This is a genomic window from Desulfocucumis palustris (assembly GCF_002933875.1).
GTDB classification, from domain to species: Bacteria; Bacillota; Desulfotomaculia; order Desulfotomaculales; family Desulfocucumaceae; genus Desulfocucumis; species Desulfocucumis palustris.
Map to the genome: position 1 here is coordinate 1 of NZ_BFAV01000125.1, position 55,594 is coordinate 55,594.

At 45.7% G+C, this 55,594-nt stretch carries 70 protein-coding genes (1 of these 70 cut by a window edge); 12 read left to right on the forward strand and 58 right to left on the reverse strand.

Features of this window, described 5'->3' with window-relative positions; genetic code table 11:
• The 29 genes from DCCM_RS10040 to DCCM_RS10180 form a co-directional block, all read right to left on the reverse strand.
• Nucleotides 1-666: type II secretion system F family protein (locus tag DCCM_RS10040; RefSeq protein WP_133163954.1), on the reverse strand; the 666-nt coding region annotated here is incomplete at its 3' end.
• Nucleotides 660-1,985, reverse strand: coding sequence for a TadA family conjugal transfer-associated ATPase (locus DCCM_RS10045; RefSeq protein WP_104372267.1), 1,326 nt, complete (start codon nt 1,983-1,985; stop codon nt 660-662). The genes DCCM_RS10040 and DCCM_RS10045, both read right to left, overlap by 7 nt.
• On the reverse strand, nt 1,985-2,584 hold the full coding sequence (locus tag DCCM_RS10050) for a hypothetical protein (protein WP_104372268.1): 600 nt from the start codon (nt 2,582-2,584) through the stop codon (nt 1,985-1,987). The genes DCCM_RS10045 and DCCM_RS10050 overlap by 1 nt, the downstream gene beginning before the upstream one ends.
• Before the next feature lie 257 nt (nt 2,585-2,841).
• Nucleotides 2,842-3,507 carry a GNAT family N-acetyltransferase gene (locus DCCM_RS10055; protein ID WP_104372269.1) on the reverse strand — a complete coding sequence of 222 codons (666 nt, stop codon included), beginning with the start codon at nt 3,505-3,507 and terminating at the stop codon, nt 2,842-2,844.
• A gap of 14 nt (nt 3,508-3,521) precedes the next feature.
• Nucleotides 3,522-4,427 (reverse strand): Flp pilus assembly protein CpaB, encoded by a 906-nt coding sequence (cpaB, locus tag DCCM_RS10060; protein ID WP_165792099.1) that lies wholly within the window; start codon nt 4,425-4,427, stop codon nt 3,522-3,524.
• Nucleotides 4,428-4,456: 29 nt separating this feature from the next.
• Nucleotides 4,457-4,837 (reverse strand): hypothetical protein, encoded by a 381-nt coding sequence (locus tag DCCM_RS10065; RefSeq protein WP_104372271.1) that lies wholly within the window; start codon nt 4,835-4,837, stop codon nt 4,457-4,459.
• A 128-nt stretch (nt 4,838-4,965) separates the two neighbouring features.
• A complete protein-coding gene (locus DCCM_RS18585; RefSeq protein ID WP_165792100.1) occupies nt 4,966-5,139 on the reverse strand; it encodes a hypothetical protein in 174 nt (57 codons plus the stop codon).
• A 45-nt stretch (nt 5,140-5,184) separates the two neighbouring features.
• Complete coding sequence (locus DCCM_RS10070; protein ID WP_104372272.1) at nt 5,185-5,961, reverse strand: hypothetical protein; 777 nt, start codon at nt 5,959-5,961, stop codon at nt 5,185-5,187.
• Nucleotides 5,954-6,484 carry a prepilin peptidase gene (locus DCCM_RS10075; protein ID WP_165792101.1) on the reverse strand — a complete coding sequence of 177 codons (531 nt, stop codon included), beginning with the start codon at nt 6,482-6,484 and terminating at the stop codon, nt 5,954-5,956. The genes DCCM_RS10070 and DCCM_RS10075 overlap by 8 nt, the downstream gene beginning before the upstream one ends.
• Nucleotides 6,485-6,591: 107 nt before the next feature.
• A complete protein-coding gene (locus DCCM_RS10080; protein ID WP_104372274.1) occupies nt 6,592-6,981 on the reverse strand; it encodes an ASCH domain-containing protein in 390 nt (129 codons plus the stop codon).
• Nucleotides 6,959-8,020 (reverse strand): N-acetyltransferase, encoded by a 1,062-nt coding sequence (locus DCCM_RS10085; RefSeq protein ID WP_104372275.1) that lies wholly within the window; start codon nt 8,018-8,020, stop codon nt 6,959-6,961. The genes DCCM_RS10080 and DCCM_RS10085 overlap by 23 nt, the downstream gene beginning before the upstream one ends.
• A gap of 236 nt (nt 8,021-8,256) precedes the next feature.
• Complete coding sequence (locus DCCM_RS10090) at nt 8,257-8,463, reverse strand: hypothetical protein (RefSeq protein WP_128739129.1); 207 nt, start codon at nt 8,461-8,463, stop codon at nt 8,257-8,259.
• An 11-nt stretch (nt 8,464-8,474) separates the two neighbouring features.
• A complete protein-coding gene (locus DCCM_RS10095; protein ID WP_128739130.1) occupies nt 8,475-8,885 on the reverse strand; it encodes a hypothetical protein in 411 nt (136 codons plus the stop codon).
• Nucleotides 8,848-9,528 (reverse strand): pilus assembly protein TadG-related protein, encoded by a 681-nt coding sequence (locus tag DCCM_RS10100; RefSeq protein ID WP_128739131.1) that lies wholly within the window; start codon nt 9,526-9,528, stop codon nt 8,848-8,850. Before DCCM_RS10100 ends, DCCM_RS10095 begins: the two co-directional genes overlap by 38 nt.
• Nucleotides 9,522-9,956 carry a TadE family protein gene (locus tag DCCM_RS10105; protein WP_104372279.1) on the reverse strand — a complete coding sequence of 145 codons (435 nt, stop codon included), beginning with the start codon at nt 9,954-9,956 and terminating at the stop codon, nt 9,522-9,524. The genes DCCM_RS10100 and DCCM_RS10105 overlap by 7 nt, the downstream gene beginning before the upstream one ends.
• Nucleotides 9,957-10,058: 102 nt before the next feature.
• Nucleotides 10,059-11,510, reverse strand: a complete 1,452-nt coding sequence (locus DCCM_RS10110; RefSeq protein WP_104372280.1) for an Athe_2463 domain-containing protein — start codon at nt 11,508-11,510, stop codon at nt 10,059-10,061.
• A gap of 21 nt (nt 11,511-11,531) precedes the next feature.
• Nucleotides 11,532-12,470 (reverse strand): copper amine oxidase N-terminal domain-containing protein, encoded by a 939-nt coding sequence (locus DCCM_RS10115; RefSeq protein ID WP_104372281.1) that lies wholly within the window; start codon nt 12,468-12,470, stop codon nt 11,532-11,534.
• A gap of 461 nt (nt 12,471-12,931) precedes the next feature.
• A complete protein-coding gene (locus tag DCCM_RS10120; protein WP_104372282.1) occupies nt 12,932-13,102 on the reverse strand; it encodes a Flp family type IVb pilin in 171 nt (56 codons plus the stop codon).
• 34 nt (nt 13,103-13,136) lie between these two features.
• Nucleotides 13,137-13,991, reverse strand: coding sequence for a type II secretion system F family protein (locus tag DCCM_RS10125; RefSeq protein WP_104372283.1), 855 nt, complete (start codon nt 13,989-13,991; stop codon nt 13,137-13,139).
• On the reverse strand, nt 13,988-14,860 hold the full coding sequence (locus tag DCCM_RS10130; RefSeq protein ID WP_231702735.1) for a type II secretion system F family protein: 873 nt from the start codon (nt 14,858-14,860) through the stop codon (nt 13,988-13,990). Before DCCM_RS10130 ends, DCCM_RS10125 begins: the two co-directional genes overlap by 4 nt.
• A gap of 8 nt (nt 14,861-14,868) precedes the next feature.
• Nucleotides 14,869-16,212, reverse strand: coding sequence for a TadA family conjugal transfer-associated ATPase (locus tag DCCM_RS10135; protein ID WP_165792102.1), 1,344 nt, complete (start codon nt 16,210-16,212; stop codon nt 14,869-14,871).
• A gap of 69 nt (nt 16,213-16,281) precedes the next feature.
• Nucleotides 16,282-17,589, reverse strand: a complete 1,308-nt coding sequence (locus DCCM_RS10140; RefSeq protein ID WP_104372286.1) for an AAA family ATPase — start codon at nt 17,587-17,589, stop codon at nt 16,282-16,284.
• Between the two features lie 14 nt (nt 17,590-17,603).
• Nucleotides 17,604-18,308 (reverse strand): Flp pilus assembly protein CpaB, encoded by a 705-nt coding sequence (cpaB, locus tag DCCM_RS10145; RefSeq protein ID WP_104372287.1) that lies wholly within the window; start codon nt 18,306-18,308, stop codon nt 17,604-17,606.
• Nucleotides 18,309-18,314: 6 nt separating this feature from the next.
• Nucleotides 18,315-19,916, reverse strand: a complete 1,602-nt coding sequence (locus tag DCCM_RS10150) for a GGDEF domain-containing protein (protein ID WP_128739132.1) — start codon at nt 19,914-19,916, stop codon at nt 18,315-18,317.
• A 146-nt stretch (nt 19,917-20,062) separates the two neighbouring features.
• A complete protein-coding gene (locus DCCM_RS10155; protein WP_104372289.1) occupies nt 20,063-20,455 on the reverse strand; it encodes a hypothetical protein in 393 nt (130 codons plus the stop codon).
• Between the two features lie 228 nt (nt 20,456-20,683).
• Nucleotides 20,684-21,082 (reverse strand): hypothetical protein, encoded by a 399-nt coding sequence (locus DCCM_RS10160; RefSeq protein ID WP_104372290.1) that lies wholly within the window; start codon nt 21,080-21,082, stop codon nt 20,684-20,686.
• Between the two features lie 649 nt (nt 21,083-21,731).
• A complete protein-coding gene (locus DCCM_RS10170; protein ID WP_104372292.1) occupies nt 21,732-21,932 on the reverse strand; it encodes a hypothetical protein in 201 nt (66 codons plus the stop codon).
• Between the two features lie 41 nt (nt 21,933-21,973).
• Entirely contained in the window at nt 21,974-22,186 is a 213-nt protein-coding gene (locus DCCM_RS10175) for a hypothetical protein (protein WP_104372293.1), read from the reverse strand.
• Nucleotides 22,187-22,197: 11 nt separating this feature from the next.
• A complete protein-coding gene (locus DCCM_RS10180; protein ID WP_207655582.1) occupies nt 22,198-22,440 on the reverse strand; it encodes a helix-turn-helix transcriptional regulator in 243 nt (80 codons plus the stop codon).
• Nucleotides 22,441-22,598: 158 nt separating this feature from the next.
• Here DCCM_RS10180 and DCCM_RS10185 point away from each other — a divergent pair, with 158 nt between their 5' ends.
• The 3 genes from DCCM_RS10185 to DCCM_RS10195 all read left to right on the forward strand — a co-directional run bounded on the left by DCCM_RS10185 (nt 22,599) and on the right by DCCM_RS10195 (nt 24,049).
• Nucleotides 22,599-22,991 (forward strand): helix-turn-helix domain-containing protein, encoded by a 393-nt coding sequence (locus DCCM_RS10185; RefSeq protein WP_165792103.1) that lies wholly within the window; start codon nt 22,599-22,601, stop codon nt 22,989-22,991.
• Between the two features lie 73 nt (nt 22,992-23,064).
• Nucleotides 23,065-23,835 (forward strand): ImmA/IrrE family metallo-endopeptidase, encoded by a 771-nt coding sequence (locus tag DCCM_RS10190; RefSeq protein ID WP_165792104.1) that lies wholly within the window; start codon nt 23,065-23,067, stop codon nt 23,833-23,835.
• Complete coding sequence (locus DCCM_RS10195; protein ID WP_104372296.1) at nt 23,828-24,049, forward strand: hypothetical protein; 222 nt, start codon at nt 23,828-23,830, stop codon at nt 24,047-24,049. The genes DCCM_RS10190 and DCCM_RS10195 overlap by 8 nt, the downstream gene beginning before the upstream one ends.
• An 11-nt stretch (nt 24,050-24,060) precedes the next feature.
• Here the strand turns inward: DCCM_RS10195 and DCCM_RS10200 are convergent, their stop codons facing one another.
• The 6 genes from DCCM_RS10200 to DCCM_RS10225 all read right to left on the reverse strand — a co-directional run bounded on the left by DCCM_RS10200 (nt 24,061) and on the right by DCCM_RS10225 (nt 27,860).
• Nucleotides 24,061-24,759: a hypothetical protein gene (locus DCCM_RS10200; protein WP_104372297.1), complete on the reverse strand. Its 699-nt coding sequence runs from the start codon at nt 24,757-24,759 to the stop codon at nt 24,061-24,063.
• 2 nt (nt 24,760-24,761) lie between these two features.
• Nucleotides 24,762-25,631 (reverse strand): ImmA/IrrE family metallo-endopeptidase, encoded by an 870-nt coding sequence (locus DCCM_RS10205; protein ID WP_104372298.1) that lies wholly within the window; start codon nt 25,629-25,631, stop codon nt 24,762-24,764.
• Nucleotides 25,609-25,974, reverse strand: a complete 366-nt coding sequence (locus DCCM_RS10210) for a helix-turn-helix transcriptional regulator (RefSeq protein ID WP_104372299.1) — start codon at nt 25,972-25,974, stop codon at nt 25,609-25,611. The genes DCCM_RS10205 and DCCM_RS10210 overlap by 23 nt, the downstream gene beginning before the upstream one ends.
• 664 nt (nt 25,975-26,638) lie before the next feature.
• Complete coding sequence (locus DCCM_RS10215) at nt 26,639-27,070, reverse strand: VOC family protein (RefSeq protein ID WP_104372300.1); 432 nt, start codon at nt 27,068-27,070, stop codon at nt 26,639-26,641.
• Between the two features lie 224 nt (nt 27,071-27,294).
• Nucleotides 27,295-27,657: a type II toxin-antitoxin system HicB family antitoxin gene (locus DCCM_RS10220; protein ID WP_104372301.1), complete on the reverse strand. Its 363-nt coding sequence runs from the start codon at nt 27,655-27,657 to the stop codon at nt 27,295-27,297.
• Nucleotides 27,654-27,860 carry a type II toxin-antitoxin system HicA family toxin gene (locus tag DCCM_RS10225; RefSeq protein ID WP_231702730.1) on the reverse strand — a complete coding sequence of 69 codons (207 nt, stop codon included), beginning with the start codon at nt 27,858-27,860 and terminating at the stop codon, nt 27,654-27,656. The genes DCCM_RS10220 and DCCM_RS10225 overlap by 4 nt, the downstream gene beginning before the upstream one ends.
• Before the next feature lie 465 nt (nt 27,861-28,325).
• Between DCCM_RS10225 and DCCM_RS10230 the strand changes: the two genes are divergently transcribed.
• Entirely contained in the window at nt 28,326-28,568 is a 243-nt protein-coding gene (locus tag DCCM_RS10230) for a type II toxin-antitoxin system Phd/YefM family antitoxin (RefSeq protein WP_104372303.1), read from the forward strand.
• On the forward strand, nt 28,555-28,830 hold the full coding sequence (locus DCCM_RS10235) for a Txe/YoeB family addiction module toxin (RefSeq protein ID WP_231702731.1): 276 nt from the start codon (nt 28,555-28,557) through the stop codon (nt 28,828-28,830). The genes DCCM_RS10230 and DCCM_RS10235 overlap by 14 nt, the downstream gene beginning before the upstream one ends.
• 32 nt (nt 28,831-28,862) lie before the next feature.
• Here DCCM_RS10235 and DCCM_RS19485 read toward each other — a convergent pair whose 3' ends face one another.
• The 6 genes from DCCM_RS19485 to DCCM_RS10260 form a co-directional block, all read right to left on the reverse strand.
• Complete coding sequence (locus tag DCCM_RS19485; protein ID WP_269433749.1) at nt 28,863-28,997, reverse strand: hypothetical protein; 135 nt, start codon at nt 28,995-28,997, stop codon at nt 28,863-28,865.
• A 91-nt stretch (nt 28,998-29,088) separates the two neighbouring features.
• Nucleotides 29,089-30,135, reverse strand: a complete 1,047-nt coding sequence (locus tag DCCM_RS10240; protein WP_104372305.1) for a two-component system sensor histidine kinase NtrB — start codon at nt 30,133-30,135, stop codon at nt 29,089-29,091.
• A gap of 37 nt (nt 30,136-30,172) precedes the next feature.
• Nucleotides 30,173-30,472, reverse strand: a complete 300-nt coding sequence (locus tag DCCM_RS10245; protein WP_104372306.1) for a hypothetical protein — start codon at nt 30,470-30,472, stop codon at nt 30,173-30,175.
• Entirely contained in the window at nt 30,457-31,476 is a 1,020-nt protein-coding gene (locus DCCM_RS10250; RefSeq protein WP_104372307.1) for a V4R domain-containing protein, read from the reverse strand. Before DCCM_RS10250 ends, DCCM_RS10245 begins: the two co-directional genes overlap by 16 nt.
• The gene (locus DCCM_RS10255; RefSeq protein WP_104372308.1) at nt 31,473-32,192 is read right to left on the reverse strand and encodes an RAD55 family ATPase; all 720 of its coding nucleotides are present in this window, start codon (nt 32,190-32,192) and stop codon (nt 31,473-31,475) included. The genes DCCM_RS10250 and DCCM_RS10255 overlap by 4 nt, the downstream gene beginning before the upstream one ends.
• Before the next feature lie 4 nt (nt 32,193-32,196).
• Entirely contained in the window at nt 32,197-33,573 is a 1,377-nt protein-coding gene (locus DCCM_RS10260; RefSeq protein ID WP_231702736.1) for an ATPase domain-containing protein, read from the reverse strand.
• Nucleotides 33,574-34,046: 473 nt separating this feature from the next.
• Here DCCM_RS10260 and DCCM_RS10265 point away from each other — a divergent pair, with 473 nt between their 5' ends.
• The 4 genes from DCCM_RS10265 to DCCM_RS10280 all read left to right on the forward strand — a co-directional run bounded on the left by DCCM_RS10265 (nt 34,047) and on the right by DCCM_RS10280 (nt 38,970).
• Nucleotides 34,047-35,177, forward strand: coding sequence for a PAS domain-containing sensor histidine kinase (locus DCCM_RS10265; protein ID WP_104372310.1), 1,131 nt, complete (start codon nt 34,047-34,049; stop codon nt 35,175-35,177).
• Nucleotides 35,178-35,191: 14 nt separating this feature from the next.
• Nucleotides 35,192-36,652: a sigma-54-dependent transcriptional regulator gene (locus tag DCCM_RS10270; protein WP_104372311.1), complete on the forward strand. Its 1,461-nt coding sequence runs from the start codon at nt 35,192-35,194 to the stop codon at nt 36,650-36,652.
• A gap of 295 nt (nt 36,653-36,947) precedes the next feature.
• Complete coding sequence (locus tag DCCM_RS10275) at nt 36,948-37,409, forward strand: chemotaxis protein CheW (RefSeq protein ID WP_104372312.1); 462 nt, start codon at nt 36,948-36,950, stop codon at nt 37,407-37,409.
• Nucleotides 37,393-38,970, forward strand: a complete 1,578-nt coding sequence (locus tag DCCM_RS10280; protein WP_104372313.1) for a methyl-accepting chemotaxis protein — start codon at nt 37,393-37,395, stop codon at nt 38,968-38,970. Before DCCM_RS10275 ends, DCCM_RS10280 begins: the two co-directional genes overlap by 17 nt.
• A 99-nt stretch (nt 38,971-39,069) precedes the next feature.
• On the opposite strand, the gene DCCM_RS10285 is transcribed toward DCCM_RS10280, so the two are convergent.
• The 15 genes from DCCM_RS10285 to phnG form a co-directional block, all read right to left on the reverse strand.
• A complete protein-coding gene (locus tag DCCM_RS10285; RefSeq protein ID WP_104372314.1) occupies nt 39,070-39,795 on the reverse strand; it encodes a GntR family transcriptional regulator in 726 nt (241 codons plus the stop codon).
• Nucleotides 39,796-39,806: 11 nt separating this feature from the next.
• Entirely contained in the window at nt 39,807-40,634 is an 828-nt protein-coding gene (locus tag DCCM_RS10290; protein WP_165792105.1) for an inositol monophosphatase family protein, read from the reverse strand.
• 31 nt (nt 40,635-40,665) lie between these two features.
• Complete coding sequence (locus DCCM_RS10295; RefSeq protein WP_104372316.1) at nt 40,666-41,136, reverse strand: GNAT family N-acetyltransferase; 471 nt, start codon at nt 41,134-41,136, stop codon at nt 40,666-40,668.
• Nucleotides 41,130-42,335 carry an alpha-D-ribose 1-methylphosphonate 5-triphosphate diphosphatase gene (locus tag DCCM_RS10300; RefSeq protein ID WP_104372317.1) on the reverse strand — a complete coding sequence of 402 codons (1,206 nt, stop codon included), beginning with the start codon at nt 42,333-42,335 and terminating at the stop codon, nt 41,130-41,132. Before DCCM_RS10300 ends, DCCM_RS10295 begins: the two co-directional genes overlap by 7 nt.
• A gap of 83 nt (nt 42,336-42,418) precedes the next feature.
• Nucleotides 42,419-43,276, reverse strand: a complete 858-nt coding sequence (locus tag DCCM_RS10305; protein ID WP_104372318.1) for a PhnE/PtxC family ABC transporter permease — start codon at nt 43,274-43,276, stop codon at nt 42,419-42,421.
• The gene (locus DCCM_RS10310) at nt 43,276-44,061 is read right to left on the reverse strand and encodes a PhnE/PtxC family ABC transporter permease (protein WP_104372350.1); all 786 of its coding nucleotides are present in this window, start codon (nt 44,059-44,061) and stop codon (nt 43,276-43,278) included. The genes DCCM_RS10305 and DCCM_RS10310 overlap by 1 nt, the downstream gene beginning before the upstream one ends.
• Nucleotides 44,051-44,836, reverse strand: coding sequence for a phosphonate ABC transporter ATP-binding protein (phnC, locus tag DCCM_RS10315; protein ID WP_174705153.1), 786 nt, complete (start codon nt 44,834-44,836; stop codon nt 44,051-44,053). The genes DCCM_RS10310 and phnC overlap by 11 nt, the downstream gene beginning before the upstream one ends.
• A gap of 131 nt (nt 44,837-44,967) precedes the next feature.
• On the reverse strand, nt 44,968-46,008 hold the full coding sequence (locus DCCM_RS10320; protein WP_104372320.1) for a PhnD/SsuA/transferrin family substrate-binding protein: 1,041 nt from the start codon (nt 46,006-46,008) through the stop codon (nt 44,968-44,970).
• 137 nt (nt 46,009-46,145) lie between these two features.
• The gene (locus DCCM_RS10325; RefSeq protein WP_104372321.1) at nt 46,146-46,865 is read right to left on the reverse strand and encodes a phosphonate C-P lyase system protein PhnL; all 720 of its coding nucleotides are present in this window, start codon (nt 46,863-46,865) and stop codon (nt 46,146-46,148) included.
• 83 nt (nt 46,866-46,948) lie between these two features.
• Nucleotides 46,949-47,614 carry a DapH/DapD/GlmU-related protein gene (locus DCCM_RS10330; protein WP_104372322.1) on the reverse strand — a complete coding sequence of 222 codons (666 nt, stop codon included), beginning with the start codon at nt 47,612-47,614 and terminating at the stop codon, nt 46,949-46,951.
• A 166-nt stretch (nt 47,615-47,780) separates the two neighbouring features.
• Nucleotides 47,781-48,629, reverse strand: a complete 849-nt coding sequence (locus tag DCCM_RS10335) for an ATP-binding cassette domain-containing protein (protein ID WP_104372323.1) — start codon at nt 48,627-48,629, stop codon at nt 47,781-47,783.
• A 14-nt stretch (nt 48,630-48,643) separates the two neighbouring features.
• Complete coding sequence (locus DCCM_RS10340) at nt 48,644-49,483, reverse strand: alpha-D-ribose 1-methylphosphonate 5-phosphate C-P-lyase PhnJ (RefSeq protein WP_104372324.1); 840 nt, start codon at nt 49,481-49,483, stop codon at nt 48,644-48,646.
• On the reverse strand, nt 49,480-50,616 hold the full coding sequence (locus DCCM_RS10345; protein ID WP_104372325.1) for a carbon-phosphorus lyase complex subunit PhnI: 1,137 nt from the start codon (nt 50,614-50,616) through the stop codon (nt 49,480-49,482). The genes DCCM_RS10340 and DCCM_RS10345 overlap by 4 nt, the downstream gene beginning before the upstream one ends.
• Entirely contained in the window at nt 50,617-51,213 is a 597-nt protein-coding gene (gene phnH, locus DCCM_RS10350) for a phosphonate C-P lyase system protein PhnH (protein ID WP_104372326.1), read from the reverse strand. It lies immediately after the preceding gene.
• Nucleotides 51,214-51,233: 20 nt separating this feature from the next.
• On the reverse strand, nt 51,234-51,656 hold the full coding sequence (phnG, locus tag DCCM_RS10355) for a phosphonate C-P lyase system protein PhnG (protein WP_104372327.1): 423 nt from the start codon (nt 51,654-51,656) through the stop codon (nt 51,234-51,236).
• 218 nt (nt 51,657-51,874) lie between these two features.
• Here phnG and DCCM_RS10360 point away from each other — a divergent pair, with 218 nt between their 5' ends.
• Nucleotides 51,875-52,321 carry a nitroreductase family protein gene (locus DCCM_RS10360; protein WP_104372328.1) on the forward strand — a complete coding sequence of 149 codons (447 nt, stop codon included), beginning with the start codon at nt 51,875-51,877 and terminating at the stop codon, nt 52,319-52,321.
• A gap of 131 nt (nt 52,322-52,452) precedes the next feature.
• Nucleotides 52,453-52,632, forward strand: coding sequence for a hypothetical protein (locus DCCM_RS10365; RefSeq protein ID WP_104372329.1), 180 nt, complete (start codon nt 52,453-52,455; stop codon nt 52,630-52,632).
• 249 nt (nt 52,633-52,881) lie between these two features.
• Here DCCM_RS10365 and DCCM_RS10375 read toward each other — a convergent pair whose 3' ends face one another.
• On the reverse strand, nt 52,882-53,349 hold the full coding sequence (locus DCCM_RS10375; protein ID WP_104372331.1) for a hypothetical protein: 468 nt from the start codon (nt 53,347-53,349) through the stop codon (nt 52,882-52,884).
• Nucleotides 53,350-53,429: 80 nt separating this feature from the next.
• On the opposite strand from DCCM_RS10375, the gene DCCM_RS10380 reads away from it, so the two are divergent.
• The gene (locus tag DCCM_RS10380; RefSeq protein WP_104372332.1) at nt 53,430-54,188 is read left to right on the forward strand and encodes a DUF5683 domain-containing protein; all 759 of its coding nucleotides are present in this window, start codon (nt 53,430-53,432) and stop codon (nt 54,186-54,188) included.
• A 24-nt stretch (nt 54,189-54,212) separates the two neighbouring features.
• Here DCCM_RS10380 and DCCM_RS10385 read toward each other — a convergent pair whose 3' ends face one another.
• Nucleotides 54,213-55,594: the 3' portion of a GGDEF domain-containing response regulator gene (locus DCCM_RS10385; protein ID WP_104372333.1), read on the reverse strand. The gene runs 298 nt beyond the window's last position; only the last 1,382 of its 1,680 coding nucleotides appear in the window; its start codon lies off the right edge, out of view — the gene reads right to left on this strand; its stop codon occupies nt 54,213-54,215.

Below are 55,594 nucleotides of genomic sequence, written 5' to 3' on the forward strand. Positions count from 1 at the left end.
TAAAAGCTGAGCAAAGAAGGCCCCGTATTCGTAGTTTAAATTTTTTCCCAAACGGTGGAAGGCGGTATCCGGATCAAACCCTGCCTTAATGTCCCTGATGCACTGCTCCAGAACACTTTTAATCGGCTGGGGAGCGTTGCGCGCAGTGGCTTCCAGTGCCCTGGTGACCTGGGGGTTGCTGGAGAATTCAGCTCCGAAAAGGCTTGCCACGGGCGCCAGCTGCTTTTGCAGTTTTTCTATCCTGCGCTGCCTTGAGCTGGAGAATACCTGCCGGGGCAGGTAAACCGCCGCCAGCACCAGGGCGAAGGCTGCAACGATGTTTTTAAGGTAAAAATATCCCATAAAAAAACCAATGGCGGAAAGCAGCAACGCCACGGGTATATATATGGCCGCAGGTACTCCCGCTGATATAATGAATTGTTTAATATTATGGAAATACATATCCGCCAGGTCTTTTGCGCCAGCGGCCTTGTTTTTGGAAAGGGCCTTTTGAATACCTTTGGGCATGGCTCTTAATGTGCGCCGGTAGATGTATTTGTCAATCATACTTCTCAGACCCGGGGCCAGACTCTCCAGGCACTGCTTTAACAGCACGCCTCCCGCCGCCGCCACGGAAAGCCCGAATAGCGCCGATAACAGCCAGAGTGTTTGGTTATAGGTTAACATGTGAAATCAGCCGCCCTCATCTGCTCCGGTGTTACCCCGTGCTTTATAAATCTCTCCGTGAGCCGGCTGCTGGGCTTGTTGGGGAATACCCAGTCGCCAACCAAATAGTTATCCCCATCAGGCACCCATTTACACAGATCCTTGAACACTATTTGGTCGTTTTTCACATATACCTCGGTGACCCGGATAATTTTCTTTATCCCGGCTGTGGGTGACGAGTACATCTGGATTATTACGTTGAACGCCGAGGCTGCCTGCAGCCGCACCAGCTCCAGGGGGAGGTTTTTTCCTTCTTCGACGTTCATCATGGCCAGACCGTTGATGGCCTCCTCCACGCTGGAGGTATGTATGGTGGCTATTGACCCGTCATGGCCGCGCAGGCAAGCCTTTATGGCTTCCACAGCTTCCCCCAGACCTCTTATTTCCCCAACAATGATTATATCCGGAGTCAGGTGCAACGTCAGGCGAAACAGGGATTTAAGGGTTACTCCCTTGCCGGGATCTTCCTCGAACTCCACTATATTGAGATATGGATAACGTTTGCCCAGTTCCAGTTCAAATTTATTTTCCAGGGTGATCAGCCTTAAGGATTTATGCATGAAACTTACCATATGCTGAAGCAAAGATGTTTTGGCGGTATTGGTTCCGCCGGAGATTAAAATATTTGCCCGCCCCTTTACCAATAGCTCCAGCAGCTTATAAACCTTTTCGTTTAAGGTGCCTGCCCGGGTGAGGTTTTCCAGGGTGTATTCAAAGGTGTTAAGCTTTCTCAGGCAGATTGTCGGGTGTTTTGCAATGGGGGGTATGGCCGCCGTAATCCTGTTGCCGTCCGCCCGTTTGGACTCGACAAAGGGATTGCTGGTGGTTATGCTTACGTTGTCGTGGAGTATCAGCCGGTTAATTAAGTCCTTGATTCTCTCCCCGTTTGGAAACTTAATGTCAACCCTTTCCCATTTGCCGTTTCTTAAAACATAAATACAGTCCGGACCGTTCACGTCTATTTCCTGCACCTCCGGATCATTGTACAAATCCTCAAGGATATCCAGGCCCCAGACAGACTTGTATACTTCCCAGGCAGCATTTTCACCTGTCAGCCCTTCAACGCTGATGTTGTACAGGACCATGAAATCGGTTATCAATGATACAGCCTCCAGGGAGGCCCCGGGATAACCCGCGCAGGCCCTTTGCATGACGGCATCCCTTCTGCTTGACAAAGACTCCGGCAGCCTGTCTTTATCCACGATGGTTTCCGCAAATATCTCCTTGAATTTTTCCAGGGGCAACTCCCCGACCTTAACAAATTTATGTATCGTGGCCACTATGATTTTCCCTCCTTATTGTGGTTTATTGGATTGGGCGCTTTCCGTTTCTTTCTCAAGACATGAATATGGTCCGGACCGTTCACGGCTATTTCCTGCAGACCCGGGTCATTATATAAATCCTCAAGCCTGTCCAGGCCCCAGACAGACTTGTATACTTCCCAGGCCGCTTTTTCATTGGTCAGGCCTTCAATGTTGATGCTGTATAGTTCCATAAAATCTGTAATTAGCTTTACCGCCTCCGTTGCCACCTCGGGATAGCCCGCACAGGCCCTTTGCATGATGGCATCCCTTCTGCTTGACAAAGACTCGGGAAGTCTGTCCAGGCTCCAGACAGACTTGTATACTTCCCAGGCCACTTTTTCATTGGTCAGACCTTCAATGTTGATGTTGTTCAGTTCCATAAAATCTGTAATTAGCTTTACCGCCTCCTTTGCCGCCTGGGGATAGCCCGCACAAGCCCTTTGGATGACGTCATCCCTTCTGCTTGACAAAGACTCCGGAAGCCTGTCCTTACCCACGATGGTTTCCGCAAATATCTCCTGGAACTTTTCCAGGGACAGCTCCCCGACTTTAACAAATTTATGTATCGTGGCCACTATGATTTCCCCTCCCTCTATAATCTAGGGTTTTCTTAAAATGTCTCCTTGGATCTTAGATTTTCACATTTCCAAATATGAGCCTCATGGATAGGATTTGAGTTATTGCATTATTATGGATGTATATGTATCCCAATGAAACTGCGTCTTTTATAAAGTATTGCCGCCATTGGAATTCACATTTCTTCGGTAGCGTACTATATTAAATATTTTTTGAGGTTTGCAACATTCAAAATTATATTTGCTCAATATATTTTTTATCTCTCTTCAAACAAATATAATACATTATTGAGTTGCCTTCCTTTACCTCTAAAGTCACTTGTTCCAGACTCCCATTCTAAAAGGTGATACATATAAGGAGTGTCTTCGAGAAAATAGAATTTATTTCTATTCAAAAATCTTTTTGTTTGGCTTTTTAATTCTTCATCATCAATAGATATCAATTCAAGATAGCCTAAATCTGAATTTTTTAATTCAATCGAACAAGGTAAAGCTATAACTGCACCTTGATAACGGCAAAGGAAATTCATAATCCACTCAAGTATAGCTGTTCCCAGGCCATTTCTGCGAAAATTTGAATGGACATATAAGTAATCGATGTACCAAATATATGGGTGTATTATTTGATCTAAAGGTTTTTTTATAATCTCCTCGTTTTCATCAAAAATAGTTTCATATAAATTATATATTTCTTCACTGTGCGCATCACATGCCATAGGTAATGAGCTACCTTTAATGTTTAAATTAATATCTCCGTCCAAGAAAATTATACTCGCACGTGCAACCTCAAATTGTTTTCGCCCCTCACTTGAGATGGTATAAGCAATTATTTGATATTTTGAAAGCCAATCATACGAGTCGTTACGATTTAAAGGTGCATCAAACTTTATTTCTAAATGTACTTTAGCTTTGTCAATAAACATAGTTACCCTCCCTCTTATTGTGGTTTATTGGATTGGGCGTTTTCTGTTTCCCTGGCTTCTTCCGGCTGTCTGTCCTGGCCGCCCGGCTTTTTCTCGACCGCCCCGGCCTTTGTCTTTGGCCTTTCTTCCGGGCCCACCGTTTGTTCCTGCGGGGCAACGGTTTCGTTTGCCGCAGCCTGTGTGGGCTGCACCGCTGTTGTTTGCACCATGGCGCCGCGGTTCACCTTTGAAAAGACCACATCGCCGCTGATGGCGGCCCGGGCCACGGTGGATGCATTATCCTGGTTCACGATGACAATGGCGATAAAGGTTTCATTTTTGTTTGCGTCGTCAACGCTGGCGGAAACCGCCTGCTGTACCATGTTGCCGGCCTTTTGGGTTACCTGGGTCAGGGCCTGGCCGGTGCTTTTCCCCTTTATCTCCATTACCCTTGCCCCCTGGGATATGAGGACTGCCGGCAGCTCCGGATTGCTTATCCAATATAGATCCACGATGTCCCCCGGCATAATCGTCCCCCCTACGCTTTTTACTGAGTTAGACGGGATGGCGATGGCCCTTTCCGTGGGCTGCAGGGAAAGGCCGGGGTCTGACAGTTTTTCCTTGCGTATTTGCTCCCCGGCAAAAATAACGGTGCCGGTCATTTTGCCCACCACCTCTTTGGGATTCTGCACCGTCCCGGGCTCCTGGGCACCCTTGGGGGCTTTTCGCCAGCCCAAATAATCCTGGGTTATTACGGTGTAGGGCATGATGTCCCGCCCCGCCACCAGCACCTGTGTTATTTCCTGGTTGTTAACGCTATACTGGCGCAGGGCATAGGCGCTGGCCACTGCGATAACCAGGCTTGCCACAACGGCAATTCTAAGCGGCCAGGGGCTTTTTTCTGTTTTTTCAAAGGCTTGGGGCAATTTTCTTTTGAACAATTTTTGCTTCACTCCTTAAATAGTTTTCTTTAAAACAAATTATGAGAAACAAATATCCATAATAATAAGCAAATAAAAGGCATCGCATAAGCATGCCCACTCACTATTCCTTCTATTTTGTATATCCTCGCAATAACAATTAAAACCACTATTGCTTCAATATATAAGCCATATGGCATTATATATTGAAGCCAAGACAATAATAATAGGAAGGCGCAAACAACAATTGCACAAACACATTCTTCTATAAAAGAATCCTGTGATACACGATTCACAGGATGTCTTTTGACAAAATATTTTTTGATTTTTTTATTTCTTTTCAGTATGTATAATGGCCACACACCATCTTCAGTAATTATCCTGCAATATTTTCCATCCCCTTTATCTATGAAATATTTATCATTTTCCAACTTTGTTCACGTCTCCTTTAACTTCTCACTTCAAAAAAAAATACTTGCGTGCCAATAAGGCTAATACAGTAGTGGCGCTCAATAAACCCACAAAAATACCCATAAACACTTCTGGCGAAAAGGCAAATTCATATCGAAGCCCCATAATTACGCAAGGAAAAATTTATTATTGAAGTCATATAAAAAGAAATCGCCAAACCGACAATCATAAGGATAACAAAAATCTTTTCGTCAAAATCCATTTTTTTCAAATAATTAAACACAAATTTATAATTAAAACATTTTTCAAGAATACTAAACATTATTTTCAATCCTCCTCACAGTTATTTTTTAAATAAGATGCCGCTTTAAAACTGATATACTTCCGGCACCTTTTTAACCGGAGGGTTATCCGGCAGGTAGTAGCATTTATCCGCAGGAATATTTAGGTCCTTCAATTTTTCTTTAGTTTCCAGAATGTTGTCCGCATCCTTTTTGAAATAGGTGCTTACCTTTACCATATCTTTGTTTTCCAGCAGGGCGTCCTTGCAGTGGGGACACCACCATGCAAAAAACAGCACCTTTGTCCCGGACTTAATTGGTACCTCCTTTCCGTTTTCATCGTATATTTTCATATCTTTTGCCGCCGGCGCTAACCCGATATTCTTTTGGCTTTCAGTGGATATATTCTCCATTTTGCTGATTTGGCCATAAGCAGCATTTGACGCCGCAGCCATTACAGCCTTGCCGGCGGGAATAGCCGCCATAATTATAAGTAGAAAGACAGAAAAAACTTGGACAATGGATGTGTTCACGGGGTTATCCTCATCCGAGGAAAAAGCCAGGATTAACAGAATACCTTCAACACCTGCCAATATCATGCAGCTTGAGCACAAATATTTATCCATAATTCCGAAATAGATTATAACCGCCATGTGGGCTAAAAACCATACTGACAGGGCTATCTTCAATGTTTTTTTATAACTTGAAAGAAACAGCAATGCCGTGATTCCGAAAAAAGTCGCGCCCCATATCTCCAGGGGGATATTAAGCAATGTTTTACTCCGGCAAAGCTCGCAGTTAATTATGGACAGGCTTTCATACAATCCGAAGAGACAGAATAGCACCGGTATGTATTTACGCATAATATTTGATCAACTCCCGGATAAAGATCCCCGCAATTAGGCATGTTCCAAAGGGTATTGCTGTTGCAGGCAATGGAGCATTGATATCCTCCGGGAGTTTTTCCCAGGGCAATTCGGTTCTATTGCCGCAGGCATATAGGTATAAGCCTCTAAATAAGCCGGTAAAGCGTTCCTTTACGGATTCCTTGTTTTTATATATTTTGACGGCGCCCCAGGGTACCGCTATAAGACAGGCAATCAGCATGATTAAGTATGTTTCCTGCAAGCCGTACCACGCCCCTATAACCGGTATCAGCTTAACATCCCCGCCGCCCATTCCGCCCAGACTATAGAGCGTGAACGCAAGCATAAAAACAATAAAGGCTGCCACCAAGCTTTCAATAAGCAACGGGTCTCCCCCAGTGATGAATTTCTCGGCCAAAACAATAAAGAACATGGGCAATAACAGCACATCGGGAATCCAATGCCATTTAACATCCGTAAAAGCTATCACCATGCTCCCCGCGATTAAAATATATTGCATGTAATAATTGACCTCCATTCGCACTTTTTAATAAAAAAAGAGCCTTATGGCTCATTTAAAAATCCTTCACCTGTTAGCTCCTGTTAGCTATCGTAATGCAACTACTTTTAATGTCTATGAAAATCATTCTCTAAATAACAGAAAGATTGAGGCGGCTTGAAATCCGTATTAATATCTCTGGGATCTATTGGCTCATTGTATGGAATCACTTCTCCAATTTTTATCGCGTACCCATCCTCTCTTCCATTAAAATAATTTTTAAAAAATGAGTGGCTTATACCTGAATACCTGCTTGTTAAATCCCATATATTGTCTAAAGTATCATGTAATATAATCTCCACGCTAAATTCCCCAACTATCTTTCCTTCCGGTTGGGTAGAATAAACTATTACTTTATCAATTTCTTTTTTAAAAATATTCTTTCGATATTCATATTTCTTCTCACCACTAAATATTTTTTCAACATATTCAGGTCTAATTGACAATAAGACTTTCATTTATACCACCCATTTCTATTATTCTATTAAAATTTCTATCTGCTAATTGAATAAATCCCCAATAGGCATTCCTTTCGATCCCACAATCCTTTATTAATTGCCCCCTGGTAAGCCTTTTCGTCATTGCAATATTATAAGTCATTCTTATTACGTACAGATAAGGTTTTCTAGCCATATACCATTTTATTAATTCATTATTACTAAAGACACTATAAGCCATACAATATTTCACAAAATCATCCCTATTTTTGAAATCTTTTTTTGATTTTATCTCTTCGACCACGCAAACAGAAGTTGCAACAGATCTATATTCAGCGGGGCCTGGATCATCCCTTTCCTTTGTCCTGTAGATAACTAAAACATCACCTGCATTTAACTTGGAAACATCCTCCATATAGGATATATAAGCTTTATGAATGCTGTTTGTATGGGAAACATCCTCAATAACATCAAATCTTTCAGTTCTTAAAATTGAGTCGGGGAATAATCGTGTGTGAAATTCCGGATATATAGCTAACAAATATTTGTTAACATTCCTATTTATTACAACAGGATAATCTAAGATTACGTTTCCTTTCAAAGCGGAAAATGATTTTACCAGTACTAATTCTTCGCCATCAGAAGTAATTTTTTTGCCATGTTCAATAAACCCATACTGTTTATAAATATTAATTAACGAATCGTGTTTGGGAAAAACTGTAACATAGAGTTCATTAAGGCCCTTACTGACAGCAAAGTCAAAAGCCTTTTTTATGAATCGTTCTCCTAACCTGGTCCCATGAGGGTTAATTTTCATTGTGCCTATCTTTACCCTCGTGTGGTCGTCTAAATAAGGAGTAACATCGGTAACAGGACCTTTTTCAACCTTAAGATACAAAAAAGCCTCAATTCCATCTTCGCTCTCTAAAATGAAAGCATTTTCGTCAGCCTTATTTTTAAACCAATTAACAAAGCCTTTATAATCTTCTTTCAGAGAATTAAAAAATGAATCGCCCAAATTTATTTCGGAAAACCTTTTTAACTGGATTAACTCATTCATTATAATCCCCCCTTAAATTTACTAAAATTAGTTAAAGGGGAAATTATACCTTTAAAAATATTTCGTCATATTATTTGTATATCCTACATTTTTCAACAAACTACTTTCTCGTTATAATGATTACCCTCTGCCCTTCTTATGAAACTTGTAACGGTTACCTTTCTGCAGCCCGCCCTCCTTCTGGGCCGGGAAGATTCAGTACGATAACGCACCCTCTTACCACCATGAAGAAGGTATTAAAAATAGCTTTTTATGGCTTCAACCGTATCCATGGATACAAATCCCATTTTCCATCCTATAACAAGCCCGATGGCTAAGATGATGATTAAATGCGTATACTGCAACACCCTGGTTATTATCATCATCACGGCAAACAATAAAACTGCCCCAAGCGATAAAAAGAACAACATTGTATCAGATATGCCGCTAAGAATATATTCCATGGCACCCACCTTCATGGTTCGGCTCTAAAGATTTTCGTTGTTTTCAAGGTGATTTCTTTTTCCCAGGGGTGCCCAAGCAGGGCGCCCATGCCGGGGAGCACCAGGGGCGACCGGCAGGTAACTTCAGCAGCCAGATAGGGGGATTCATACCAATAAACATTAATCTCCGCTTTATCCCTTATTTTTGTTATATCCATCATCTCCCGGCCTTTTTGTTCCCCCCTGCTCAAATTGCCGGTGGCGGCGGCTTCCCTTCCCGCCTCCCTTGCAACCGCAATAACAGCGAGCTTATCCTTGAACAGCAGGGCCGTGTTGCACATTCCCGTCCAGATGACCAATATTATCATTGATGTTATGACCAACTCCAGCAGTACGGCCCCGCGCTCATTCCTTGCAATCATCTTCAGGTCTTTCCCAGCCATATATCTTCCCCTCCACAATTTTGTCATAATAACTCGCTGACTGAGAGCACCGGTTAAATTCCAGTTCGTCTATACCGGCTAACTTCAGGAGAAAGGTGTTTACACTCCCGCCGGCCCTGACCGTTACAGAAGGGTATGCCTCATCGCTTGCCGAGTCATTAATTTTTATTCTTTCAGAGGTTATTTCGCCATCCTCCTCCAGCAGGGAAGGGCGGTTAACATCAAAAACCCCCTGCATAATCTCAGCGGTGTCGTTGGGGTATTCAAGCCATCTTTTTCTTATGCCCAGGTAATTGTCGCATTCATTATGCCTCCAGCCGTCTTCGTCGATCATGTGAACCTCGTTGCCCGACCTGTCTACGATTGGCTCTGAAACACACCAGCAGGAGGTATGGCCGTCTTCATCCGTGGAGCATTCTTTGTGGCCGGGCTCTACAGTAACAGTGACATATCTTTTAGCGTTTCTCGCCCCTGCCAGGCTGGCGGCCTCAATTGCCGCCTGCAAATCTTCCCGGGCTACCCAGGCTCTTGCCAGGTCCGTTGCAACCCCGGCCATTATCAGGAGTATTGATACCAGCAGGACAGCCATCAAAATAACCGTTCCCCGCTGGTCTTTGCCCATGTTTTTGAAAACTTTTACCACCACCAACCACCTCCGCTGCAGTTATACCAATCCCCGCAATATGGAGAAGGAGGCGGCGGCTCAAATACGGCTCTTTCTACATAAGTGCTTGAATTGTATTTCATTGATACCATTGTATCTGTTATATTTCCACCTAAAAGTTTTGCAAAACCAGGTATCAATATAGGAACATTGTATGTTATTTCAGAAACTAAGCTTGATGAAGTAAGATATATATTTATTGAACTTTCTCCTCCTCCAATCAAACCCACATCAAGACTTTTCTGGGCGGCAGTTATCCCCTCATCGATATTTGCTGTTGCTGTAACCACACGTGTTGCATCCCTGGCCGCTGCTGCTACTGTTATATTATTGTTAAGCAGTATAGCCAGATTAATTGTTCCAAGGACTAAACCCAACAGAATTGGAAAAGCTAAAGCCATCTCCAAAATAGCGTTACCTCTTTGATTTTTTAATAGTTTAATAAAATCACCCCCTTAAACTTAATGTAAAAAATAAAAGAACCCTCCATTGGAAGGAGGGTTTAAAAGTTATTTTGCTCCGTTAATTGAAATCCAAATTTCATTGGTGGTACTGGGCGGCTTTAGCGCCGTTCTGGGCGTCCATCCTCTCTGCATGGCATTGTTGCCCAAGGCGCAGTCCTCCACGCCCACGGGCAAGGCCTGTACCGTGTATGTGATTGTATTGCTGATTGTATCGACCCAGCTATACTGAACCGTTTGCCCTTTTGCCATGGAATAGGTTTTTTCTTTCTTTAACCCGTTGCTGCCGGTTACCGTGACTTTAACGGCAACATTTCCACTGGGGCCATCGTTGGCTCTTTTTATGGTTGCCGTAAACTTTTCAGGCCGCCCGCCAACCACGGTGCTGTTCAGGCTTTTTATGCCGGTTACGGAGATGTCCGTGCAGGCAGAAACGATTGTCACCGGCGCCTCATCCCTATTGTTATCCCATTTTTTATCTTGCACATATGGATCAGCCGGGTTTATTCGCGCCAATATCGTTGTGTTTCTGTCCTGCACAGTAAATGTATATTGGTATGTTTTCGTTTTTCCAGGTTTAAAAACCACATGACCTTTTTCATTTGGCGTATCGGCAGAGTCAACAGACACAAGAGCAATAGGGTACTCCTGGCCGCTTACCACGTGATGCAGGCGAAGCCAGGCTACTTCTTCCTCTGAATAGTCAGCGTCGAGCGTATACGATACAGTGGATGTAATTTTTTCCCCGGCTTTTTTATCAGTGAATCTGTCCTCCTGCAGTTTTACTGACAGGTCCGGGAATTTCAATAAAGCCCCGGGCGAAATCGGGACCGTGATGTAATTTATGCCTCCACTGCTGTTAACCCGCCACATCCTGCCTATGCCCCAGGCGTATTCCGTGGGCGGGGCCAGGATGTGTATATACTGGTCAATGTTTTCCCAAAAACTTCGAGTCTCGGCAGTGACACCTTTCAGCTGGTAGTTGTTTGCGTTGTATTTTTCGTTGTAATAAAGCATGACGCCATAGTTAATGTTTTTGGCGTACTTATCAGTACCGTCGAGGCCGTTGTTAAAATCAACGTTATATTCGGCTTGAACGTCACCGTTCCACCATGGCCGAATTATCCATTTCTGGTCTTCAAAATATCCGGTATGGGTAACGTCCGGAGGAAAGGCAATGTTGGTGTAATCCTCTTTAACGTCTGGGGTTGGTTTGAATTTGGTATAACCCATATATCTATACTGATCGCCTTTTATATCCCCGTGAGGTTGACCGTAAACCAAGCAGCCGTAGTAATTTTCCCCTCTCAGGTAATAGTTCAAAATGGGTATTGAAACATAATTTAGAATGTCGCCATCCGGGTTTTGGGATTTGTAGTAACCGTTGTTTAATGCGTTTTCAATGGCTGTTTGCGGGTTAAATAATTGTTCGGCAAAGGCTGGCACCACAGCAGTCAAAAAAATAAAGACTGCCGCAACCGCGGTCAATCTTTTCATCATATAATAATCACTCTCCTGTATTTATTTATACCAAACGGTGATTTGTACCCCATCAGACCCCCCCGGGGAATTAACGCCTATTTTTTTACCATTCGATTCCCATTGCTGAAACACCAATACTTGCTTCCAATCCGTCTTTTGCTTCACATATGCCATCACTTCATTAACAGTCTGGCCGTTGATTTTTTGGGAAAGGATGCTGGACGCATCATTCCACTGGCTGGCTAGTTCACTTTTGGTCAAGTCGATGCCAAAACCAAGCTCGCATTTATTCGGATCACCGGGTCCAAGCTCGTTAATATCTTTGGGAATAACAAGCTTAGTATCTATGGGAATCCGGTACCCAGCCCGGGTGGTAAGAGTTTCGCCTTTGGGCTGCTGCGGCAACGTGGGGTTGACGACACTTACAAGGTAATTAACTGCCGAAGCAACATCCGGCTTCGGTTCTCCTGCTGGCCAGCATACAACAGTCTGAGCTGCTTCGTCCCAGCCCACCTGGTAACCAAGGCCCTCGGCCACGTACCTGGCCGGGAGGAAAGTCCGGCCACTGGCCAGCAGCGGCGCCACGTCCATGGCTTTGTTCTGCCCGTTGATGCTAATTTGAGCCTTGCCTATGGTCAATTGCAATGTGGCGGCGCTCCCCGCCAGCGTGGCCGTATTGGTACCGTTGTCCCAGGTAATCTTGCTGTCGTCAAGGCCCAGAGCGTTACCCAGGAACCGCACCGGCACAAACGTCCGGCCACTTTGTATGAAAGGGGCCACATCCATTTTAACGCCGGGCGTTTGGCCATTCACCACGTAGTAAGGCACTCCGATTTTAAACACCAAGGATTTGACCAACATTTCTTTTTCGTACACATCAATCTGTTCGGCTTGTTCGGCCAGAGCCGGGCCTGCCACAACCATGGCCATGGTCAACACCAGGACTATGGTTATAACATTAAGTTTTAGTTTACTCATTTACGAAACCTCCCTAAAACCCTTATTTCCTATTTCTTGACAAATCCGAATTCGGATTATATTATTTACCTAAAGAGTTATCACTCCTTTTTTAAATGGGAATACTGGAAATGAAAACGGCTCGAGTGCCTCACACTACCGAGGTATTATCTACGGCCCCTTAAACTGTGGCGACAGTTTAAGGGGTTCCGCATTTAACGCCTGCGGTCGGCGATCAACACTACAAGGGTGATTAGTAGGATGACAGTTGTCACAATCTGTATTGTGTCTGATACTGCCAACATTCCACCTCACCCCCTTTCCGGATGCTTCCATCCCCGGCAGGTGAGGCCCGTCCTCAGTCCAATATTCCCAAACATAATTCTACCATTTTCTCGCTAATCCACAAGAAAAATTTCCCTTTTTACAATTCTTTCCCTTCTACGAGGTAAACGCAGGTGCTAAACCGGCGTTTTCGGCGCTTATCTTTCCTGAAGTTTATCATCAATCTCACCGAAGGTGTCTCCAGCGGTGCCGCCCAGGGCCTTTGCAGCCGCCCAAACCGCAATCAGGATTAGCACGGCCAGTCCGGCATACTCCAGCAGCGTGGGGCCCCTTTGATCCAGCATCAGTTTTTTTAGTTCCTGTAACATTCCTTATTCCTCCCTGTTTTTATGGATTTCATTTCTAACCTAAAATGCTGCCCAGCTGTTGAAACGCCGGGTAAGCAAGCATAAACATAAGCGGTGCTATGATAAACACCAGCATTGGGAATACCATTTTAACCGCTGCCTCATTGGCTATTTTTTCGGCCTCATACCGGCGCAGGGTTCGTATCTGCGTTACGTAGCTGTTTATGGTATCGGATACTTTGGTGCCGTATTTATTGGCGGTGTTGATGATTCTCATCAATTGCGTCATGTCGTCAACGCCGCACCTTTCGGCCATGTTTATCAGCGCGTCGTTCGGATTCTTTCCGGTCCGGACATCATGTACGGCCTTATCGACCTCCTTTCCCAATTCTCCGCCAAGCCTGCTGCCTATCATAACCAACGAGTTATATATATCCCCGCCCCCGGCTTCCAGGGTGGTGGCCAGCAACGAAGCGAAATCCAACACCCTTGCCTTAATCTCCTTTTGCCGGGCCTTGACCCTGCTGTTTAATATTGACTCCGGCAATATGTAGCCGGCCCCGCCCAGCATTATGGCAAACAAAGGATCGTAGCCCAGGACGGGTGACAACACAAAGCCGATGACCGGAAGCAGGAAAACAGCGGCAATTTTAAGGGCCAGGAATTCTATCGTGGTGATATTGTCAATCCCGGCCCAGACCAGCTTTTTATTGACGCTGTAAATCACATCCTCGCCAAATACCTTTGGCACCAGCGGCCCAAAAAAAGAAACGCCGAAATTCTTAGCGTTGTTCTTTAACTGGAGCATGTCAACTTTTTGTTTCACCGATACTGCCGCCGGCCTTCTCCCGGCATCCAGATACAAAATAAAGAAGAAGACCGAAAGGCCGGCTGTTAAGGCATGGATCAATATTCAACAACCCCCAATCGTTTGATGATTAAATAGCCGGCAATAATCACAGCCGAACAGATACCCAATATCACCAGGCCGCCAGAGGAGAATAAAGGCTCCATATATTCGGGAGACAGCATCCTCATTACCCCTATTGCCAAAAAGGGCAGCACCAAAAGGACGTTGGCCGTCATGCGGCTCTCACCGGTGGCCGCGCCTACCTGGGAGGCGAAGGCTCTTTTATCCCTGATCGAATCGGCAAGCTGGTCGTAGATGGAAGCGAGATTGCCGCCACTCTGGGCGCAGATGGAGGTCACCAGGGCCAAGGTTTCCATTTCTTTTGATTTTACAAGCTTACTGGTTTCCTCCATCGCCTCGGTGATGTTGTATCCGCCGGATTTTAATAGCTGTACCGCATATCCCAGTATTTCATTGGCCGGGGCCTCGGCTGATATAGCCGCCTGTTCAAGGGCCTGCCGGATGTTTTGCCCTGCTCGGAGCGAGGAAGCCATCTGATTTAAGGCTGTTTCCAACTGGGCCTTGAATGCTTCGGTGCGCCCGCTTATTTTTCTTTTTACCCATATATAGGGTGCCGCAAATCCCAAAGGAAACCCAAGTATAGAGATCAATGGCTTTCCAGTAACCGCATAGACCAGGGCGATGCTTATGCAAACGCCGGCGGCTAGAATCCCCATAATTTGATTCCTGGTGATTTCAAGGCCCATGGCCCAGGCGTCCCGGTATAGAAATGCAAATATGTCCTTTGATTGCTTTTTTGTGGTACTGTATCGAATATGCATCCAGTTTGTTTCAGCCCGGATTTTCTTTACGGCTAAAAAAATGCAAAACACGCTGGCCGCAGCCAGAGACGAAATGACAGCCATCATATCCACGTTTACAACACCAGCCTTTCCTGTCTGGTGAAGATGTGCTCGGTTCTCAGCCAGGTATCTTTCTCCTTGCTGTATTCAAAAATATTGTTAAGTTTAACCTTATATTTTCCGGCCACTTTTTCATAACCGACAACCTCGGCAATATGGTCGATTCTCCTGCGGCCATCCCTCTGCTGTTGCTGGTGGACCACAATATCAATTGAGTCGGCCAGCATCCTGATTATGGTTTCATAGGGGAGCTCTCTTCCCGTACCTTGTATCAAATTAACAAGGCGGTTATTCAGCATATGATCGGCGCTGTTGGCGTGCCCCGTGCTCATTGAGCCGTCATGGCCGGTGCCCATGGCCTGCACCATATCAAGGGCTTCGTTATTGCGGCACTCACCCACGATTATTCTTTTCGGCGCCATCCTGAGAGCTTGGGCAACCAATTCCCACGTGGTAACCTCGCCTTCGCCTTCTATATTCTTCGGTTTGGCCTCCAGGCGCCTTACGTTTGGATGTTTTAACTGCAGTTCCGCCGGGTCCTCTATGGTAATTATTGATTCATTTTCGGGTATATACATGGTAAGGCAGCTTAATGTTGCGCTCTTACCGGAACCGGTGGCTCCGGATATAAAAATGTTAAGCCGGCTGTATACAGCCCTGGAGAGAAAATCTTTGATTTCTTCATTTAAGGCGCCGTATTCCAATAACTTTTCCATACTCATATCCGTTTTGAACCGGCGGATGGTTATGATGGTTCCATCAACAGCCACCGGAGGTATTTGCGCCATTAGCCTGGAGCCGTCCGGCAGTCTGGCGGATACGCAGGGAGTTGACCCGTCCACCTTGCGCCCAGTGGGGGCAAGCATCCTGTCCAGCACATCCCTGGCGTGGTTTTCATCTCTGAACCGGAGGGGGTTTCCTTTATCATCCACTGCGGGCATGTCTATACCATTCTTCTCAATCCGTATATGGTCCCACCGGTTAACTTTTATTTCAGTTACCTGATCCGATAAGGGCGGGTTGAAAAACACCTCCAGCGGCCCGTAGCCCAAAAGGTCATCAATTAACTTTTCCGCAAGATAAAGCTGTTCCGGCTTGGAAAGCGTTGTTTTGCTTTCGATAATCTCTATTATTTCCTTGCGAACACGCTTCCTGGTATTTTCCGAGCTACGGTCCGATATTTCGTGAGACTGAAATTTGGCTTTCAGCTTCTCCTGGGCCTCCGCCCGGATGTCCTTTAATATTTCATCCATACTGGCATTACCGGCATTGGCCCCGGGCGCCTCACTGTTTAATCCTAACTGGGGAACCTGCGGGGAGCCGGCCAGCCTTTTCTGCAACCCACTTCCAAGCGACAATTTATACACCTCCATTTTGAATTCTTAAAATATAAAAGCCCGCCTCAAACATGAAGACGGGCTTTTTGTTTAACAGGATTTTCTTTTAAAAAAACCTCCTAAGAAACTCTTTTTGGCCCCGTTATTTCTTTCGACGGATGCGCCGCCAAACACTGGGAAGATTTTATTCAGCGTCCTTCTTATGGCCTGGCTGTATTCACTGTCCGGCGCCATTAAGACGCAGGGCGTTCCCAGCTTTCTTCCCTTCTTCACCTGGGGGTCATACGGCAGCTCCCCCAGGTGTGGAGGGAACGAATAGAGTTTGTAAAACTCGTTTAAGGTTAAGGATTCCGGCTCATTATGCTTATTAACTACCCTCACGCATTTTTCAACGCAGTTAAGTCGATGGAGTATTTCCTCCACCTTCATAAGCCCCGCCACTTCCTGCTCGTCGGGGGTGGTTACAACAAAAACGTAATTTGCCACATCCATTCCCACCCAGCTGGCGTCGAGGGCAATTGACGGAGGGAGATCAAGTATTATGAGGTCAAAGTTCGTTTTTAGTGTCTGTACAACTTTCCTTACCAAATCTTCGTTTAATTCCGGAAGCCGTTCAGGAGTTGGTATCCCGGGAACAACGTAAAGTCCGCAGGGGTGCTTGATGACGTAATCTTCCATATCCTCCGGCGCAGGCGATTCTGAAATGTACTGCCAGTTTAAAATAGATCTTGCAGCCAGGCTTTCCGGTGTGCCCATGTTCAGCTGCAGGGTTACGTTGCCGGCTTCATTCAAGTCGACCACCACAACCCTCACTCCGATATCCGCCTGGGCGGCAGCTGCGGCACCCATATTTACCGATGTGGTGGTTTTTCCAACCCCGCCCTTGATGCCGCTGGAAACCGCCAGAACTATCTGCTTTACCCTCTGTATTTCCTTTTCGACCCTGACAAGGCCGCCGGCGGGGCCGCTGCCCGGCTTTATCCCGGGCATACTGCCGGACAGTTTAATTACCTCGGACCTGTAGGAATCCACTTCGTTTTCTATTGAGGAAGCCAGGTCCTCCGGGGCCATGTTCCTGGTTAATACCTGCCTGACCCCCATGGCCGTGGCTTTTTTCCACAGATCCAAGGAAGGGGTTTCCGTGACCATGAATAACACCGTGCCGGGTGAGTCCCGGGCTATCCGGGAGGCCGCCTCCAGCCCCGACATATCAATGAGGCCAAGATTTATTATGGCGGCATCCGGCCCCTGGTCCCTGGCCATGCCTATTCCGTCCTTACCCTCGGTGGCCATGCCGATAACCTTTATTCTTTTATGATTTGAATATTGGCGGTAGAGCTTTTTGCTCCACTCAAGATCCCCGTCAACAACCAGCAGCTTAATTTCATTTTCAAACATTTTTTTATCCCCCCTTACTCCAGTACCCTATCCAGTGTAATCCCCGCCGTGGCCGGCAAATCCCCGCCTATGGGGTTTATGGCCGCTACCAGCTTGCCCTTAACCATTGCCAGGGCAACTTTTTCCGCCTGTTCCGGAGTCAGCGCCACGATAACGCTTTCATCCTTTTTTTGCTCTTTTTCAATTATTTTTTGGGGAACGTATACCACCGGGGCACCCAACACAATACGCTTACCCTTGGTAATTTTGTCTTGAGGCTGTTCAACCACACCGATAATATCCAGCCTGTCGCCGATGTCAAGCACCAGCCCCAAAACCGATTCAGGCGGGAGGGCCACCGCTAGCGTATTTTTCCCCACAAGGTTTAATCTGGCCGCCACATTGCCGCCGCCGTCAATTTCCGCCACATGAACCTTGCGTATGGGGTCGCCGGCTGCGACATAGGTTTTTGAGTGCTTGTTCAACACTTCATCCAGACCTGTCACCCTGTCGGAGGGAACGGAGGCCTTGGGAACCTTGACAACGCTCAAATTTTCTTTTGTGATTACATCCCCGGGCTTTAATTCCCTGGTAGTTACCAACACGCTTATTTTTGGTATGGCCATGTCCAAGGCCTGATAAACTAAAAATCCGGTAACCAGGCATAATACAGAGGCTAACAGAAGATACCCCTTTCCGGATTTTGAAATCTGAGCTGACGGGTTCTTTTTAAAAAACATTCATTCTCAGGCTCCTTTCAGTTGTTTGGCAATTTCACTGATATTGTTGGTATAGGGCAAATTAAAACCCCGGGCGTCAATATGAGGCGGACATAATACCAGACCCCTTTCAAAGGGCTTGAAATAGCTCCAGGCATCAATAATTTTTTGCTCAACATTTTTCACAAAAAGAATTGGATATCCTGGGATATCCAACTCCGGTTCGCTTCCGCCGTCAATCAGGACACAATCAGCCAATTGTGCGGCAGTTTTAATTATATGTCCCGGGTCTTCCTTTTCATCACAAGTCGGGTCCAGGAGCCAAATGATTTTGCCGTTCACCTCCAGCCCCCCGCCCACCCCTACCCTCCTCCAATCCTTATTCCATATGTCGGCGGCATCGAATCCAAAGTATGCGTAAAGCTGTGGGCTTTTGAAGTTGGCGTCGATTATGGCCACACTATCCAGATGCCTGGCGAGGCTTACCACCTCGGAGGCGGAGCTGCCCTCCCAGGCCCAGGGAGTGCAGAATCTTAAAACCTTTTCCGGCAGTATGAAGCCGCACGGGCTTTCCACTGCCGCATATATCTCCGTTCTGTTTCTCCCCAGGGATTTCGCCCGGTAAAGGGCCGTGTCCGCGTTTTTCACAACATTCATGCCGTTTTGGTGTTGAGCCACGCCGGCCGAAAAAGTCACTTTTATAAAAACGCCATCATGACAAATCTTCTCGAAGGACCACATTTCCCGGAGCCGTTCAACGGTTTTGTACGCCTCGCTTGTATCAGCCACTGAAAGACCGAGAATGAACTCTTCGCCCCCGTACCTGCAGATAATATCCTTGTTCCTGGTGTGCTCCCTAAGAAACTTTCCGAACATGGACAGCACTTCATCCCCTGCCAAGTGGCCGTATGTATCGTTTATTGATTTAAAATGGTCCAGGTCCAGCATTGCCACCGCAAAGCCGCTTCCTTTTTCAGCCTTCTCCTTTAACCAATCGTCCCAGCAGGACCTGGTGTAGCAGCCGGTCAGGTCATCGGTTTTCAGGTTTCTTTTTTTGTTGGTTAAGAAAGAAATTGGTATTAATTCCTTTAGACTTGACTTTCCTTTTGCGTTACGAAAACTTTTCTCCGCCAAATCATTGTCAGGCACCGATGGGCTTTCCATTGGAACAAAGTTCCCTGGAATCTCAAAATTGCCATTGGGCGGTTCCGGAAAAAAAGGCTCGGCTTTAAAACTCACTTTATTCTTGTCACCAGTAATTCTCTCCCCATCATTATCTTTTAACTCTATACCTGTCTCAACGGGCAGCTTGGGGCAACTTATCTTTTCTGCCACTTCTATTCCTTCGCCCTGCATAACCCACCTTTCCGCAGTGTTAAAATCAGCCGGTGGTTGTTCCAAAACGTCTTTTAGTCTCTCCGCCCAACCGTCATCCGGAATAATATCAAAAACCCCCAGTTGCACAAAGGATGCAACCAGCCGGTCTCCCGGGGCCCTGCCTGCTGCAAGAAGAATTATTCTGGTTGAAGGTCTTTGCATGCGATATATCTTTACCGCGTTAATAAATTCATTGCCCTGCCCCACGGATACATCAATAATTAAAGTATTTAAAGGAATCCTCAAAGCCATCTCAAAAACGCGCTTAATTTCCGCTGGTTCATAAGAACCGAAACTACTGTGTACAATCCGGTCACCAATAACATCCACAATAGCTTTTTCCTTGTCTGAATTGACAACTACACCAAACGTATAAATCACCTCGCTAAAAAAAATTACTAAAATATGATTTTCCTATTCCAGCTTTTACTGCACTTGTGCCAGTGTTTGCAGCCGGTAGGAGCATACTCGCCATTACCCCGAATAAACTTACTACATGTGGGAATCTTTCCGTCGCAAAGCCAATTATACATTTCATTGCTGCCGTTAATGCAAGGACCGGAAGGGCTTCGCCATAGAATCTTTTTTTCGTCCTTGACAGTGACAACAGTGCAATTCATGTCTAAATCATTTTTTAGGCTAAAAATATCGCCAGTTTGAGGATAAGGATCTTCATGGGAAAGTAATTCAAGAACATGTCTTTCGACATTAACACGTCTATCAATCATTTCCCGGCTCACAGAATCATCGTCATTTTGATATATACTAAAGGCAAGATTTTTAATGGCCACTCTTTTCACCCCCCATAAAAAACAAAAAGCCGGGGCAAACCCGGTCAAATATTCCACGTGGAATAAACCATAGTAAAAAGTGTTTAACCAATGTCATGATTAATAATTAGCAGCAGTATCTGTGGATATGTGGGCAACGTATTTTGTTGTCCAAGCGATTGTGGGCCCTGTGGGCAGGCTTGAGGCCTGTCCACAAGTCCACATGAGCGGCATATCCATAGATTACTCCTATTGCCCCGACAATGCCTGCATACCTTGGGCGAATGAAATGCTTTTTATACTGCCATTGCTACATACATGCCCGGTCTTTTTACCACCGCAGTTTAATTCAATTCCTCCCAGCGCTGCCTCTCTGGCAACTTCTGCAATGGATAATTCGTCAATTTTATTTTTCTTTGTTTCGCCGTAATATGCCCGGCCTCTTCTTTTCCGGTTCCTGCGAACTCTAAAAGCTTCGATATCACCCTTTATGTATAAGTAGAAATATGGATAATCAAGTATTCTGGACAATATTGCAAGCCCCGTGGCCCCTTCTATTTCCCATACCTTTTGCAAAATTAATTTCTTTTCATGATCCCCTGAACGGGAATACACAAGGGACATCCTTTCGATCTCATCGTATTTCAATACAAACACAACCTCCCTTATCCGTCTTTCGCCGCACCATAAACATAAAAGTGCGCCCCCAGTGCGCCACGAGGAGGCAACGGAAATTGGCACTGGAAAAAACAGCCCGGAGCGGTGCTCTAAACCGCGTCAAGTTTGCGCAAATCCAAGAATCCGAATCAAGCAAAAACTCCAATTGCATAAAGGGGGTGCACCAATATACAACAGAGCCGAAACCCCCAGACCCACGCCTTATTAACGCAGTCCCTGTTTTCAGGAAAACGGGCTCACTGCAATACATAAAACTCCCTTGGGCAGGCATGACATCCTGTCCAGTCCCAAAGGCTATATCAAAGAACATCGCTACCGATTCAACGCCCTGGCTGGCATTTAGGCAGAAGGCGCATTTCTCTTCCGTCACGGGCAAATCACCACACTTGCCCGTGACGTCGCAACAGTTGCATAAAAGATTTTGCAATTTCTATTACGCCCGGCAGATACAGTCCCCAACCGGTAGGACCAAGTAACTTTTTCCGCAACACCCTGCATGCCTAACGGCACGCCCCCGGGCAGCTTTTCCTGCCCTAGGGCCTACCGTCGTACCTATGATTTAATAGCTTGTAAGCATTAATACCAATTACTGGGAGGGTTTAAAATATTTTCGTAGAATCTATTTATTGTAAGATTTAATTTTGCTATCCTGTTGTTTTAAACCAATGCCTATTTGTTGTTCATTCCGAAGAACACTTTGCGCTATAATACGAATCATAGTCTGACGCCCGTGATTAATAGCAGCGTTAGTTTCTTGATTTAAGCTTTCTGTAATGTAATAAGTTTTAAATTTCATGTCGTCAAGACGTGAACGGGCCATGATTATACCTCCCATAAAGCAAGTCAGAGTACAGGATATGTTTAATCTTTTTTATCAAATAATTTAAGCTGTCCCATAAAAATTGCTCTGGCCAACCGGCCGGCCCAGGGTACTGCACAGTCGTCCCCTATCCACCAGCGACAACGACTTTGTTTACATGGCTGGTCTATCGGCATATAGCCTGCAGTATTATCTTTTAAATAGGCAGTCAGAACCGGGCATATTTTTGCTTGGCGATCTATTTTGGGGTCCATGGATTAACTCCTTACCGTTCCCGTCCAGCGGTTTTTAATAAAATATGTTCACTATAGTGTACATCCTCTGTAAAAAAAAGAGCCTCAAAATTGGTTTTTAGAATATTACAAATTTTTTTTACTATGATAGCCCCAGGAATTTTAATACCTCGTTCAATGTCAGACAAATAAGGTCTTGAAATTCCTATTTTTTTGGAAAGCTGATCTTGAGACATACCTGCTTTTTTTCGATACTCAGCAATTCTATTTTTCACAAGGTCCACCTCCAATGGATACTATAGTTACCACTTTGTAACCTTTAGTGTACTGTAAATATTTTATATTTTAAAGTTATCGTTGTCAACTATAAAATACGAAAGAACTATAGATTTTCTTTGAAATGTCTGCTATAGTTTACAAAGGAGTTGTTTTTATGAGTATAGGAGAAATAATAAAAAAATATCGTATTGACCACGACCTATCTTTACGAGAATTTGCTGAAAGAGCTTCATTAAGCCACGCATATATTGACAAATTAGAAAACGGTAAAGATCCTACAACTGGAAAGCCAGTTACGCCTACTATGCGAACAATAAAACTAATTGCAGGAGCTATGGCTATTTCCACTGATGAACTTATGGCTGCTGCTGGATATCTTGACAAGACCGACCCTCCCAAACCAAAAGCTCTTGAAGGATTGGATATGTTCTTTATGCGAGCTATAGGTAAATTGTCACCTGATGGTAAAAAGAAAGTCTATGATTATATTGAAATGGTTGATGAGATAGAAAAGCAAAAACGGCAAAAACAAAAAAAGAACAAATGAACCACCGCTAACTAGAAAGCGGTGGTTCTGTCATATCATGACCAATCGACATAATTCTACAGGAGATGACATCTTGACTGAATCAAATGCAACTATAGAGGCACGGTTATTAGTCAATGCGCTTAAACCTAAATACCCTTTAGATATTGCTTGGTTATCCAGTCAGGTGCTTGGTAAGCCTGTAATAATTGACGAGCGGGACTTCCCGATTAACGTGTGTGCCATGATTTTAGATAAACCAGTTTATACATCAGTACACATCTGTGTTAACAGCAATAGGCCACTCACAAGCCGGCGCTTTGCCGTGGCCCATGAGCTGGCCCACATATACCTGGGCCACCAGGGCGACATAAGCATCATCGAAGAGGAAGAAGACCCTTTCCTGCACACCGAAGCCGATAATTTTGCAACGGAAATACTGGCCCCCAAAAACAGGATGCTTGCCCTGGCGCAAAAGTACCGAGAACCGATGGACCTGATTCATTATATTTTGCGTGGCTATAAAGTTAGTTTGGAAATGGCATGCAGAAGACTTGTGGAACTTGAAGTGTATAAAGGAGCTTTTATGTGCTTCAGTGAATCCCAACCACTCTTTGCCTATAATACTCCGGGAGTCAATCTCAACATAGAGAAAATAAACAGCATTCCGGTAATTAAACGGGGGTGCCTGATATGTCAAAAAGAAACAATAGATGGAGTCCCGGCAAGATGCTATATCCGACGTTTTAAAAGTGGTAATTTCTTAATCGCCTGGATAGAAGAAAAACCGGAAACTTTGTATAAGTTACTATCTCACCATAGAATGAAAACCCAAAAGATAAGTGCGGCGAATCAAAATGATTAGTTTTAGAGAACAACAAGAACTATGGGAAAAAGAATATTTGTCGCCATTTGCCAAGAAATCCTCAGAGGCAAGGTTCTGGAAAAAAGATGTTGATGATCCTTACAGAACAGCCTATCAAAGAGACATTGGAAAAATATTATTTTCTGATGCATTCAGACGATTAAGAATGAAAACACAGGTGTTTGTTGCTTCCTACTGTATTGCCGTGGATTGAGTTTAACGGTTTTATAACAAACCATGGTAGAGATTTTCCATAGCCTCAACAAATTGCCTCCATTTTGGATTTGTCTTTTGTTCGAACTGTGTCAAGTGATACTGATACTTATACAGCATTCTCAAGGCTTTTTTATTACCTATATTATTTATGTAAAGATAAAATATTAATTCATACATTTTAATAACTTGTACATTATCAAGACCTGTTAACAATTCTTCTGCTCTTTCTACTAACTGAATAGCATTGGAATCATGAGCAGCAAAATATAGTAGTCCCTTTACTGCTAAGTAAGCAAGTGATTTAACTTCACCACGATCATCCTTGTTGTCAAGCAAAGGGTCATATTTGGTAAAAGGATAGATTCTTTTCTCGATGGAACCTCTGATCACTTGCTCTTCGGAAGTTAGTTCTGAGTCTTTATGAACAATCAGACGTGGTGGTCTATCATTTATAATTGCCTGAATATAAGACTGTTCTGATGGCATTACTAACTCATCATAAACAGCTTCATGAATTGCTAAATTGGAGAAAGCTTGAAATATTGGATCGAGCCATACCTGGCGAAATAGAGGAAAATCAAAGCTTTTTTCAGCATATTTACTTCTATCGGGAGGGATAATAAAATTTGCATCCAAAGTAATGATTTGGTCTGGCTGTTTAAAAATACTTATAAGGGCTGGGTTTAAGAAGGTTAGATCAATGTTCATTGTCAGCCTCGCCGGTTAAAAAATTCTTCAAACTCATTTACATCTTCAACAGAAACTTCAATCGTATAACCATAATCATCGGGTTTTTTGTCAAAGAGACTTAAGGTATTTAAGAATTTATCTTCATCTATAATATTATCCTCAAAATTTCTAATGATCACTTCAATATTTTTAGGCGAGGTACCAATATTATTGGTTTTGGTGTTAAGCTTCCAGAAAATTTCATTGTTGATTGCTTTACCCATACGTCCGTACTCTCCAACCATATCTCGCTCATTGATGGAATAGAGTTGTTCGAATTGTTGTTCAGAAATAGCACCAATTTCCATAAATCTTCTGACTATAGACCGGTATGGAAGCCACCAAGCACATTGTAGTCTAGCTACGAAACGTAGCAATGTCTTGATTTGTATTTTTTGTAGTGAAGAGTCCTTAAACTCGCTAAAAATAAGACTTTCTAATACATTTTGTGGCAGCAATAATTCTGCAGCAAATCGATTAGCTTCAACTTCAATCGGAGAATCAACTTCAGTAACACGACTAAGATGTGAGCCAGTTATAGTAAAAAAATGATATAGTTCATGAGCAACAGCAAAAATCTGCCTATCAAAATAGTCGGCAGTATTTAAGCCCATGAAAATTAGCTCTTTGTCACCCACTTTAGAATACATAAGTGCAGCTGAAAAAGCTGGTTTTTTACCTTCTGATTCAATGGGATATTCAAGCAATAAAATGTTCATATTTTCAAGAATGGCAAAAATATCTTTAGCGATAGCGGCTTTTCCTATATATCCTAATGTGCGGCGTTTTTCCTCAACAAGATCCCTAATTTTAGAAATCTGCTGATTATCAAGCTTGGTGGGAGGCTGCATTTTCAAATTTGCTCCTTAAAAGTATTTGCTGCCTAAGGGTTAACATCATGGTAAAAAGCTTATCAACGCCTTCTTTTTCACTTTCACTTAATGCTTCGCTACGCAACGCAATAAAGAAGTTTGTCTCCTGTTCCTCAATGAACATGTCAGTAATTTCAAAGTTAAGTGTTTTAGCTAAAAATTCCAATTGAGTAATAGAAGGAATAAAGTTCTCACGCTCTATACGACCTATCATTACTCGATTAATTCCGGCAAGATCACCCAATTGCTCTTGTGTTAATCCTTTTTCCTCACGTTTTAATTTTACGGTTTCTGCAAGTTTTGCAGTAGATAATTTTTTCATTTCTTAAGAACCTCCCTTCAATACATAGTATATACTTCCCCAAACAAATGATACTAAAAATAACATAAAAAATCAATAAAGAAAAAAACCAGGCTAAAAATACCGATAATGCAATTTTTAATAACATAAAACTTGGTTATTTGAACCTCTTTAAAATACGGTAAGTGCCCGGAGGCTTGGCATAGACTATATATTTGTATAGGGTCACCCCAAAGCTGTAGCTCATTTTACAAGGAGTACAGGCTCTCACTCGCTGAAATGGTTGGCTCCGACATGTCGGAATATACATTTGCCAAGCCTTAATAATTTTTCCCAAAACGAAAGCGTAAAATCAATAGCCAGTCCCCTTCTTTGGAGCATAACGATTTGCCCTGCTGTATTTCCGGGGGCTGAGTTCCACGGCTTTATGACAAATCCGGGTGTCGCCTCCAATGAGCTAAAGCCCTTGAGTGCCAAGGGACAGCGAAATCACCTACTTTGAGGAGTGGGTGATTTTTGTTTTTGGCTCCGTTCCGGTAATAATGCCGATGTTGATGCCGGGACACCTGGCAAACCAGTTTTGGAGATCAATTTTCGTTGCCGGTCGAAGTGCCAGGGGCTTCCAGATGGGTTTGCCTTTCACTTTTGGGAGCAGTGGGGCAAAGGGTTCTTAATACTCTTCTTTTTATTTAATAATCAACATATCATTCTCATCAAAATCCCAGTTTTCTGAATACGCAACTTCCCAATAATAACCATCAGGGTCAATAAAATATCCACTATATCCTCCCCAAAAAACACGTTGAGGTGATTTCTCTATTATTCCCCCAGCTTTTTCGACTTTTTTTATAATCTCATCAACTTCTTCAATTGATCTAGCGTTATAAGCAAGGGTAATACCTGAAAATCCATATCCATTAGGCGGTTCCTTTTCATTTATATCTTTAGCTAACCCATCTAATGGATATAAAGCTAGTTTCGTTCCCGCATTATTAAAAAAAACAATAGCAGGATTATCCTCGTTAACTGATGTCTGAAATCCTAGACCGTCCCTGTAAAATCCAAGTGATTTATTAATATCTCTTACACCTAGAGTAATAAGGTTTATTCTATTCAAAACAATTCCTCCTTTTTACATATTTCCTAAACAATTTCAATGAATTTACGAAAATTCCTTTAACTTTTCTTATTAAACATCACTGCCCGTTAGCTAGCAAGTCCTGCAAATCCATTGGTCAATGATTCCGAAGACTTCCTATCTCTTAAAAGGAAATAAGAACTAATAAACAATAGAATTCAGACGGCCCCTTGAAAATACCATAATAAGTTTAGGGCTCATTTTTAAGGTTTATACCCTACCCCTCGGGATAGCTGATAATTAATATATTGATTCAGGCTCACCTTTTCCTCCTTGGCTCTTTCCGCCAGAGTGCGGTGGAGGGTTTTGGGTATACGAATTCTTAACTGCCCGGAAAACTCGTCAGTTATTGGTTCGGGCACCGGGCGGCCCAATTCCAGGCAGGTTTCGATCCAGCATTTCTTGGCGTCATCCAGGTTGCCGACAGCTTCCTCCGGGTTTTCCCCGTCGGACATACAGCCGGGAAGATTGGGGATTTCAGCCAACCAGCCTCCCCCTTCGTCTTCGGAAAGCTTTCTTAGTTTGATCTCATAAGCTATATTGAGGTAATACTCCAGATTTTTCACTCCATATTCCCCTTCTCTTTTAGTTTTTGAATAAGTATTATTGCCTGTTTAACATAAACCGCCTTTATAGGGCGTTCTTTAGGTATCGGAAGGATATCGGGCAGTTCCGGGTGAAAGTATGTAAAGTGGCTGGAACCCTTTCCCGATTGCCTGCAGCTGAAGCCATACCGCCGGAGTAGTTTGTCCAGGTCTTTAAAATTCACGTCCCTTGGATTATTTACTATTTGGGCGTACAGCTTATCAAACTGAGTCGTTTTTATTTATCACCAGCCTCGATATAATGGTACCATATATGGAACCATTGGTCAATGTTGAACAGTCACACTCCCAGCGAACAGGAGCCTTCGGAGAATACCGAGGGAAAAAATGTTTTGTTTTGATGGGGACCCTCATAAAAAAATCCGGGTGTCGCCTCCAGTATAACAGCAACGAGGGTTTCGGGATTGCTCCCGGAGTCCTCTTTCTTTTTACCCACTTTTACAGGCGGGGGTTCCATTTTTTACTTCAGATAGGGTAGAATCCCCACCTGAAGCCCCGGTGTCAGCTTTAGCTGAACGAGTTAGCTTCCAGCACAAGAAACGCAACGCGTTGACAATTGCGTACAACATGTCGTATAATATGTACATAATAAACGACACTATTATGTACATTATGGGAGGGGTATAACAATGCCTATTGTCAACGCAACAACTGCTAGAAATAATTTTTTCAAAATCATGGAAGATGTGGTTGTTACACATGAGCCTATTTATATAACCGGCAAAGCTGGGAATGTCGTGGTTATTTCCGAAGAGGACTATCGCTCTATTCAAGAAACGCTATATTTAATATCAATTCCGGGTATGCGCGAGAAAATATTACGCGGATTAAATACCCCACTGGAGGATTTAGTGGAGGATGATGATGAGTGAACCTTATAAAATCCTCTACACAAAACAAGCACTAAAAGATAAAAAGACTGCTTATGAAGCTGGTTTCTCAGATAAAATAAAAAGCATCTTGGAAACGTTGAAAGAAAATCCCTTCGCCGATTACCCGCCGTATGAAAAACTCGTGGGTGATTTAATAGGTGCTTATTCAAGGCGGATAAGCCGTCAGCACCGTGTAGTCTATGAGGTTTATCAAAAAAAACATATTGTAAAAATCATCAGTATGTGGCTACATTATGAATGATGGCCGCAGCAGTTCATTGGATGCCCTCTTTTTTACGGGTTTTTATTTTTGCCGTTATCTTTTACCATAATGCCCATTGCGGCAAGGGCAAGATTATTTTTATCGACATTTGCATTACATTCCTTATCTTCTTCCTCTTCTTTTGCCCGCCTATCCTTATCAGTCAATATTAACACCTCCCGATGGTATTTAACTGCTTTAAGAAGTCAAATATTAGTTTCCCCCGGGCATGTGTTTTTTTATGCCGACTTTACGGCTCTATCCCGCCGGCAAAAGCACCGTCACGCTAGTACCCTCTCCCGGTATACTCCGGACCTCGATACGGCCGCCATGATTATCAATAATTTTTTTGATTATGAACATCCCAAGCCCGGTGCCGCTTTCCTTGGTGGTAAAAAAGGGGTCAAACATATTCGCCACGGTTTGCTCATCCATACCAGTTCCTGTATCTCTGAAAACAACCTGAATAAATTTTTCATGCCTGTCCCAGGAAGTTTGCAAAAATATCTTCCCGCCCTGAGAGAGAGCGTCGAAAGCGTTTTTAAAGATATTCAGGAAAACCTGTTTTAACTGTTCGCTGTCTCCAAGAATATCCGGAATATCCGTTGCCATGTCCAGGTTAATATCCAGCTTGCGGAGAAATGCTTCACTTTCCACCAGCATGACCACATCGGTTATTATTTTAGAGATGGAACACCGGCTGCGATTGGAAAAACCGGGCTTGGTCAACTGCAAAAAATCTGAAATCAGGATGTTAACGTGTTTTAATTCAGTTAATATTAAGGTTACATATTCTTCCTGGGGAGTTCCCTTTAAATATTTTTGCAACAATTGCAAAAAGCCGCCGATGACCGTAAGCGGGTTGCGAACTTCATGCACCAATCCCGCCGCCATTTGTCCCAAAATGGCCAGCTTCTCAGCTTTAATAATCGCGCTCTCCAATTCCTGCTGCCGTCCCGCCGGTATAAATACGGCCATGGCGCCTATGATAACACCGCTCTTGTCCCTGATCACATATGTACTTGCCAAACAAGCGACGGAGCTGGTAACAGGTATCACGGCCTCGGGATTCAGGTCTTGAAATTCCCTGCCCGTGGCAAGGGTTTGCAGCAATTTGCCGGAGCCGCGCTCCGGGCCGTTTAAATTAAGAAGCGGCCGGTCCATCACCTCGTCAGCCTTAAGTCCGGTAATCCCGGACAATGCCCGGTTGAAAACCCGAACCCTGCCTTCCCGGTCAATCACCAATAATCCCACAGGCAGGTTATCTATGGCCAGACGGGACCAGATCTCCACTAATTCAACCATCTAACAGAACCTCCACTCGCAAATAGGCTGTTCCGGGCTACCGCAAAGGCGGTTTGGAAAGTTCTTTTTCGCCCCTTTCCCGGAAATAATTGGCGATTGAGTCCCCGTTGCGCAGGCGGTAAATGGTTATCTTTTTTGTGCCGCCAATCTCCAGGATGCCCAGGGCCCCAAGGGTACTAAGAGCCGTCTCCACCAGATGCCGGGGGCGGTGCAAACGGAGGGCCAAACCATCAGCTGTATCCCTGGTATGCGGGTTGGCCTGAAAAAAAGCAAGCAACTCGATCCGGATAACACTTTGCAGAATCGGGTCAAGCTCTTCATTCATTTTTTCGGCCACGGGGTTCCCCTCCTGTCTAATAATTTCTTCGGAAGAGGCAAGGCTAGGAACTCGCAGTAATCAGCCCCCATAGACTGGCAAATCATCTCTTCACAGATGATTTCCTTTTCAAACAGAACGCTGAGGTAAGCGGCAAAGAACCCCCGCAGCAGATCACAAATCACCTGCGGAGTGCGGTAAAGATACCCGCATTCATTTGCAACAGCCACCTGAAAAGACTCGTAACACCGGATCCTGGCCCTGGCGCGGGTCAGGCTGACGGAAACCAGTTCAACATTGCCCAGCCCTTGATTTTTTATTTCTTCCAGAAGCAACTGCAAACATTCCTCCGGGTCGGGATATAAAGCCCTGGACTTATGGGCCAGGCTGAGTCCCGACTGGTACCCGGCATCATAAAGCACATGTTTTAAAGCGTGTGGGGCGTGCTCCCTGACGGAAACCAGCAGGGAGGCATAGGTTTCCTGGGGGAGAAGGACCGCCCTCCGGCCGGCAATTTTCAGCACATGTCCTTCCCGGGTAACGATTTCCTCCTTCGGCCCGGCGGCGGGGAAGAGCTTTCCGCGGCAAACTCCTTCCTCTTCTTTCTCCAGGGATTCGGAAAAATTTTCACCGAGCACATGGTGCAAAATTGCCTGCAGAGTGCCGAGGCGCACGCAGAAAGTAGGCAGGCCTTCCTCCCTGGCCCGCAGGCAGTACTCCCGGTAAACGCATTTATCTCTTTTAACGGATAGCAGCAGGTTTTCCCCCGATTCCTCCAGCCGGTAATCCCCGGCGTTCAGAAAATCCACCCGTTCCAGGGTGTTGAGGTAGGCCCGGCAGATATCCAAAGGCTTCTTTGATTGCAGCATTAGATCGTCCCAATACTCGTTAATGAAATATTGGGCCACCCCGGTCACAAACTGTTCCAGCCAGTGGCGGCCGCTGAAGGGGACCTGGTTCATTGTCCTGCACATGCTGAGATACATATAATTGATTATTATCCTGGATATGTCGTTTTCTTTCATTGGTACACCCCCATGTCGGCAGACACCAGAATGCCGTATACGGGACTAATGGTAAACATGTGGCTGGAGGACACAAATTGCTGGCTTTTTACCTTCCCAATCTGCATCAGGCGCACGGAATTGTACCTGGAGCCGCTGAAATTCATCTTCAGGATAAAATTATAAAGGTGGCCGGTTATGGTGATAATTCTGGGTTCTAAAACTTCGCTCACAAATATGTCCATTGTCAATATCCCTTTTTTCCGGAGCTGTTTAATCCTGGCCCGGTGAAAATCCAAAACATCGGTAATATCCAAATTAGTTAATAGAGTACTTAGACTGTCCACCACCAGCCTCACCCTGCGCCCGATACAGCCGCGCAGCACTTCCGTTTCCAGGGCGAAATACTTCTCCAGGTTGCGAAGGTCGGAAAGGGCGTATTTTTCCGCGCTTCCGTCCTCTTCATAAGCATCGATAAAAACCAGCCTGCCCGTTTCTTCATAGACCGGAGTTCCCACCTTAAAGCTCAGCAGGTGCTCACGCATGGCCGCCGGAGGTTCATCACAGGCCACGTATACGCAGGTATCTCCGCAGCGCAGCCCCTCTTTGATAAATTCCCCCGCCAGTACGGTTTTGCCCACACCGGAATCCCCTTCCACCATAATTTGAGAACCGTAGGACAGCCCCTGTTCAATATTACGGTCCAATCCCTCCACTCCAAAATAGGCTCTATGCATAATTTCAACCTCCTAACCGGGGGAACACCTGTACACCCGAAGCATTGATTTCTAGCAGGTGGTTGCCCATAACATGGTTGACTCCCCGCATTTTATAAAGTTCCAACTGCCTGACCCGGCGGTTTTGCGACAAAATTGACTTGAGCAGCATGGTGCCCTGGACCACCGAGTGGATTAATTCCAATCTTCCGCCTGCCGCCGTATCCCAGGCGGGACTGATCAATAAAGTGGTACAGTTTAGCCTGTTTAGACAGGTGACAAGGCAATAAAATTTTTCATGCAGAACAGCGGCGTTATCTATACGGGAAAGAAAGGCGTAAATGGAATCCAGCACCAGCCGCCGGGCGCCGAATGATTTCACCTGCTCGCCCAGTCCGATAATGGTCTCGTCAATTTCCATCCTGGAAAGAGGCATATACACAACCTTAATCAGGCCCTGTTCCTGAAGAGCGTACAGGTCCCAGCTAAATTGGCGGGCATTGGCAAATAATTGCTGCGGGGTTTCCTCAAAGGACAGGAAAATTCCCCTCTCCCCGTAATCCATGGCTCCTTTTACAAGATATTGCAGGCCCAATACCGTTTTACCGGTTCCGGAACCGCCGGCCACAGCCACGCTGGCGCCCCGGGGGAGTCCTCCCCGCAATAAATCATCCAGCCCGGGCACACCGGTATGCAACAGCTTATTTTCCTGGCTTATCTCACTATTAACATCCGTTATTCCCCTCAGGGCGAAAACCCTGATTCCTTCGTCGGTAATGCGGAAGGTGTGTTTGCCCGGAATATGCTCCTGTCCCCGGGTTTTACTGATCTCCAGCACCCGGTGGCGGTGCAGCCCCGGCCTCTCCTTATTTTCCAGGCGAATCACAGCATCCACCACATATTCCTCAAAGGCGTATTCCCTTTTTTCCTCGCTTTCCCGTTCTTTAACCAAAAAAGACGTCAGGCCTAAACGGCGCAGCCCGTTGCAAAAACCATATACCGACCTGCGCAGTGAGAGGGGATCATTAATAACACTTTTAAAATGACTGATACTGTCCACCAGGATTCGCCTGGCGCCGACCTCGCGGACAACCTCCTCAATAAGGTTAACCTCCGCATCTTCCAGCGCTTCGGGAGACGTACATAAAATACGCAGCTTGTTGGCCTGTTCAAAAGCCCGGAGGTCCCAGCCAAAGTTAAAAGCGTCACGGTATATGGACTCGGGTAATTCCTCACAGGTAACAATTACCCCCGGCTCATCAAACTGGGTAATGCCTCGATAAACAAACTCTATGCCAAAAGTGGTTTTACCCGCACCGGGAACCCCTTCCACCAGAACGGAATTTCCGCGTATAATTCCGCCATACACAAGCTCATCAAAGCCATTTATCCCGGTAGGCATTTTATTCAAGGGATTGCCCCCTTTCTTTTACACTAATGTTAAATAATGTTCCATTTCAACATATTTACAGGTATTCCTTGTAAGTTTAATAAATTTCTTTTAATTTAACCTGAAATCGGTAAGACAGACATTTTTTCTGCAACCAGGGATTGGGAGCCGGCTTCAAATACCTGTAACCCAAACTGTTCAACAAAAAGGCGCCGAAAACAAAATGAATCCGTTTTTTTAAGGTACCTTTTCCTCCGGGGCAGCCATTTTTCATATATTTGTAAGCAATCCGGCGTTAGCCGGGCCATGCTTGCCGGTCACCAGGCCGGTTAAAACCGGGGATGCTCTCTGAGCCAATAGTGGCAATTTATTTGCAAGGATAAGAAAAGCTTTTTATATTTACAGCTTTTAAACCATTGATTATTTTAAAAGGAGGGTCGTCACATAATGTCGAATTCAGCTAAAAATTGTCAGCAGGTGCAAACATGATACTACAAGACAAAGAGCAGCAAGCAGATGAACTGAACAGGCTACGCAAACTGAATTCTGAATTAAATAAGCAACTATCCGAATTAAAAAAAGCTTTTGAACATACCAAAACAGGTATTGCAATAAGCAATAAGACTGGAAAAAACCTGGCTTATATGAACCCAGCATTTGCGGAAATGCACGGCTACACCGTTGAAGAACTCACCGGCAAGCCGATAAAAAACCTTTTACCCCCTGCTGCCGGGCATCAATTGCCCGAAATAATCGCGACCATCCATAAAAATGGCTGCCACACTTTTGAATCCAGCCATATTACCAAAAAAGGAATAGTTTTTCCTGTTATGGTGGAGGCAAAAGCCGCTTATGACGGTAAAGGAAAAAGCGCCCGGCTAATTATCAATGTCTGGAAAACCGCCGGGCGACAGAGGGTTGAAGAAGACCTGAAAAATTCCGTGGGTATACTGGCTGGAGGTATCGCGCATGAAATTAAACAGCCGTTGAATTCCTTAAAAATGCTGATTGACGGGATTTTGTACTGGAACGAGAGGGAGAGGAGCATTGATACAAACCAAATTATCAAGGAATTAAAAAAAGCATCCTTACAGGTGGATAAAATCAGCCTGATAGTGAAGCAAATGGGAGCCCTGTTCAGAAAGCAAACCTCTCCAAAACCGCACACCTGCGATTTAAACGAAGCTGTTAAAGGGGCTCTCGACATCATGGGCAGGCAGTTACGCGCCCATGGCATAGAAATAAAAAAATCTTTACAAAATCCCTTGCCCAGGGTGCAGGGCGAAAGCTTCAGGCTTGAAGAGGTCACGGTCAACCTGCTGGCCAACGCCATGCACGCCCTGGAGGGCAGCGCTGCCAGGGTAAAAGAAATATTTATAGCAACCCGGTGGGATAAAAATGTAATACTGGAAATAAGGGACAACGGTACCGGCATTAAAGAAGAGCTGAAAAACAAAATATTCGACCCCTTCTTTACCACCAAAGAAACCGGCATGGGTATAGGCCTTTCCATAACACATTACATAGTTGCTTCCACTGGAGGAAGCATCCGGGCGGAAAACAATGTAAAAGGCGGCGCCACTTTCATAGTCGAGCTCCCTGCTTGCAAAGAGTGAGCCGGAGGTAAAAGGTGAATATATTACTGGTGGAAGATGACCGTGACAGCAGGGAATATCTGGCTGGTTTTTTGGGTAAACACGGGCATGCCGTGACTGAATGCGGTAATGGCAAGGATGCCCTGGATTTAATAAACAACCGGGAATTTCACATGGTCCTGTCGGATATTAACATACCTGGAATGAGCGGCCTGGATATTCTGCGCTCCCTTCCTTCCCCACCCCCGGGAAGATATCCGGATGTGGTGCTGTTTACGGGCTACGATGACGTGGAATTAGCCATTGAAGCCATCCGGGCCGGGGCCTATGACTATTTTTTAAAGCCCATAAATATTAAGGAATTGACTGTGGTTGTGGAGAGGGTTGCCAAACACCAGTCTCTTTTACCGGAAAACAAAGTCCTTAATAAAAAAATCGATGAAACGGCTGAAGCCGCCACAAAGGAAACAAAGCGGGAATTAAAGCTGCTGCAGGAAGCTTACGCCCAGGCTATGGGCGCCGGAGAAGTAATAATTGCTTCCGAGACAATGAAAAATATATTCCAGCTGGCGGAAAAATATCATGCCGACCGTACAATTCCCGTATTAATACAAGGGGAGACGGGAACCGGCAAGGAGGTGGTCGCCAGGCACATCCACTACGGCAAAGGCAATACAGCGGCTCCCTTCGTGGATATAAACTGCGCGGCCATATCCCCGGGCATGTTCGAAAGCGAGCTTTTTGGCTACGAAAAAGGCACTTTTACCGGCGGACTGCCCAAGGGTAAAAAGGGAAAAATTGATCTGGCCCTGGGAGGAACTATTTTCCTGGATGAAATAGCGGAGCTGTCAATGGATCTTCAGGCTAAATTACTGCGTTTTATCCAGGAGAAAGAATTCTACAGGGTTGGCGGCCTTAAAAAAATCAAGGCCGACATAAGAATCATATGCGCCACCAACGTAAACATCGAAGAAAGCATTAAGAAAAACTCTTTCAGGCAGGATTTATACTACCGTCTTAACCTGGGTCTAATCCACATACCTCCCCTGCGGGAAAGAAAGGAAGAAATAATACCCCTGGCCGAGGCGTTGATAAGGCAATATGCCCAAAAAAGAAAAAAGCGCTTTTGCACTATTAGCGATTCCGCGTCCAGGATATTGCTTTCCCACCACTGGCCGGGCAATGTGAGAGAATTAAAAAATGTAATGGAATGGATAAGTTTTATGCATGACGGCCCCGAAGTTAAGCCCTCCCACCTGAACATTCTCACCCGGAATAAACCAGCCGGAAACGGAGACAAGCGGATTTTAAACACTGAAACCTTTTCGCTGCCTGAGGGCTCATTTAATATAGAAGAGTTCAACAATATGGTAGTTGCAAAAGCGCTGGAAATGCATAAGGGAAACAAAGCGCAGGCTGCCCGCTATCTGGGCATATCCAGGCGCATGTTGTACTGCCGCCTGGAACGGATGGAAAAAAGATACCACCCTGAATAACAAGCCCGCCTGTCCCAATAGGGACAGATGTACCGCACGGGACACCGGTACAGGTACAATATACTTAAACAAACAGAAAAAATTAAAAACCCGGGTACTTTATATTACATATTACAACTATATTCGACAATTCATTACACGACTCGCCAGTCAAGGCGAGTTTTTTGCATTATGCATTCATTAGCAGTTTTTGATTATCAATTTTTAAACCGGTAATCAAATCAAAATACAAAGGATTACCGTGTTTGCAGCCAGGCCGAAATATATCAAATAAAGGAAAGGAGGTGTATTAAATATGACGGAAAAACAAGTGGTGGTATTTGAATTATCAGGAGTCAGTTATGGCATCGACATCCTTCAGGTGGTGGAGATTATCCGTTTAATAGAAATAACTCCCGTAACCGCAGGCGATTCTTTCATCGAAGGCATTATTAACCTGCGGGGCCGGGTAATTCCCGTGATAAACCTGGCCCGCAAACTGGCCCTCCCGGACAAGAAAAAAGACAATGAAACCAAAATTATTGTTGTTGAATTCAATGACAGCAGAATAGGCCTGATCGTCAACCGGGTTCTGGAAGTGGGAAAATACACCGGCAATGATATGGAATCCGCTGCTTTCACCGGCCCGGAAACCGGATTTATAGACGGGGTTGTAAAAAAAGAAAGCCGGCTCTGGCTGCTGCTGAACCTATCCTGGATTGCAAAGATGGAAAATAAAATATTCAAAGAGGTGAATAGCAATGTCATTGAACATTAAAGCCAAACTTTTAATCTCCTTTTCCATTGTTGTCCTGTTGACGGTAATTACCGGTTTGGCCGGAATTCACAGCGTTAACAGTGTCAATAAAATGGTTTTCGAACTAAATGAAAATGCCCTGCCCGGCGTCAACTACGCCAGGTCCATTGATACCGACACGTCGGATTACAGGGCGGCGCTCCGCAAACATGCCCTTTCGACAACTGAAAAAGACCTGAACGACGCGGAGCAGGAAATGGCCATGGCCACAGATAATTTGGATAAAAATAAAAAAGAATACGAAAAAACAATAACCACGGAGGAAGGGAGAAACAAGTACCAGTCTTTCCTCAACAACTGGGATGAATGTTTGGGAATAGCCCGGCAGATTATGAGCCTATCCCGGGAACAGAAGAATCAAGAGGCGCAGGATATGCTTAATAACGCATTTTTGCCTGCTTACAATAAAAATCAGGAATCTGTAAATACCCTTGTGGAGTTTAAAATTCAGCGGGCCGATCAGATATATAATGAAAGCCAGAGCCAGTATAAATCAGCGGTTGGAATAGTAACGGCCGTTATCCTGTTCGCCGTGCTGATCGGTTTTATTCTGGCCTTTATCATATCCCGCAATATTGCCAACGGGCTTAATATGGTGGTGGAGGCCGCTGACAAAGTCGCCCGGGGCGATCTTACCAGCCAGGACATAGCAATCAGGGGTAAAGACGAAATAGCCCGGCTATCCACCGCTTTTAACAAAATGAAGAGCAGTTTGAAGGATATAATTAACCAGATGGTGGGCATCTCCCTGTCCCTGTCCGAATCCTCGCAGCAACTGGCCAGCCAGGCCGAGCAAACCTCTTCAGCCGCCAGCGAGAACGCCGCCACCGTTGAAGAAATAGCCTCCACCGTGGAACATGTTGCCCAGGATACCCAGGAGATATCCACCTCGGCCAACGAGGCATCGCAAAACGCCAGTGAAGGCATTAACGGCATTAACAAGATCAACGCTCAGATGAACTCCATAATCACTTCCAGTGACCTGGCGGTGCAGGTTATAGACGAACTTTCGGTGACCCTGGGACGGGTTAACCAGATTGTGGACTTGATTACGCATATTGCGGACCAGACCAATTTACTGGCCCTCAACGCAGCCATTGAGGCCGCCAGGGCCGGGGAGCAGGGACGGGGGTTTGCCGTGGTGGCCGAAGAGGTTCGCAAACTGGCCGAGCAATCCGCCGGCGCGGCGAAAGAAATCAACCAGCTGATTACCCAGGTGCACTCGGAATCCCAAAAAGCGGTGGCCACCATGGCCGAAGGCAACCAGCGGGTCAAGGAAGGGGCCGAGGTAGCCGGCGATGTGGGAGAAAACATAAAAGGCATCATAGACGTGGTGGAAAGTCTATCAAACCAGATTCAAAATGTTGCCGCGTCGGCCCAGCAGGTTTCCGCCGGGGTGCAAAATGTGGCCAGCACCACCGAAGAACAGACCGCGGCCATGGAAGAAGTCAGCGCCGCCACGGAGCAGCTGAATATGATGGCCAACAACCTGGATGAACTGGCCAAAAGGTTTAAGGTTTAGCATGTTCCAATATTAATTGATTATCCTGCAACTGTTACCGGGGTTTATATTAGAATCAGGGAGCATATGCAAAAGGCTGGACCATATCAGTCCAGCCTTTTATATACGCTCTTCCGGTGCCGGTATCACATAGAAGGAAAAGCTGTCGCTTCTATATAGAATCCTGGTGTAGTCCAATACCCTGCCGCTTTTTTTATCAACACAGCCGGATTCCAGCACCAGCAGCGGTATTAAATATGTACACTCCAACAGTTTCCGCTGGGATTTCGTTGGAAATGTAACGCTTAAGATGCTGGGTTTTGAACAAAATTGGTTATATCCTTTACTGTTGTAATATTTGAACATGGATGTAATCTCCATGCCCACGGCATCAATATTGTCGAATACCGATTTGGCAACATAGGAGATATGAATGGCGATGGGCTGCCCGTCAATAAACCTCAATCTTCCCACCTTAAAAATCCTGTCACCCTCATCAGCTTCCAAAAAATCATAAATCTTTTTATTGTATTTGATCTCCTTGCAAAATACATTTTTTGATTGAAAATCATACCCTTTTTCAATCATTTTCTGGCTGAAACTCACGTCCCCGGAAAGAACAAGCTCAATTTGTCTATGTCTGTCCTTTACATAACTTCCTTTCCCCTGCTTTTTATAAATATAGCCCAATTCCTCAAGTCTTTCATAGGCTTTTCTGGCTGTAATTCTCGGCACCTTGTATTGATCGGCAATTACATTTTCAGACGGCAGTTTATCGTTGGCGACATATTTGCCTGAAACAATTTTAAAAATTAAATTGTCCAGTATTTGCATTTCATCCGGCATTGCCCTACCCCTTAATAGCCATATTCATTCCTGATGCGCTCCGGAAAGTATTCCAGGGCTTCCTCCCATATTAAAGGCGAACGGAAAGCAGCCACCAAAAGTTTACCATAACCCGGGCTATTTTTGTCTTTTTTCCGGGGGAGGAAAAATCCCCCCCGCTGCTCCAGGAAAATTCTGGCTGCCGCAACATCCCATTCATAGACATTTGACGAAATAAACAAATCGTATTCCCCATTTGCCACCTTACACAACTCAAGGGATGCGCATCCCAGATATCTGTGCGCCTGAACCCCGGACAACATCCCCAAAACATCCATATCCAAACCGGACAGTTCAACAATGGTTCTCAAACTCATGGCCACAACCGCCCTGGTCATCCTCTCCTTCCGTGCGGGCAGGGTATCCAGGGGGCATCCATTCATAATTGCCCCTTCACCCTGTCCGGCAGCAAACATGACACCGTTCGCAACATCATGGACCAGGCCGAAAACCGGGTTTCCATACCTGTACAGGGCCAGTGAAATGGCATAATCCCTGCCGAAGCGGTAGTAATTGACAGTACCGTCAATTGGATCGATTACCCAGGTGTAGCCGTCTCCGTCCGCAATTGCCCAGGTCTGGCTTTCCTCCGCCACTATGCCGTGCCCCGGGTACCTTTCCAGGATGGCCTCCGCCAGAATTCTCTCAATTAATATATCATGCCCGGTAACAAGATCCATCTGGGATGTCTTTTCCCTTACTTCAATGGCTGAATGCCGGCGAATCCTTTTCAATTTCAACCCGGCTGACCGGGTTAAATCATAAGCAAAATCATACATTCCTCTTTCTTCATCATTCATTTGCCCATAACCCCTTCTTTCAGGGACAACGCTAATAGCCCGGAAACTCCTGCTCCTGTTCCAAAGGTTCATTAAGAGCTATCATGAAGCTTATCCCGTGCTGCTCAAAACCCAGCCTTTCATAAAACCTGTGAGCGGGAATCCTTTTTTTATTACTGGAAAGCATAAGCTTATAACAATTTTCTTCCTTAGCCCGTTCCATTACAAATCGCATCAGCCGGCTGCCCACGCCGAGTCCCCTGAATCCCGGACTTACGATCATGCTCTCCGCCACAGCCAGTTTCGCCCCTTTATGTCCCAGGTTGTCAATAACTATAAGACTGCAGGTGCCGATTAAGGTATTGTTGTCTTCGGCCACAAAGACCTTATAGCACGGATATTCCTTCATTTTGCGCCATATTGCCAGCGCCCCGCCGGAATCCATTCCCTCTTCCCCGTCCATATCTTTTAAAAGCCCTAATATTTCCGGCAACTCGGCCTCCGCGGCCTCTCTGATTAACATATATTATCAACTCTTTCGCTGCCAAAGATCTGAAAATCCGATTGGTATACAGTGACACCGCCCACCAGGGTTTGACGAATCAGGGGATAACCCTGATGTAATTCAACCACTATTAAATCGGCATATTTTCCAGGCTCCACAGTTCCCACCTCGCACTCGATTCCCAAAGCCCTGGCCGGGTTTAAGGTGGCCATACTGACAGCCTCGGTCAGTTTAACTCCTTCCCCGGTGAGGCGAAAAATCGCCGGAAGCATGGCGCCGGGCAAATAGTCGGAGCACACGATGTCCGCGGCATTATTGGCGATGGCGTCAATAGCCCTCATATTATTACTGTGGGACTTGCCGCGCACGATATTGGGAGCTCCCACACACACGTGAATACCTTTGGATTTGGCGTAAACGGCTGTTTCAAGGTTGATGGGAAATTCACTTACCACCCCTTCACAATCAAGGAGTGTCTCAATTTTTTCCCTGGTGTCATCATCATGGGACGCCATTCTAATTCCCCTGAACCTGGCATATTTACCCAGGCCAACGAGTTTGGGCCAATCAATCATTGCCTGGTACTCCGCCGCTTTATCCAAAAAAGCTTTGACTTCCTTTTCTTCTCTCCCGTAGGACTGGATTGTAAAGTTTTTTAAAGCCTGGACGTCCTTAAACTGCCCCTGGCCGGGGGAATGGTCCATATATGACATGAAGTCTATGCTCTTATCCCTGATCAGGCTCTCAAGGACATTTACACCGTCAAGAAAAGTCACCTCATATCTAAGATGTATTTTGTGATTAATCATTGAGCGTGTCTTTTTAAGCTTATTTATGCCGGCGATAATATCCAGAACCATGTCTTTATCCCGCACTCCCCATTCGTCGCTCAGGGTAAGGGAATGGTACATGGTTGTTATACCGCTTGCGGCGAGCTTCTTTTCCAGCTCATAGAAGGCCATGTTTATGGGAAACAGAGTATTGGGCCTCGGCTGCATCTCTTTTTCAATGGCATCACAATGCATATCGATCATTCCCGGCATAACATAACAGCCCCCGGCATCAATCACCGTCAAATCCGGGCCGCCGTTAACCCCGGCAAAATTACTTTCCCTCACCCCGGAAATTCTGTTGCCGTCAATAAGAATATTGCCCTTGATAACCCTGTCGGGCAAAATGATATTTGCGTTATAAATACATGTCTTCTTATTTCCCACTATTTAATTTGCTCCCTTAATTTTGATTCCCCGCTTTAACACAGGCTATAACCATGCTTTAAGCCGGAAGGCGCCAATCGGAACTAAATCCTTTTCCGGAGTCTGCCCTTCATATTTGTGGAAAGGGACTCCAGGGCCATGGCAAAGGCTAAAATAAAGTAGGTAATAAGCCCTACTTCCCGCAAATCGAAATAAAATCCACTGGCCATAAACAGATCAAAGCCGATACCGGCCGCCCCGGCAGCGGCGCCCATGGCAACCGCGTTGGCGAAGTTGATCTCAAATCTCAAAAAGGTCCAGGACAGCAAATAGGTAACAGAGGATGGTATAACCGCCTGAAATACAATTTGCCACCAATTGGCGCCGCTGGCCATCAATGCTTCAATCACACTCCTGTCCAGGTCTTCAAAGGACTCGGAATAGGCCTTGGTCAAGTAGCTGACGGAATGAAAAGTCATGCCGATTACCGCCGCGGCGCTGCCCAGCCCGGCAGAGACGGCAAAAATCAATACCCACAAAATGGTGGGCACCGCCCGGATAAAAGCCACAAAAACTTTGATAATATTGGCAACCTGTTTCAAGCCCAAATTCTGAGCGGCCAGCAACCCCAAAAACAAGGCGATTATGCCGCCAAACAATGTGGTCAAAAATGCCAGTCCCATTGTTACCACCACTCCGTAAAAAGCATCCGGCAGACTAAACCGGTGTGAATACGGCTGCAGAAACATGGTCTTGAAATTACTTAAGGTATCGGACACCGCCTTTTTAATGTCGACACTATTATAATCAATGGTGGATAAAGCATATATCGTCAACACTGATAAAATCAGCAGTATTATTCTCATGGCAAAAGACGACCTGTTCAGGGGCCTGACCGGGGTGTCCGCAATTTCATCGCTGCTTAATTGCCCCCATCCCTTGATTGATTCTTCAATTTGCATCACAAAATCACCCTTCTAATCTTATTTGATATGGACTCGATGACGATAACCGTGATTACAATCAGAATCACAACCAGGCTTGCGGCATGATAATTCAAACTTTTATAATACAGCTCAAAGGAAAACCCGATACCGGTTCCGGTGAGAATTCCCACCAGGGTGGCGTCACGGATATTGGTTTCAATCATGTATAATAACCAGCTGATCATCTGGGGCATGCTGGAAGGTAAAACCGCTTGAAATATGATATGAAAATAACCGGCTCCGGTGGCCTGCAGGGCCTCAACCGAATTATTGCTCACTTCGTCGATGGTTTCCATAAAGGCCCGGGCAAGAAATCCCAGCGAACCAAAAAACAGCGCCAGGTATCCGGTTAGCGGGCTTTGGCTGAAGGCCAGCATTAAGACCATGGCCCAGGCCACCAGGGGTATGTTGCGAAAAACCGAGGCGATTCCCCTGGCCGCCACACTAAATAAATTGTTCATTCTGGTGGTCCGGGAACCGGCCAATGCCAATAGTATGGCAAAAACAGCGGCCACGGTGGTTGAGGCAATGGACATCAGCACCGTTTCCCGCAGTTTGAGCATAATATCACCCAGTTTCTGCATCGACCCGGCATCGGGATAAAAATTGGAAAATCCCCAGATTAAGGCCCCGGCGATGCTGGTAAAGCCTTTAAGCACATCGTACTCGGTAATAATCATGGAGCCCGCGGTGAGGATAGCCAGCGAGGCAAAAAAGAGCAGCCCCCCGTTCCTGCGTTTGATAAAAATGTCAGCTTGCATTTCTTTCTCCCAGATCAACAATCAAATCTCCGGACTCCGAGCCATAAATATCGTAGATCCGCTCAGGCGTCAGTTCCGCCGGCGAACCGTCGAAAACCACTTTGCCTTTATTTACACCGATAATTCTGTCGGAATACTTCAGGGCCACATTTACCTGGTGCAAATTAACAATCATGGTTATGCCCATCCCCGTGGAAACGTTTCTTAAATGATCCATTATAATTTTAGAAGCGTTGGGGTCCAGCGAAGCAATGGGCTCGTCACATAAAATCATTTTTGGATTTTGCACCAGCGCCCTGGCGATCCCCACCCGCTGTTTTTGGCCGCCGCTTAACTGATCGCATCTGCTATAAACCTGCTCATTCAGCCCCAGGAATTTGATAATCCTGAAAGCCTGCCCTTTTTCCTCCTGGCTGTACCTGCCCAGCACACCCGCCAGGGTTGACTTGTAACCAAGCCTGCCGTGGAGCACGTTCTCGATCACAGTCAGCCGGTCAACCAGATTATAATGCTGGAAAATCATGCCTATCTTTGTTCTTAATTTTCTTAAATCCCTTTTATTCAACTTTGAAACAATAACACCGTCAAAATAGATTTCCCCGCCGGTCACCTCAATCATCCGGTTAATACAGCGCAGCATGGTGGACTTTCCCGCTCCGGAAGGTCCTATCACGGAAACAAACTCTCCTTCCCGGACCGAGAAGCTGACATCGGACAATGCCGTTGACGCACTGTTATAACACTTGGTAACATTTCTCAATTCCAATAACGCCATAATCAGCCCCCTTCGCTTTTTTTAGAGGGGCCTGGAAGCACCCCGGCCAACCTGCTCCTGCCGGACGGACTGCTTCCAAAATCCCTTTAACTAAAACTCATTTTGCCCATGGCCAACCGGCCTGACATTGCCTATTTGCTCAGCTCCCTGATGGGGTTAAACCAGGTGTCTTCCACTTCCAGGAAACGCTGGGGCTTATTGAAAAAGCCTTTGCCTCCCTTATCCACGAAAATCTTTGTATTACTGGCAACCTCATCGGAGGTAAGCGCTTGAGTTATGGCGTCGATGGTTTCCTGGCTCAACACGCCGGTATTGGCAACAATGGGAGCGTTCAAAACCGGAATTGCTTTGATAACCACGTATTGCACGCCCGCCAGTTTGTCGAAGGGGGCGGCGGCGTCCTTCCTGACAGTGTAGACGGCTCCCGGAGTGTTTTCGGCTCCCGAGGTTAGTTCGACATAGCTGGCCACGTCAATATCATCCACGGCGGCCACATCAGCTTTATCCGTAAGCACGTTTACCAGAGACAACTGGTGGGAACCTCCAAAAAGCACCTGGCTGAAAAATTTATCGCCGCCGCCTTGAAGCAGATCTTCCTGTTTCAGACTTTTCCATTTGTCCTGTTTAGTAAAATCTGTAATTATAGCTGCCGAGGGCACTTTAAATCCGGATGTGGAGCTGGAGGAAACGAAAGACATTTTTTTCCCCGCTATATTGTCAATGGAGAAACCGTCGCCGGATTTGTATTGCTCCTCATTGCCTTTTTTAACCACCAGCCGGCTATAATACAGGGCGTCGTTCAAGGTTCCGGAATCCCCGCTGTTGACCACCAGGGGAAGAACTTTATCATTTTTGGCATGGGCCTCTATGTATTGTTGAGCTCCCACCCAGGCTACCTGGGCATTGCCGCTTGCCAGGGCTTCAACGGTAATGGCGTAGTCGGTGGTCAATTTGTCTTCAACTTTTTTTCCCGTGGCTTTTTCAATAACCTTGTCGATTTCAGCCCGGGCCTCCTTAAGATCATCTCCCGCGGTATTCGGCAGCCAGGCCACCGTGATGGTATCGGGCTCTTTGACAGGCGAGGAAGTGCCTGTGGAGGTGGATCCGCAGCCAGCCATCAGTAGCAGCGACACAAGAGTAATAACCAGCCCGAGTAAAGGAATTTTTCTCATAAAAATACTTCCTTTCATTTTGAAATTAAAATAACCCTTACGCCAGAAATAACGGGGATAACTCAATATCTTAGCTTACCTGATAATGATTAAGAGCATATTAATTAATTTATGGTTTTGGTAAAAACTAGGTTAAATCAGTACAAATTAACAGCCGCCCTATCGACTAATTTTCCGTCCCGCAGGGTGTATTCCCGGTGGCAAAGGTTTTCCATGAACTCCAGATCATGAAAGATACCCATCATTGTTGTTCCTTCCCTGATAAGTTGCTCAATGAGCTCTCTTACCCGCAATTTCGAGGTGTAATCCAGACTGGCGGTGGGTTCATCCAGCAGCAGCAACCTGGGGTGCTTGACCATGGCCCTGGCGATATTGAGGCGCAATTTTTCCCCGCCGGAAAAGGTGGCGGGATAACTGTCCCATAATTCTCTGTCCAGTTCAAAATGCGCCAGCATTTTTTCAGCTTCCCATTCCGCATAATCCTCCGCCCGCCCCATCTCCAAAACCCCTTGTTTAACCAGTTCCCGGGCAGTGGTCCGGGGCATCACATTTAAAAACTGGGATACGTAACCAATCTCATGCTTTCTTAAATAAATAACCTGTCTTTCAGATGCTTTGGTTAGATTCACAGGCCCGAATTTTTTGGAGTTGTACCAGATGCTGCCCCGCTGGGGAACATAGGTGCGATAAATACATTTAAACACCGTTGATTTCCCGCTGCCGCTTTTCCCCGTTATACCGACAAATTCACCTTCTTTCATGGCAATATTAATATCGTGGAGTGCTTCGATGTGTTTGCCCAGGTTATGTATCGTAAAATATTTCGATAAGTGCTCGACGGCTATTATCTCCTCCACTTAATCACCTCTTCGTAAAATTAATTCCACCGTTAAAACTTTTTAAATTAAAGTTCAAATACCATTACATGCTCATAAAAAGCTCATTTGCCATTCATCTGCCTGTTCTCTGCAATGGTGTTGCTATTAAGTGCAAAAGGATAATACTTATTCACAAATTCATGGATTGGAAGGTAAAAATCATCCAGCCTGTCCTTGATGGCGTCATAGGACCAGTTCCACCATTTGATTTCTTCCAGTTTTTGAATAATATCCGCCGGAAATCTTTTCCTGATTGGTTTAGCCGGCACGCCGGCAACAATGCAATAGGGCTGGACGTCTTTGGTCACCACCGCCCCGGCCCCCACCACCGCGCCGTTGCCGATGGTCACCCCCGGCATGATGATGGCCCCGTGTCCAATCCAGGTATCATGGCCAATGTAAATTTTTTGCTCCGCCCGCCATTGAAAAAACTTTTCATCATCCGTGCCGGCAAAGCCATACTTCAGCCTGCGGTAAGTAAAGTGGTGCAGGCTCGGTCTGTCCATGGGGTGGGCGGTGGGACCTATCCTGACCATGGCCGCGATATTGGCAAACTTGCCTATAACCGCGTTTTGAATGATGCAAAAGGCGCTGGTATAGGAATAATCATCAAGAAAGACATTCTCCAGATGGTTGTAAATATCCACCTCGGTGAACTCCCCCAGCTCCGTGTTTACCAGCTGACAGCCCTTGTGGATAAAGGGTTCTTTTCCAAGCCTGCTGTTCATTTTCTTTTGCTCTACCTCCCGATATGGTAAAGGGACTCACCTCTATTTAACTTTTCCGCCGGGAAGTCCCCACAACTTTAGCCTTCCTCACCCGTAAAGCGAGGGCGAAGGGTGGGGTAGTTCACAAGCCTGACTATATAGATGATGAAGGCCCCCAACGTATGTACTACACGAGCAGAGATTGGACCAACTGCTGGGTATAGCCGTGCTGCGGATCTTCCAATATCTGATCAGTCAAACCCTGTTCAACAATCCTGCCATCCAAAATCACAATTGTTCGATCCGCCAGCATGCGGATAACTCCCAAATCGTGGGACACAATGAGCACGCTGATTTTCAGCCGGCGCTGAATTTGTTTGATCAGGTCCAAAACACTGGCCTGCACCGACAGGTCCAGTCCGGTGGTTACCTCATCCAGCAGCAGGAGCGGCGGATTGTTGGATAAGGCTTTGGCAATCTGCACCCGCTGCTGCATGCCCCCGGAGAAATTCCTCGGCGCTTCTTTGATCCGGTATACCGGTATATTAACGTGCTCCAGCAGTTCTTTACCCCGGGCTTCCATCTCCCGCACATTCCGGTTGCCCGCCGCGATTAACTTCTCGGCTATATTGCCGATGGATGAAAAATCCATTTTTAAACCCAGAACCGGATTCTGATAGACTTTTCCCATCATCCGGTTGCGAATATACCTTTTCTGCTGGGAGGATTCCGTAAAAATATTCTCCCGGCCGCTCTTATAGGAACTTATATAGGCCTCACCGCCGCTGACCTTCTGATCAAAATACAGGCACTGCATCAGAGTTGACTTGCCACTGCCGCTTTCCCCCACCACTCCTAATATTTCTCCGGCATAAACCTCAAAGGTGATATCCCGGCAGGCATAAACCGTGGCGCAGACAGGGCAAAAATTTTTGTTTAAAACCATCCCCCCGGCATCCCGGCAACTGGCGCACCCTTTACCATATTGCTTATTTAAATGGCTTACCCGCAAGACAGGCTGTTCGAAATCTTTCATTTGGCCCTACCTCATCAAATCTTTCCATTTAATCTACTCATGCAAAAGCTGGTATCGTTGCATTGATAAATGGTTTTTCCCGTTGCCTGATCCTCTATTTCATCCAGGTATACTCCCTTTGCCCCGCACAGCCGGCAGGACTTATTCCGAAAGGATTCCGTCTGAAAAGGAAAGTCCTCAAAAGCCAGCGATATAACCCCGGTATGCGGCGGCACCGCGTATACCTTCTTTTCACGGCCCGCGCCAAACAGAATCAGGGCCTTGGAGCAATTCAACCTGGGATTGTCAAATCTGGGGATGGGACTTGGGGCCATAACATATCTGTCATGAACCATGACAGGGTGGTCCGCGCCTGTGGACATGTTGCCGTAACTCATGATTTGCTCAAACAGCATGAGCCAGACACCGCTATATTCCTTTTCCCCATGCAGCTTTTTGGTCTCATATTCACTTGGCTCGTAATATCTCAGCGGCTCCGGCAGCGGTACCTGAAGAACCAGAATCTGGCCCTCCCGCAGGGGTACTTCCGGAATCCGGTGCCGGGACTGGATGATGGTTGCTTCCTCCATTGCCTCGGTTACATTAATGCCGGTGGTGGCCGTGATGAGTTTTTTGATGTTTACGGCATTAACCGATTCATCCGAGCCCTGGTCAATCACTTTTATAACATCTTCCTTACCCACCAGAGAAAGGGTCAGTTGCAGCCCTCCGGTTCCCCAGCCCCTGGCAATGGGCATTTCCCGGGAAGCAAAGGGCACCTGATATCCCGGAATAGCAATGGCCTTTAATGTGGCCCTTCTAATTTCCCTCTTGGAACCCTCATCGAAAAAAGCAAAATTGTATTCTATTTTCATGGATTCAGCTCCCCGTCACTTTCCATGTCCTTGCCCCGCCCGCTCTTCTTTGACTTGCGGACACTGTCCAGCTTGGACTGGAAGGTTACATAATGGGGCAATTTAAGATGTGATATAAACCCTGTGGCTTCGACAGAGTCAATGTGCAAAAGAACAAATTCCTCATTATGGGTTGGATACTCCGGGCTGCCTGTTTCCAAACAATGATCCAGTATGCTCATGGCAATGGCCTTGGTTTCATTTTGTCCGTAACAGATACCGTAACCGATGCCGAACTCAATCTCTTTCACGCCGTTTTCTTTTTGCACGGGCGCCGGAAACAGGGTCTCCACTTCGGTTACCTTGATTCCTCCGATATAATAAGCGTCATCTTCATCCTCCCCGTCGAAGGGGTTATCCACGTATAGGGGTAAATGTCCCACCCGCAATTCTCCGACGGTTGGATGCAGCGCCCCATAACCGCGCAGGGCGGCATAGCCTAAAGAAGTAACGGCCCCGGTCTGCCCCCTGGTTAAAATCTGCAGTCTTTCACTGCGGCTGGTGGGAAATTTTACACTTTCCCTGGTAATATCGTCCGGTTCACGATCATTGTTTTCACAGTCCTGGAGCAGGCCTTCCCTTCGCAGATAATCCAGGATCTTGGGCAGATTGGCCAAATCCGTAGCGCAACTGTTGATTCCGTTGTCCCGGGCGAAATTATGCAGCCAGTTGCTGATATCCCCTTCTGTTTCATTATTTAATTCAAAATCTATTAAACGATGGGTGTAATCGCAGGTGGCCCCTAATATCTGCCCGCCGGGAATGTCTTTAAAACTTGCCGAAATTCTTCGTTCAGCCAGCATGTCATCCGGGTGAACCGTGCGGGAATAATGTTTTCTGGGCAAAGTGGAACGGTAAGCCCTCATCAAAAAGACCGCTTCCTCGGGACTTCCTTCCGCCTGCTTGATGGATATGGCTGCCAGAGTTTCACTGTAAAGACTGCTCTCCGACATGACCTGATCGATCAGGCAGCGCATTCCGCATTCAATTCCGTGAACATCCAGCACATCGCCCTTTTTCAGCCGCTCATATTTAAGCCGTTTAATTGACTCCTCAATGGCCAAAGTACCGCCTTTTACCGCCACATATCCCATCTATCCAACCACCCGTTTCACTATTTGAGTTGTTCTGGGAATACATAAAATGTTATGACTGGAATCTGTAAAGATAATATCTATTCCCAATGGATATTCCACGTTTTTTTCAGCCCGTATATCCACCCAGCTATCCGTGGTTTGCACCTTTATACAACTCTCCCGGTCAATTCCCGGGCCGGTAATAATCAAATCACCGTTATTGCCCAGGGTGGCGACTTCAACGATAATGGTTGCTGATTTATGAGGATCTATCAAATTTCCCGGACAGGCTGCTTTAAATGCCTTCTCCAAAGCCAAAGGCCCGGCGTCATTTAAAATAAAAATAAAATCGGCATTTTCCGGTTCCGCTGCCCTGGCATAAGTTAACTGGTTGATCAGCCGGCTGATTTCAGCTTCCCGTTCTGAAACAGCTTTAAAGGTTACTTCAGTATCCAGAAGCATTAGCGCCAATACCACCGTGGAATTAAAACAGCCGGCCTCCACGTCGATGTTATCCGCCTGGGCTTTTATATTACTGATCAATCCCGGCCTGGACATGGCATCCAGCGTCTTTCTATAGGCCCTCTGTATGTCATGGACCGCATCCAGTTTCATGGTTTCATACTCCTCTTACCTCAGTTGTCCATTGTTTGAAAGGATACTTTTGTCTTTAACACATTGTTTTTAAAGGTTTCATAATTCTGTTTGATTTTTTCCTCCTCAAGGAGCAAGGTTCTTGTCCAATCCTCTGTCTCCGGTAAAGCGGCATTGTATGCCGCGTCTATAATTGCCAGATAATAAGCATGCTCCGGCTCTTGTCCCTTGACAATGCCGATTCCCAGATGCCCGTTAAGCATCACTTTGCATTCCGTAATTAATACTTCACCCAAATAGAAAAGACTTTTCCTGGCCGTTTCCCTTACCTTGACCATAACTAAACCATTGTCGGGTTCCTCAATTGTTTTGACATTATAATTGTTTATTATTCCTTCCGCTAATTTTTTTGCAATTTCACGGGAACCTTTCAGCAGGATCTCGGTTCTCTTTCTTCTGACCATCTAATAGCCTTCCTTTATGATTTCTTCACGTTAATTATGATAACTTGTTGCCAAGTTGGTGAATTTAAAGCCTTATTAAACGCTTGTTATATTTCTGTTAAAAGCAAACATATTTTTGGAAAATGCCTGTTTTCCAATACTAACTCTTACTTCCAGCACCTTGGTGAACCGGGTATTTTATTTTCCGGAATGGCATAAAACCCCTATTGACTTCGAGTATGCTCAAAGGTATAGCATGGGGCTTTGTTATTATAACGGATAAAAACGAAATGAAGCGTTTATCGGACGAAACAAAAAAACACCTGGTTGAAAACCTTGAAAAATATCCATATTTTAAGCAATATGAAAACATGTTGAAGGATATAAATTTTAACATTTTTTACAATGCGCCCTGTTTGCTGATAATCTATGGCGACACCAATTCCCACTGGCATGTTTACGACTGCACCCTGGCAGCCGGCAATATTATGCTCGCCGCCGTAGAATTCGGATTGGGTACCTGTTGGATTGGATTCGCAGGGCATATTTGTGATAGCGGGGAATTTAAATCAAAATATAACATTCCCGGTCACTACAAGCTGGTGTGCCCTATGGTTGTCGGCTATCCCAAGGTGCAGCTGCCGCCCCCGGACCGAAAACCGGCCCCTGTTTTCTTCCATGGGTAGACATTTTTTAACAACCCCGGGTAACTTTCATTTCAAGAGCAGGAATCCTCGCCGATAAGTAGAAAATATTTAGTTGGTTTATTAATTGTTTAGAATAGAATCCAGGTATTTAGTAAAGGGGGAGTGGAAAAATGACAAAAGCAAAGGATATGACGCAGGGGCAAATTGCCCATACCTTTTGCACTTGGTGTTATTACCGCCTCTTTGTCGCGGGCAGCGACTACTGGGGGTGCGGCCTGGTAGAAAAGAAAAAGGAAGAACACTGCTCATATAAAAAGGCGCTGCTGAAAGAAGAAGAAAAAGTAAGCTGATTTTGAATTGGTACAGGCAATTAATAGAAATGGCGGAACAGCCGGCCTGACGGCAGAAATACAAAAATTTGAAATTGTATCCATTTATTGTGCATGGATTTCAGAAGCCACCAGTGCTGAACTGGTGGCTTTAATTTTAACCACTGAAGATATGCGAATGTATTGCTCCCTCATAATCATTTTTGCTGGTTTCCCCGGCCAACGGGGCCTGGCGCACCATTTGCAAAATGGCATATTTCAGGCGCCAATTTAAAATAAGCCCTGGCTCCGCCCCAGGGCTACGGCCTTGCATTCCTTCATAATATCTTCCGCCTGCAGTATTTCATCTTCACTCCGGCAACGCACCCCCACCAGCACATCCCCCGAAGGAGACCGCCCCCGGGAAGCCTTTCCCTTTACAATCATTTTATCGATAAAATAACCCAGCCCGCATCCCGCCGCCAGGCCTATGAGCCCAAGGGCCACAGGACCGATAAAAACCATCGAGCCGTAAATAACCCCCATCAGCATTCCTATGGACCCGGTTATGGCCATGCCGTCCACAAGGCTCATGCCGTCACTTGCGTACATGGTGTCAAGTATTCTTTGCCTGCCGGGCAGGCAAGGGTCGAGCACAACCACTAAAAGCCTGTCCCCGGAAAAGCCTGAATCCTTTAATCTTTTAATCCCCAGCTCCAATACCAGCGAGGTTTTATAAAGTCCGTATACGCTATACATGACATCACCTGTAGGATTTAGGATAATCACAATAGCGGCAGGTTATTCTATTTTTGTACACTAAAGCAGGTGATCCAAAAATGATGAGAAAAAAACAGCTTCGATTTGCCAGGATGGCCATGTCCGAATTGAACATAGCCATTTTGCACGCCAAAATGCCCTGGATGCCCATGTGGTGGTCCGCCGCCCTGCCGGGTCTGGGCCACCTGTGTAAAGGTTCATATTGCAAAGGACTCATTCTCATGTTATGGGAAATACTGGTTAACTTTAAGGCCAGAATTAATATAAGTATTTTACACACCTTCACCGGTGAATTCAGTAAAGCCAGGGAAGCTTTAAATGTGGAATGGGCGCTGGTTTATGGAGTGATATTTTGCTTTTCCATCTTCGACAGCTATCGCAATAGTGTTGAATCGAATATACTGAGCAGGCTGGAACGGCAACAAAAAAAGAGCGACTATAGATTTATGATAATGTCCCCCTACGGTATGAATTACCTGAACAGGTTAAATCCCTGGCTTGCAGCCACCTGGTCCGCCCTTTTGCCAGGATTCGGGCACATGTATAACGGTAAAACAATTAAAGGAACCATCCTTCTGGTATGGTCCGTGGCCATAATATATTTCTCCCATGTCAACCACGGTATAATTGCCACCTTTACTGGAGAATTCAGCAAGGTCAATGACATAGTCAATTATCAGTGGTTGCTTTTTTTCCCTTCGATATATTTGTTTTCCATTTGGGATTCGTATAACGACGCGGTGGAGACCAATAAACTTTTTGCGGAGGCTCAAAAACAGCACTTGAGGAAAACCTACGGTAAAACAATTAAGAATTGATGGCCATGGCCAACTCCCATTCCGTCAGAGACACACCCTGTTCCTGCCCCCGGATTTGGCCCGGTAAAGGGCTTCATCCGCCCTGGCTATAAGCCAGTCCACATTTGCGTCGGAGCCGGGCTCAATGCAGGCCACACCAAAACTCGCGGTTATATTTATACAATCGCAGCCGGGCAGGGGTATGCACTGCTCCTGGACGGCCAGGCGCGTGCGCTCGGCTATTTTCAACGTTTGCTCGCAATTTGCCCCGGGCAGGCAGGTGATGAACTCCTCCCCGCCATAACGCCCCACAAAATCGTAGGAGCGGCTGAAACAGGAAATCCGGGAAGCAAAAACCTGCAGCACCACGTCCCCGGCCTGGTGCCCGTATGTATCATTAACCTTTTTAAACCCGTCGATATCGGCCAGAATTATGCCCACCGGCGAACTTTCCCTCCTGGCCCTGTCCACCTCCTGCCCAAGCCGCTCCATGAAGACCCGCCGGTTCAAAAGCCCGGTAAGGTAGTCCACCGAAGCAAGATGCTCGGCATGCTCCCTGGCCCTTTCAGCCTCCTCCTTGGCCTCCACAATTTTTGTAATGTCTATGAAGGAAACAATCCCCCCGGTGAAATGGCCCCTGTCGTCCCGGAGTATATTTATATTTTTCAATATTGACAGAAGACGGCCGTCCTTGCTGGTCATGGTGCACTGGTGCTTCAGTATTGGCTCGGTCCGGGCCGTATCGAAAAAAACACACTTTTCCTGACATTTTGATTTTAGCATAAGTAGATGGCGACCCAAAATCTCTTCCCGGTCAAAACCTGTGATAAGGCAAAATTCGTCGTTGACGTTTACTATTTCACCGTAACTGTTTACTATGTATATGGCGGTGGCCGCGGTCTGCAATATTTTATCCTGCAGGCATTTCTCAAATTCCAACGTCCTGCGGGCCTCAATCAGCGGTGAAATATCAATTATGCAAAGCAAAGTGCCCAGGTAATGGTCATCCTTTTGGACGGGCTGAACTGTTATGGTAAACTCACCCTGGCGGATCCAGTTGTGTATGGAGACAGGGGCCAGGCTGTTACCTGCCTTATAGTCCTCCAGCACGTTCCTCAGCCTCTGGTCGGTATCCTCCGGCAGCATCTTCCAAAGGGAGTGATTTATAATTTCCTCCCGTTTTTTTTCCACCAAATCACATGCGTATTGGTTAATTTCCGTTATTCTGTCCAGCACATCCACAAAAACCACTCCCTGCTGCATGCTGGACAATACCGCCTGCAGCCTGGCCAGGCCTATTTCAGCGTCGGATTTAAGTGATTCTTCCGCCAGCTTTGAACGCAGCAAAAGCTTAACCCTACGCCTTAAAAGAGGAAAGTTCACCGGCCTGGTGATAAATTCATCCACGCCCGCGTTTAGAGCCCTGT

Excerpts from the sequence above, each read along its gene's own strand:
- DCCM_RS10295 (WP_104372316.1), bottom strand. The coding sequence starts at position 41,136 with ATGTTAATCAGAGAGGCCGCGGAGGCCGAGTTGCCGGAAATATTAGGG.
- DCCM_RS10320 (WP_104372320.1), bottom strand. The coding sequence starts at position 46,008 with ATGAGAAAAATTCCTTTACTCGGGCTGGTTATTACTCTTGTGTCGCTG.
- cpaB (WP_104372287.1), bottom strand. The coding sequence starts at position 18,308 with ATGTTTTTTAAAAAGAACCCGTCAGCTCAGATTTCAAAATCCGGAAAG.
- DCCM_RS10195 (WP_104372296.1), top strand. The coding sequence starts at position 23,828 with ATGATTAGTTTTAGAGAACAACAAGAACTATGGGAAAAAGAATATTTG.
- DCCM_RS10110 (WP_104372280.1), bottom strand. The coding sequence starts at position 11,510 with ATGATGAAAAGATTGACCGCGGTTGCGGCAGTCTTTATTTTTTTGACT.
- DCCM_RS10280 (WP_104372313.1), top strand. The coding sequence starts at position 37,393 with ATGTCATTGAACATTAAAGCCAAACTTTTAATCTCCTTTTCCATTGTT.
- DCCM_RS10335 (WP_104372323.1), bottom strand. The coding sequence starts at position 48,629 with ATGAAAGATTTCGAACAGCCTGTCTTGCGGGTAAGCCATTTAAATAAG.
- DCCM_RS10170 (WP_104372292.1), bottom strand. The coding sequence starts at position 21,932 with ATGGCCCGTTCACGTCTTGACGACATGAAATTTAAAACTTATTACATT.
- DCCM_RS10290 (WP_165792105.1), bottom strand. The coding sequence starts at position 40,634 with ATGAATGATGAAGAAAGAGGAATGTATGATTTTGCTTATGATTTAACC.
- DCCM_RS10200 (WP_104372297.1), bottom strand. The coding sequence starts at position 24,759 with ATGAACATTGATCTAACCTTCTTAAACCCAGCCCTTATAAGTATTTTT.
- DCCM_RS10075 (WP_165792101.1), bottom strand. The coding sequence starts at position 6,484 with ATGCAATATATTTTAATCGCGGGGAGCATGGTGATAGCTTTTACGGAT.
- DCCM_RS10265 (WP_104372310.1), top strand. The coding sequence starts at position 34,047 with ATGATACTACAAGACAAAGAGCAGCAAGCAGATGAACTGAACAGGCTA.
- DCCM_RS10375 (WP_104372331.1), bottom strand. The coding sequence starts at position 53,349 with ATGTATAGCGTATACGGACTTTATAAAACCTCGCTGGTATTGGAGCTG.
- DCCM_RS10285 (WP_104372314.1), bottom strand. The coding sequence starts at position 39,795 with ATGCCGGATGAAATGCAAATACTGGACAATTTAATTTTTAAAATTGTT.
- DCCM_RS10070 (WP_104372272.1), bottom strand. The coding sequence starts at position 5,961 with ATGCGTAAATACATACCGGTGCTATTCTGTCTCTTCGGATTGTATGAA.
- DCCM_RS10090 (WP_128739129.1), bottom strand. The coding sequence starts at position 8,463 with ATGGAATATATTCTTAGCGGCATATCTGATACAATGTTGTTCTTTTTA.
- DCCM_RS10120 (WP_104372282.1), bottom strand. The coding sequence starts at position 13,102 with ATGTTACAGGAACTAAAAAAACTGATGCTGGATCAAAGGGGCCCCACG.
- DCCM_RS10140 (WP_104372286.1), bottom strand. The coding sequence starts at position 17,589 with ATGTTTGAAAATGAAATTAAGCTGCTGGTTGTTGACGGGGATCTTGAG.
- phnH (WP_104372326.1), bottom strand. The coding sequence starts at position 51,213 with ATGAAACTGGATGCGGTCCATGACATACAGAGGGCCTATAGAAAGACG.
- phnG (WP_104372327.1), bottom strand. The coding sequence starts at position 51,656 with ATGGTCAGAAGAAAGAGAACCGAGATCCTGCTGAAAGGTTCCCGTGAA.
- DCCM_RS10310 (WP_104372350.1), bottom strand. The coding sequence starts at position 44,061 with ATGCAAGCTGACATTTTTATCAAACGCAGGAACGGGGGGCTGCTCTTT.
- DCCM_RS10095 (WP_128739130.1), bottom strand. The coding sequence starts at position 8,885 with ATGGCTGGGAAAGACCTGAAGATGATTGCAAGGAATGAGCGCGGGGCC.
- DCCM_RS10305 (WP_104372318.1), bottom strand. The coding sequence starts at position 43,276 with ATGCAAATTGAAGAATCAATCAAGGGATGGGGGCAATTAAGCAGCGAT.
- DCCM_RS10255 (WP_104372308.1), bottom strand. The coding sequence starts at position 32,192 with ATGCATAGAGCCTATTTTGGAGTGGAGGGATTGGACCGTAATATTGAA.
- DCCM_RS10210 (WP_104372299.1), bottom strand. The coding sequence starts at position 25,974 with ATGAAAAAATTATCTACTGCAAAACTTGCAGAAACCGTAAAATTAAAA.
- DCCM_RS10250 (WP_104372307.1), bottom strand. The coding sequence starts at position 31,476 with ATGAAAGAAAACGACATATCCAGGATAATAATCAATTATATGTATCTC.
- DCCM_RS10365 (WP_104372329.1), top strand. The coding sequence starts at position 52,453 with ATGACAAAAGCAAAGGATATGACGCAGGGGCAAATTGCCCATACCTTT.
- DCCM_RS10055 (WP_104372269.1), bottom strand. The coding sequence starts at position 3,507 with ATGTTTATTGACAAAGCTAAAGTACATTTAGAAATAAAGTTTGATGCA.
- DCCM_RS10080 (WP_104372274.1), bottom strand. The coding sequence starts at position 6,981 with ATGAAAGTCTTATTGTCAATTAGACCTGAATATGTTGAAAAAATATTT.
- DCCM_RS10185 (WP_165792103.1), top strand. The coding sequence starts at position 22,599 with ATGAGTATAGGAGAAATAATAAAAAAATATCGTATTGACCACGACCTA.
- DCCM_RS10240 (WP_104372305.1), bottom strand. The coding sequence starts at position 30,135 with ATGGTTGAATTAGTGGAGATCTGGTCCCGTCTGGCCATAGATAACCTG.
- DCCM_RS10275 (WP_104372312.1), top strand. The coding sequence starts at position 36,948 with ATGACGGAAAAACAAGTGGTGGTATTTGAATTATCAGGAGTCAGTTAT.
- DCCM_RS10150 (WP_128739132.1), bottom strand. The coding sequence starts at position 19,916 with ATGGCTTTGAGGATTCCTTTAAATACTTTAATTATTGATGTATCCGTG.
- DCCM_RS10130 (WP_231702735.1), bottom strand. The coding sequence starts at position 14,860 with ATGATGGCTGTCATTTCGTCTCTGGCTGCGGCCAGCGTGTTTTGCATT.
- DCCM_RS10340 (WP_104372324.1), bottom strand. The coding sequence starts at position 49,483 with ATGAAAATAGAATACAATTTTGCTTTTTTCGATGAGGGTTCCAAGAGG.
- DCCM_RS10085 (WP_104372275.1), bottom strand. The coding sequence starts at position 8,020 with ATGAATGAGTTAATCCAGTTAAAAAGGTTTTCCGAAATAAATTTGGGC.
- DCCM_RS10115 (WP_104372281.1), bottom strand. The coding sequence starts at position 12,470 with ATGAGTAAACTAAAACTTAATGTTATAACCATAGTCCTGGTGTTGACC.
- DCCM_RS10380 (WP_104372332.1), top strand. The coding sequence starts at position 53,430 with ATGATGAGAAAAAAACAGCTTCGATTTGCCAGGATGGCCATGTCCGAA.
- phnC (WP_174705153.1), bottom strand. The coding sequence starts at position 44,836 with ATGGCGTTATTGGAATTGAGAAATGTTACCAAGTGTTATAACAGTGCG.
- DCCM_RS10330 (WP_104372322.1), bottom strand. The coding sequence starts at position 47,614 with ATGAACAGCAGGCTTGGAAAAGAACCCTTTATCCACAAGGGCTGTCAG.
- DCCM_RS10345 (WP_104372325.1), bottom strand. The coding sequence starts at position 50,616 with ATGGGATATGTGGCGGTAAAAGGCGGTACTTTGGCCATTGAGGAGTCA.
- DCCM_RS10175 (WP_104372293.1), bottom strand. The coding sequence starts at position 22,186 with ATGGACCCCAAAATAGATCGCCAAGCAAAAATATGCCCGGTTCTGACT.
- DCCM_RS10260 (WP_231702736.1), bottom strand. The coding sequence starts at position 33,573 with ATGCCTACCGGGATAAATGGCTTTGATGAGCTTGTGTATGGCGGAATT.
- DCCM_RS10360 (WP_104372328.1), top strand. The coding sequence starts at position 51,875 with ATGCTCAAAGGTATAGCATGGGGCTTTGTTATTATAACGGATAAAAAC.
- DCCM_RS18585 (WP_165792100.1), bottom strand. The coding sequence starts at position 5,139 with ATGTTTAGTATTCTTGAAAAATGTTTTAATTATAAATTTGTGTTTAAT.
- DCCM_RS10230 (WP_104372303.1), top strand. The coding sequence starts at position 28,326 with ATGCCTATTGTCAACGCAACAACTGCTAGAAATAATTTTTTCAAAATC.
- DCCM_RS10235 (WP_231702731.1), top strand. The coding sequence starts at position 28,555 with ATGATGATGAGTGAACCTTATAAAATCCTCTACACAAAACAAGCACTA.
- DCCM_RS10205 (WP_104372298.1), bottom strand. The coding sequence starts at position 25,631 with ATGCAGCCTCCCACCAAGCTTGATAATCAGCAGATTTCTAAAATTAGG.